At 25.8% G+C, this 57,671-nt stretch carries 46 protein-coding genes (2 of these 46 cut by a window edge); 2 read left to right on the top strand and 44 right to left on the bottom strand.

What is annotated here, in order from left to right; translation table 4 throughout:
- From STABA_RS02425 to STABA_RS02375, 11 genes are all read right to left on the bottom strand, one after another.
- Positions 1-1,542, bottom strand: the 5' portion of a protein-coding gene (locus STABA_RS02425) for a hypothetical protein (protein ID WP_156006172.1). Its footprint begins 36 nt before the window's first position; only the first 1,542 of its 1,578 coding nucleotides appear in the window; the start codon lies at positions 1,540-1,542; its stop codon lies beyond the left edge, outside the window.
- Positions 1,543-1,762: 220 nt separating this feature from the next.
- Positions 1,763-2,491 carry a hypothetical protein gene (locus tag STABA_RS02420; RefSeq protein ID WP_156006170.1) on the bottom strand — a complete coding sequence of 243 codons (729 nt, stop codon included), beginning with the start codon at positions 2,489-2,491 and terminating at the stop codon, positions 1,763-1,765.
- 190 nt (positions 2,492-2,681) lie between these two features.
- Positions 2,682-3,029: a 30S ribosome-binding factor RbfA gene (rbfA, locus tag STABA_RS02415; protein WP_156006168.1), complete on the bottom strand. Its 348-nt coding sequence runs from the start codon at positions 3,027-3,029 to the stop codon at positions 2,682-2,684.
- Position 3,030: 1 nt separating this feature from the next.
- The gene (gene infB / locus STABA_RS02410; RefSeq protein WP_156006166.1) at positions 3,031-4,899 is read right to left on the bottom strand and encodes a translation initiation factor IF-2; all 1,869 of its coding nucleotides are present in this window, start codon (positions 4,897-4,899) and stop codon (positions 3,031-3,033) included.
- A 2-nt stretch (positions 4,900-4,901) separates the two neighbouring features.
- Positions 4,902-5,210 carry a L7Ae/L30e/S12e/Gadd45 family ribosomal protein gene (locus STABA_RS02405; RefSeq protein WP_156006164.1) on the bottom strand — a complete coding sequence of 103 codons (309 nt, stop codon included), beginning with the start codon at positions 5,208-5,210 and terminating at the stop codon, positions 4,902-4,904.
- Positions 5,210-5,485 (bottom strand): RNase P modulator RnpM, encoded by a 276-nt coding sequence (gene rnpM / locus STABA_RS02400; protein ID WP_156006162.1) that lies wholly within the window; start codon positions 5,483-5,485, stop codon positions 5,210-5,212. Before rnpM ends, STABA_RS02405 begins: the two co-directional genes overlap by 1 nt.
- Positions 5,486-5,497: 12 nt before the next feature.
- Positions 5,498-6,862 carry a transcription termination factor NusA gene (nusA, locus tag STABA_RS02395; RefSeq protein ID WP_156006160.1) on the bottom strand — a complete coding sequence of 455 codons (1,365 nt, stop codon included), beginning with the start codon at positions 6,860-6,862 and terminating at the stop codon, positions 5,498-5,500.
- Between the two features lie 155 nt (positions 6,863-7,017).
- Positions 7,018-8,796: an ATP-binding protein gene (locus STABA_RS02390; RefSeq protein WP_156006158.1), complete on the bottom strand. Its 1,779-nt coding sequence runs from the start codon at positions 8,794-8,796 to the stop codon at positions 7,018-7,020.
- 4 nt (positions 8,797-8,800) lie between these two features.
- Positions 8,801-9,937: an SIR2 family protein gene (locus STABA_RS02385; protein ID WP_156006156.1), complete on the bottom strand. Its 1,137-nt coding sequence runs from the start codon at positions 9,935-9,937 to the stop codon at positions 8,801-8,803.
- Positions 9,938-9,950: 13 nt separating this feature from the next.
- Positions 9,951-10,421, bottom strand: a complete 471-nt coding sequence (locus STABA_RS02380) for an isochorismatase family protein (protein ID WP_156006154.1) — start codon at positions 10,419-10,421, stop codon at positions 9,951-9,953.
- Between the two features lie 51 nt (positions 10,422-10,472).
- Positions 10,473-11,048: a DJ-1 family glyoxalase III gene (locus STABA_RS02375; protein WP_156006152.1), complete on the bottom strand. Its 576-nt coding sequence runs from the start codon at positions 11,046-11,048 to the stop codon at positions 10,473-10,475.
- A 68-nt stretch (positions 11,049-11,116) separates the two neighbouring features.
- On the opposite strand from STABA_RS02375, the gene STABA_RS02370 reads away from it, so the two are divergent.
- A complete protein-coding gene (locus STABA_RS02370) occupies positions 11,117-11,548 on the top strand; it encodes a hypothetical protein (RefSeq protein WP_156006150.1) in 432 nt (143 codons plus the stop codon).
- Here STABA_RS02370 and STABA_RS02365 read toward each other — a convergent pair.
- The 7 genes from STABA_RS02365 to STABA_RS02335 form a co-directional block, all read right to left on the bottom strand.
- Positions 11,538-12,269: a purine-nucleoside phosphorylase gene (locus STABA_RS02365; RefSeq protein WP_156006148.1), complete on the bottom strand. Its 732-nt coding sequence runs from the start codon at positions 12,267-12,269 to the stop codon at positions 11,538-11,540. The two genes, STABA_RS02370 and STABA_RS02365, sit on opposite strands and share 11 nt — an antisense overlap.
- 20 nt (positions 12,270-12,289) lie before the next feature.
- Complete coding sequence (locus tag STABA_RS02360; RefSeq protein WP_156006146.1) at positions 12,290-12,850, bottom strand: NAD(P)H-dependent oxidoreductase; 561 nt, start codon at positions 12,848-12,850, stop codon at positions 12,290-12,292.
- A 3-nt stretch (positions 12,851-12,853) separates the two neighbouring features.
- Positions 12,854-13,768, bottom strand: coding sequence for an ABC transporter permease (locus STABA_RS02355; protein ID WP_170264683.1), 915 nt, complete (start codon positions 13,766-13,768; stop codon positions 12,854-12,856).
- Positions 13,758-15,515: an ABC transporter permease gene (locus STABA_RS02350; protein ID WP_156006142.1), complete on the bottom strand. Its 1,758-nt coding sequence runs from the start codon at positions 15,513-15,515 to the stop codon at positions 13,758-13,760. Before STABA_RS02350 ends, STABA_RS02355 begins: the two co-directional genes overlap by 11 nt.
- Positions 15,515-17,050, bottom strand: coding sequence for an ABC transporter ATP-binding protein (locus tag STABA_RS02345; protein ID WP_156006140.1), 1,536 nt, complete (start codon positions 17,048-17,050; stop codon positions 15,515-15,517). Before STABA_RS02345 ends, STABA_RS02350 begins: the two co-directional genes overlap by 1 nt.
- Positions 17,051-17,075: 25 nt before the next feature.
- The gene (locus STABA_RS02340; RefSeq protein ID WP_156006138.1) at positions 17,076-18,476 is read right to left on the bottom strand and encodes a hypothetical protein; all 1,401 of its coding nucleotides are present in this window, start codon (positions 18,474-18,476) and stop codon (positions 17,076-17,078) included.
- A gap of 122 nt (positions 18,477-18,598) precedes the next feature.
- Positions 18,599-24,337: an ABC transporter permease gene (locus tag STABA_RS02335; RefSeq protein WP_156006136.1), complete on the bottom strand. Its 5,739-nt coding sequence runs from the start codon at positions 24,335-24,337 to the stop codon at positions 18,599-18,601.
- A 129-nt stretch (positions 24,338-24,466) separates the two neighbouring features.
- Here STABA_RS02335 and STABA_RS02330 point away from each other — a divergent pair, with 129 nt between their 5' ends.
- On the top strand, positions 24,467-27,142 hold the full coding sequence (locus STABA_RS02330) for an MOLPALP family lipoprotein (protein ID WP_156006135.1): 2,676 nt from the start codon (positions 24,467-24,469) through the stop codon (positions 27,140-27,142).
- Between the two features lie 35 nt (positions 27,143-27,177).
- Here STABA_RS02330 and STABA_RS02325 read toward each other — a convergent pair whose 3' ends face one another.
- The 26 genes from STABA_RS02325 to hemW form a co-directional block, all read right to left on the bottom strand.
- Entirely contained in the window at positions 27,178-27,954 is a 777-nt protein-coding gene (locus tag STABA_RS02325) for a hypothetical protein (protein WP_156006133.1), read from the bottom strand.
- Positions 27,955-27,980: 26 nt separating this feature from the next.
- On the bottom strand, positions 27,981-29,216 hold the full coding sequence (locus tag STABA_RS02320) for a replication-associated recombination protein A (protein WP_156006131.1): 1,236 nt from the start codon (positions 29,214-29,216) through the stop codon (positions 27,981-27,983).
- A gap of 67 nt (positions 29,217-29,283) precedes the next feature.
- Positions 29,284-31,671: an endopeptidase La gene (gene lon, locus STABA_RS02315; protein WP_156006129.1), complete on the bottom strand. Its 2,388-nt coding sequence runs from the start codon at positions 31,669-31,671 to the stop codon at positions 29,284-29,286.
- A 109-nt stretch (positions 31,672-31,780) separates the two neighbouring features.
- Positions 31,781-33,070, bottom strand: coding sequence for a trigger factor (gene tig / locus STABA_RS02310; RefSeq protein WP_156006127.1), 1,290 nt, complete (start codon positions 33,068-33,070; stop codon positions 31,781-31,783).
- 75 nt (positions 33,071-33,145) lie between these two features.
- On the bottom strand, positions 33,146-33,757 hold the full coding sequence (locus STABA_RS02305; protein WP_156006125.1) for a hypothetical protein: 612 nt from the start codon (positions 33,755-33,757) through the stop codon (positions 33,146-33,148).
- Between the two features lie 32 nt (positions 33,758-33,789).
- The gene (locus STABA_RS02300; RefSeq protein ID WP_156006123.1) at positions 33,790-35,154 is read right to left on the bottom strand and encodes a hypothetical protein; all 1,365 of its coding nucleotides are present in this window, start codon (positions 35,152-35,154) and stop codon (positions 33,790-33,792) included.
- Between the two features lie 114 nt (positions 35,155-35,268).
- Complete coding sequence (locus STABA_RS02295; protein WP_156006121.1) at positions 35,269-36,159, bottom strand: hypothetical protein; 891 nt, start codon at positions 36,157-36,159, stop codon at positions 35,269-35,271.
- A gap of 32 nt (positions 36,160-36,191) precedes the next feature.
- Complete coding sequence (locus tag STABA_RS02290) at positions 36,192-37,502, bottom strand: hypothetical protein (RefSeq protein WP_156006119.1); 1,311 nt, start codon at positions 37,500-37,502, stop codon at positions 36,192-36,194.
- A gap of 14 nt (positions 37,503-37,516) precedes the next feature.
- Positions 37,517-38,596, bottom strand: a complete 1,080-nt coding sequence (locus tag STABA_RS02285; RefSeq protein WP_156006117.1) for a hypothetical protein — start codon at positions 38,594-38,596, stop codon at positions 37,517-37,519.
- A 72-nt stretch (positions 38,597-38,668) separates the two neighbouring features.
- A complete protein-coding gene (locus tag STABA_RS02280; RefSeq protein WP_156006115.1) occupies positions 38,669-40,549 on the bottom strand; it encodes a hypothetical protein in 1,881 nt (626 codons plus the stop codon).
- Between the two features lie 190 nt (positions 40,550-40,739).
- A complete protein-coding gene (locus tag STABA_RS02275) occupies positions 40,740-41,033 on the bottom strand; it encodes a hypothetical protein (RefSeq protein ID WP_156006113.1) in 294 nt (97 codons plus the stop codon).
- Positions 41,034-41,056: 23 nt separating this feature from the next.
- Positions 41,057-41,617 carry an elongation factor P gene (efp, locus tag STABA_RS02270; RefSeq protein WP_156006111.1) on the bottom strand — a complete coding sequence of 187 codons (561 nt, stop codon included), beginning with the start codon at positions 41,615-41,617 and terminating at the stop codon, positions 41,057-41,059.
- 64 nt (positions 41,618-41,681) lie between these two features.
- Positions 41,682-42,632: a methionyl-tRNA formyltransferase gene (gene fmt / locus STABA_RS02265; RefSeq protein WP_156006109.1), complete on the bottom strand. Its 951-nt coding sequence runs from the start codon at positions 42,630-42,632 to the stop codon at positions 41,682-41,684.
- Positions 42,633-44,699 (bottom strand): DUF2779 domain-containing protein, encoded by a 2,067-nt coding sequence (locus STABA_RS02260; RefSeq protein ID WP_156006107.1) that lies wholly within the window; start codon positions 44,697-44,699, stop codon positions 42,633-42,635.
- A gap of 57 nt (positions 44,700-44,756) precedes the next feature.
- The gene (locus STABA_RS02255) at positions 44,757-45,413 is read right to left on the bottom strand and encodes a hypothetical protein (protein WP_156006105.1); all 657 of its coding nucleotides are present in this window, start codon (positions 45,411-45,413) and stop codon (positions 44,757-44,759) included.
- Positions 45,414-45,471: 58 nt separating this feature from the next.
- Positions 45,472-46,593 carry a tRNA 2-thiouridine(34) synthase MnmA gene (gene mnmA, locus STABA_RS02250; RefSeq protein ID WP_156006103.1) on the bottom strand — a complete coding sequence of 374 codons (1,122 nt, stop codon included), beginning with the start codon at positions 46,591-46,593 and terminating at the stop codon, positions 45,472-45,474.
- Positions 46,593-48,071 carry a hypothetical protein gene (locus STABA_RS02245; protein WP_156006101.1) on the bottom strand — a complete coding sequence of 493 codons (1,479 nt, stop codon included), beginning with the start codon at positions 48,069-48,071 and terminating at the stop codon, positions 46,593-46,595. Before STABA_RS02245 ends, mnmA begins: the two co-directional genes overlap by 1 nt.
- A 59-nt stretch (positions 48,072-48,130) precedes the next feature.
- The gene (locus tag STABA_RS02240; protein WP_156006099.1) at positions 48,131-49,306 is read right to left on the bottom strand and encodes a DnaJ C-terminal domain-containing protein; all 1,176 of its coding nucleotides are present in this window, start codon (positions 49,304-49,306) and stop codon (positions 48,131-48,133) included.
- Positions 49,307-49,368: 62 nt separating this feature from the next.
- Positions 49,369-51,168, bottom strand: coding sequence for a molecular chaperone DnaK (gene dnaK / locus STABA_RS02235; RefSeq protein WP_156006097.1), 1,800 nt, complete (start codon positions 51,166-51,168; stop codon positions 49,369-49,371).
- A gap of 41 nt (positions 51,169-51,209) precedes the next feature.
- Positions 51,210-51,800, bottom strand: a complete 591-nt coding sequence (locus STABA_RS02230; RefSeq protein WP_211360466.1) for a coiled-coil domain-containing protein — start codon at positions 51,798-51,800, stop codon at positions 51,210-51,212.
- A gap of 17 nt (positions 51,801-51,817) precedes the next feature.
- A complete protein-coding gene (locus STABA_RS02225) occupies positions 51,818-52,015 on the bottom strand; it encodes a hypothetical protein (RefSeq protein WP_156006093.1) in 198 nt (65 codons plus the stop codon).
- Between the two features lie 11 nt (positions 52,016-52,026).
- Positions 52,027-52,695, bottom strand: coding sequence for a nucleotide exchange factor GrpE (locus STABA_RS02220; protein ID WP_156006091.1), 669 nt, complete (start codon positions 52,693-52,695; stop codon positions 52,027-52,029).
- Positions 52,696-52,697: 2 nt separating this feature from the next.
- Positions 52,698-53,717: a heat-inducible transcriptional repressor HrcA gene (gene hrcA / locus STABA_RS02215; protein WP_156006089.1), complete on the bottom strand. Its 1,020-nt coding sequence runs from the start codon at positions 53,715-53,717 to the stop codon at positions 52,698-52,700.
- Positions 53,718-53,775: 58 nt separating this feature from the next.
- Positions 53,776-55,923, bottom strand: coding sequence for an ATP-dependent Clp protease ATP-binding subunit (locus tag STABA_RS02210; protein WP_156006087.1), 2,148 nt, complete (start codon positions 55,921-55,923; stop codon positions 53,776-53,778).
- A gap of 150 nt (positions 55,924-56,073) precedes the next feature.
- Positions 56,074-56,841: a hypothetical protein gene (locus STABA_RS02205; RefSeq protein ID WP_156006085.1), complete on the bottom strand. Its 768-nt coding sequence runs from the start codon at positions 56,839-56,841 to the stop codon at positions 56,074-56,076.
- Between the two features lie 77 nt (positions 56,842-56,918).
- On the bottom strand, positions 56,919-57,671 hold the 3' portion of the coding sequence (gene hemW / locus STABA_RS02200) for a radical SAM family heme chaperone HemW (RefSeq protein ID WP_156006083.1). The gene runs 363 nt beyond the window's last position; 753 of the gene's 1,116 nt are visible here — the last part of the coding sequence; the start codon falls outside the window, past its right edge; it ends in the stop codon at positions 56,919-56,921.

Below are 57,671 nucleotides of genomic sequence, written 5' to 3'. Positions count from 1 at the left end.
AGTAGATTGCGCAGAATAAGAATTAACTCAAGAAGCATAACTTTCTACATACATTAAGCTATTTATATATAAATAATCACCACTTCAATATCATTTTATATTTCACGCACCTTTATCTCAATTAACAGCTCCTTCATACCCATGATAAAACATTTGTTTTTTATTAGGATTTGCATTCAAAGTTTCAAAATAAGAATGTTTACCATTTGATTGAAAATTTCCATTACCATTATTAGATGCTGTTATTTCTACATCAAAATTTATATATCTATGACTGTTCAGAAAAGCTGTTTTTCCTAATTTTGCATGGTATACATAATTATTTGTATATTCTGCATATTGTCTTGAATTATAAGCATAAACTTCTTTTACACCTGAATAATCATTTAAAATCATATACTCTTTTGAAGTATAAGTAACAACCGCATAACCTGTATAAGAAGAGTTTGAATAAGCTTTTATAACAGATGAACGGTAACTTTGTAAAGTTTTATCTATGTATAAACTTTCTTTTTTTAAATTATTATTCTTTGCAAATTCAGATATTATGTATTCATCATTTACATTTAACAAATTACCTAGTTCAGTAGATTTTACATTTGATAAATTAAATTTTAAAGTATAAGTAAGTATAAACTCTCCGAAATAAACATTAGAAAGTTTATCAGCTTTAACTATAACTTTTTTTTCTGAATTTCTTATATCTATAATAATAGAAACAAGATCTATTTTATAGTTATTTTTTAAATAATCTTTTACATACTCTAAAGAAGGGTCTTTTTCAAGAAGACCTAGATCTTTTTGAGAAACTATTTTTGATAAATCTAATAATTCGTTAAAATAAACTTGAACTTTACCTTTAAATACTTTTTCTTCAAGAGAATAAATAGTTGCAGTTTTTTGTGTTATATCTTTAATTCCTAAATATTTTGCATCTAGTTTACTAAATTTTTTATTAACATCAATAAACTTATCTAAAATTTTTACTGGTTCTAAACTTTCTACATAACCTAAATTATTATAATCGATAGTTTCAACAATGTCTCTTGTTTTATATTTTGTAGTTCTATGGAAACTTGCATTTATAACTAATTCACCTTCATAATATGAATTATCATCATTAGCTAAAATTGTAAGTTGATATTTATCACTAGAGTAATCTCCAAAGTTTTTAATATCTATGTCAAAATTATCTAAAGAGAAAAATTTTGAATACTTAGTAAATGATACTAACAAATCTTTTAAATCTTTTTTATATTCCTCATTCTGATTAATAGCACTTCTAATAACTGTTTTTGCTAAATCTAATTCAGTATAATTTTTACTTAGCAAACTGCTTATATCAACTTCTATATCATCTAAAAGCATAGAAGTTAAGCTTATTTTTTCATAAGCAATTTTATTTTTTTTGCTTTCTAAGTTATTCAATTCTAAAATATTAGAATTGTTTTGATATTTTTCTTTATTTGGAAATGCAGTTAAACCTAAGGAAGAACCACTAATCAATAATAAAGAATTTAATTTCAATAATATTTTTTTCATAATAAATCCTTTCTATTATTATATTAATTTATTATTTCTTAAAAAATTTTTTATTATGTAATTAAATTTTTATTTTTAAAAGAATATATAAAAACAACCTTTTTAAAGAAAATATTATTTAAAGTTTTTTAAATAATTTGGTCTCTTTAAGGCTGTCTATTTTAGTATTATTTTTAGTTGGTTTTTTATAAAAAATATCTACAATCAATAATAATATATCTTATAATATATTATTATTATCATAAGGTTGTAATGCTGGTCTGTATTTAATGTTTAGATTTATTTTTGCATCAAATAGTTTAACTAAATTTACTTTGTTATTGTTGATACGTTCAGGTATTTTTACTTTATAAAGTAAAACATCATTATTAATCCCATCACATCCATATAAATTTAAATAATTTGAAATATAACCAAAAATTCCAGTATATTTATTTATAGAAATTCTTATAAAGCTGTTATTTTTTAAATTTACATTTGAAACTAAATTAGTTAAATAATTAAAATAATTTTTTAGTAAACTTCTATTCTCATTTGAGTTTGCTTCTATAATTATATTTTGAACTTTTTCTTTATTTTCATTAAATAAACTTAAATCAAACTCTAAACTTGATTTTTCATAATCAAAATCATACAAATATCTTTGACCAATACCATAACTTCTGTTAGTTATTTCATAAATTCTCTTCACTTTATCGTTTGTTATTGAAGGAAAATATGCTTTTATAGAACTGCTATATTTATTATAATCTTTATCATATTCCAAGTCGACCTCATGTTTACTTTCATCCTCATAAGAATTAAGTATCATAAAATTTTTACTCACACTATTTACACATAAAACATTATTATCATAATTGTTATTTTCATATATTTTTATATTTTCTTTTTTCGCAAAAAGAAATAATGACAAGCTTATACAAAATAAACTTTTTAATATTTTTTTCATATCAATAATCCTTTCTTTTTTTATTATACTATATAGTTAAAAATAATAAAAATTTTGTAATTTATGTTTTCCTACTTCTTCGCAAATTGCTCATATTTCTATATAAAATATATATTTAAATTTTATTAGCATTTTTTATAACAAAAGACCAGTTATATAAACTGGTCTTTTGTTATAATTCCTATATATTTTATTTTTTGATTTCTTTTAATATTTTTTCAATTTTATTTGCTTTTTCTAAAGAACTATCGTATTCAAATTTTAATTCTGGTACACTTCTCATTTCAATTTTACCAGCTAAAATCATTCTTATTTCCTTAGCATTTTCTTTGATTTCTTCTTTTATATCATCAATTGAAGCTTCGCTATCCATTGAAGAATAAAATACTTTTGCTATACTCATATCATTTGTTAATCTAACTTCATGAACTGATAAAGAGTTTAAAAATTCAGTATCTGGGAACTCTCTTTGTAAAATTAAATTTAATTCTCTCATAATGGTTGATTGTGCACGTTCCAATTTAATTTCTTTACTCATGTTATTTTACCTCTTCTATCTTATATGCTTCAATTATATCATTTTCTTTTAAATCATTAAAGTTCTTGATAGTTATCCCACATTCACTACCTTCTCTTGCTTCTTTAATGTCATCTTTTTTGTTTTTTAACGAAGACATTTCACCAGTATAAATAACAATACCATCTCTTAAAATATGAACTTTGCTTGCTCTTGGAATAGTTCCAGATAACACTCTACATCCAGCAATTGTTCCTACTTGAGAGTGTCTAAATAATTGACGTACTTGTGCTTCACCTAATGATTTTTCTTCATAAACAGGATCTAACATACCAGTTGCTGCTTCTGCAATTTCTTCAATTAGTTTATAAATAATGTTATGAAGTCTAATATCTACACCATCTTCTTCTGCTTTTTGTCTAACTTGAGCATTTGGTCTGACATTAAATCCATAAATCAAAGCATTTGAAGCAAGTGCTAAACTAACATCAGAAATACTAATTGTTCCAACTGTTGCACGAATAACATTAACTTTTACACCCTCAATACTAATTTTTAACATTGAGTTTCTTACAGCTTCTACTGTTCCTTGAGTATCTGCTTTTAAAATAATATTAATAGATTTTAATTCACCAGATTCAATTTGATTTTTTATTGAATCTAATGTAAAAGTTTGATTTTTTTGTCTAGATTCATTAGCTTGTTTAATTGCTTGTGCTTCTGCAATATCTCTTGCTAATTTTTCTTCAACTACAACCATAAATTTATCACCAGCTCTAGGTACATCATTTAGCCCAATTATAACTGCTGGTTTTCCTGGTTCTACTTTTTTTATTTTTACTTTATGTTCATCTTCGATATCTTTTATTGCTCCAAAAGTTCCTCCAGCAATAACAATATCTCTTAAATTTAAAGTTCCATTTTGAATTAAAACTGTTGCAACAGGTCCTCTACTTTTATCCAAGTGAGCTTCAATTACAGTTCCTCTTGCAAATTTATTAGGATTAGCTTTTAAATCTTTTAATTCAGCGATCAATAGTAAAGTTTCAAGTAAATTATCAATTCCTACTTTTGTAATTGCACTTCCTAAAATAAATGGAATATCTCCACCATATTCTTCTGCTACAATTCCAAATTTCATTAATTCCATTTTCACATTATCTGGGTTTGCATCTGGTTTATCAATTTTATTCACAAATACAACGATTGGCACCTCAGCTGCTTTGGCGTGATCTATTGCTTCTTCAGTTTGAGGCATAACCCCATCATCTGCAGCAACTACTAAAATTACAATATCTGTAACTTCACTTCCTCTTGCTCTCATTTCTGTAAATGCTTCATGACCTGGAGTGTCAATAAAAGTAATTTTATTGTTTTTTAACTTAACTTGGTAAGCACCAATATGTTGAGTTATTCCTCCAAACTCTCCCTCAGTTACATTTGTATTTCTAATTGAATCTAATAAAGTAGTTTTTCCATGATCTACGTGACCCATAATAGTTACAACTGGGGCTCTTAATTTTAAATCTTTTGGATCGTCATTTTCATCAAATGTTTCAAAAATATTTTCTTTTGTAACTGTTGTTTCTTTTTTAAAGTCATATCCAAATTCTAAACATAACTCTCCCATTTGTTCTTCAGTTAACATTTGATTTTGAGTAACCATACTACCATTTGTGAAAAATCATTTGACAATTTCTGCAGGACCCTTTTGTAATTTTGAGGCAAAGTCAGCAATAGTTAGTGGTTCAGTGTATACAAAAACACCATCAATAACTCCTGTTTGTTTAGTCTCTCTTAATTTATTTTTTAAGTTTGCAGTATGAGCTTTAGATTTGTTTTTGGCTTGTTGTTTATTATTTTTGTTCTTATCATTATTTTGTTTTGCCATATTTACACATCTCCTTTGCTTATTTTATTTATTAATAATTTTGCAAAATTTATACTTTCTACGCCGATTGCTTTGATATTATTTTTTCCGATTGCTTTATTTAAATCATCACTGTTAAACAAACCATTATAAATTGGGATTTGATAAAAATTACATTTATCATTAATCTTTTTTAATTGACTTTTTCCCATATCACTTGTTGTTAAAACTATTCTGACTTTTTGTTGTTGAATTTTTTTAAACAAAGATTCTCCAGATATAATTTGTCTTGCACTTGAAACAAGTCCAAGAGTTTTTAATAAATCTTCCACTAGTCTCAGTTATTATTAATTTCTTCAACTAAAAGTTGATAAATTTCATCTGGAACTTTAGTTCTTAAACATCTATCTAATGCCTTTGTTTTTTTTAATTTTTCAACAGATTCTAGAGTTGGTCTTAAATAAACTCCTCTTCCGTTAGCTTTTTTTGATTGATCGATAAATATGTTTCCTTCTTTATTTTTAACAACTCTTATCAATTCAAGTTTTGAATACATTTTATTTGAAGAAACATCTTTTCTTAAAACCTTATGAGTAGTTTCGTTCATAATTAAACTTTCTTATTTTTCATAATAAGAATCATAATCATCATCAACTTCGATTGTTTCTTCTTGATCATCATCTTCTTTTGCTATACTTTCAAAAGTTTCTGCATATGTTTGAATATCTTCTAAAGAACTGTCTTGAACATAAATTGATTCATCAATTTCATCATACACTTCTTGTTGAACATTTTGTTTTGGTCTTTCAAAGTTAGATTGGAATTTGTTTGCATTATTGTTTGCATTAGTTTTTCTTTTGTTAACATTGTTAATAAAATCAGGATTTTTTAATTCTTCTTGAGTAATGTTACCATTTCATAAATTATCAATACCTTGTTCTTCTGCATTGTCTAGTGAAACAATATTAATTTTTGTATTTACTAAGTTAGCAACTAATCTTGCTGCCATTCCTTTTTTCCCAATTGCTAAAGACAATTGTTCATTTGGAACGATTGCAAAACATTCATTTGCTTCTTCATCTAGATCAATACTTATTACTTTAACTGGTGCTAATGCATTAATGATAAATGTTTTTTTATCTTCATTTCAAAGAACTATATCAATTTTTTCACCGTTTAATTCTTTTGAAACTTCTTTAATTCTATTTCCACCAGCTCCAACACAAGCTCCGATTGGATCTATATTTTCTTCATTTGAGTGAACTGCAATTTTTGATCTTTTTCCTGGTTCTCTTGATACTGATTTAACTTCAATTATTCCTTCTGCAATTTCAGGAACTTGAGTTTCCATTAATTTTGCTAAAAATTGAGGGTGAACTCTTGAAGCTAAAACTTGTGAGTGTTTGTTTTCTCTTGAAACTTCTTCAACATAAAAACAAATTCTATCTCCCTCATCAAAATCTTCACCAGGAATCATTTTTTTATTTCAAATTGCAATTATTGATCCATCAACATCAATTAAATAAGTTGTATCTGTAATATCTTTTACAGTACCACCAACTATTTCATGATTTTTTGATAAAAACTCTTCATATAATTTATTTTTTTCACCTTCACGGATTTTTTGTTTGATAATTTGTCCGACTTGCATTACTGCTAATTTTGAAAAATCTTCTCCATATTTAACAGGTTCAAAAACGTTATCGCCAATAGTAACTTCTTCGCCAAATCTTTCTTTTGCTTGATTTAAACCAATTTCTAATCAATCATCTTCTACTTGTTGAACTACAGATAATTGTTTAAAAACATTAATTTGTCCTGTTTGTTCATCAATATCAACTTTGATTATTGCTTCTAAATCAAAGAATTTTTCATATGCTTTTTTAAAACCTTCTACAATACCTTCAAAAATAATTTCTCTATCAATTTTTTTTTCATCTACAATTTCATGAATTGCTTCTAATAATTTTGCACCATCAATCATGGTCGCTATATCCTCCTATATATTTATATCGATATAAATATCGATAATAACTTGCCAACACAAATAGAAAAGAAGACTTACGCCTTCTTTTCCATCAGTATGAAACTTTGACAAACTAATTATAACTAAAAAATGAATAGATTTGACAAAATATCTTAAATTTCTTTTTTTTCAAATCATACATCCAATAGATTCGGACTTGCAGATTCATCTTTTTTTTCTTCTTTTTTAACTATTTTTACTTCTAAAGGTATTAAAAATGATTCTCCAGCTAGCACAGCCGTTCCGGTTGGAAGTACAGATAACCTATTTATTTGATATTCATCAATAAAAGGGTTACTTTTTTTAATATTTTCTAAATCAATACCACTTTTAATTCTATGCATTATAAAATTATTGCATTGTGATAAGACAGTTTTTGATAACTCACCAGGGCGCTGACTTGAGATGGTTAGATATATTCCAAATTTTCTACCTTCTTTTGCTATCTTTTCAAATATACTAAAACTTTTAGTTAATTCATTGTTATTATCTTCTTTTATATATCTATGAGCCTCATCAAAAATTATATTATAAGTTTTTAAATCATTTTTAGTTTTTTTGTTATTGAAAACTTGATTCAAAAAGAAATTTGCAAAAAATCTAAGATCATCATCCTCAAGTTCGCTGACATTAACAACTGTTAAAATTTCTTCATTATCATATATTTTCTTATAATTTTCAATTTTATTAATATTTGAAGAGAATAAGTTATCTTTATATTCCGATATTATATTTTCTACTCTAGTCATCATAGTTATACAATTAGGTCTTACTTGATTATTACCCTTTCTTTCTTCCCAAAGTAGTGCAAGCTCAATCCCTTCTTTTAATGACTCGATATTTTTTATTTTATCTAATGAATCAATAATTATTCTTTCAAAGTTATTATTTTTTATTAAATTTGATAATTTTTCTTTAAAATTTTTTTCGCTATCTTTATCCTCAAAATTTCCAAACCTAACATTATATGAATCTAGCAATTTTAAAAGATCAGGATTATTAATTTTTTCACAAATACCAACTATTTTTTGCCTTTTCGCAACAGAATCAGTTTGAACATTAATATATAGTTCTTTGACAATATAAGCTAATAATGAGTTCATATCAAACTTTACATCTTCATACAAATGAGCAAACTTTAGTGAGTTCTTAAGTATAGGAAGCTGAATTGAAACTGACGGTAAAACTAAATTAATTCAGTCTGCAAGATTTAAATTTTCTAATGGCAATGAAATGTCTTTTTTAGCATCAATAATTTGATAATTAGTTTGCATAAAATTAGAGTATTCATTATGAACATCAAATAAAATAAAATTGATATTTTTTCTATTTATGCTCTTATTAGAATCTTCTAAATCATTAACTAAGGAGTTAATTATTTCTTTTATTGTTGTTGATTTTCCAGATCCAGAATTTCCAATAATTGCCATATGATTTGAAAAAAGTGTTTTTAAATTAATTTTAAATTTTATATATTCTAAATTAACAATATCGCCAAAGTATATAGAATTTTTGATATCTGCACTTTCAAAAATACTTGATATTTCCCCTTTGTTTGCTAAATAAACATTTTTACCAACCATTGGATATTTGGTTATTCCAAACTTAAAAACATCATTAGTTCACTCGCCAACCGGACAAGCATCTGCTATATTTATATCTGTGAACTTTGAGTTTTCACTTCTATCCAATGCTTTTTGCTTTTGGTAAATACTAGTAATTCTTAATAAACATTTATTATTATATTCATTTTGAACCGTTATAAAATCATTTATACCATTCAACGTGTAAGAATCACCGTTATAATTATATGAAAAATCAGATGATTCTATTAATTCTATACCAATTCTATCTGTATATACATTTATAATTTTTCCAATCAATAAACTCAATTACTTATTCTCCTATATTTTTCTCTAATGTTTTTATGATATTTTCAAAATGATTTATTAATAAATTATTTTCATATTTACCTCCAATAAAAACAACATTATTATAATTTTTAGTTTTATCAAAAAATTTTTTGACTGGGTCTTCGTCTCCATCAATATCTGCAAAAACAATCAATGTAAAAGAATTACTAGATAAAGCCTGTAAAATTATTTGATTTATGTGTTCATCAGGAAAACCATAACCCATTATTACCAAGGTGGTATTATTTTTTTGTAATTGTATTGAAAACTCTCTAAATAACTCCGCATATGGTTTAAGAAGAGTTTCGTTATTTTTATTTAAAGTTGGATAAATCAGTACATTTGAGTAGTTTTTTGATCATGATTCAGATAAATTTATATCTTCAGAATTATCATTTTGCACTCAATTTATAGAACCGTGTATCTTGAATAACTTTATATAAGCATTAAAAGGATCTCATTTTTCTTTAAATCTATTTTCATCATCAACTATTCTAAACCTAAAATTTTCTATTGAAAATTTTCTATCTATATCACCATCAAAGCCTGTTGTATACTTTATTGCAGTTTTTTCCATCGCTATTTCATTAAAAATATCATAGTTTGTTGTAAAAATATTTATAGGATTTTTATATGGAATAGAAGATATTTCCTTTAACGAGCGTATTTTTAATAAAATATTATAAAAGTTTATATATAATTGTAAATTTTCTAAATAAATATTTTCATTTTCAAAAGTTTCTTTTATTTTATCCAAAATCATTTGTTTACAATTATCAAATAAATTTTTATAAAATGTTTTTCTTTCTTCATTATTTCTAAAAAAAACAATAGCACTATTTAATCAATTTAGAAAAGCCTCTAAATTTTTATTTTCTTCAAAATTATATGATTCTTTAACTAAATCAAAATCTTCTTTAAATTTTTCTAATATATCTTTAAAAATATTCGATAATAAAGGTATTGTTGGTTGAGAACAACCTGAACCAATTAAAAAACTTAAATTTTTTGAATCTTTAATTACAGTACATAGATAGTTATTTATAGCTTTAAGTTGTTCTTCTTCTTTTCCTATTTTATCAGCTTCAAATTTATTTTTAGCGTTTTTTCATCAAATCATACATACTTTCTTTCTATTTAACTAAATCTTCAATAATAGAGGCTTTAAAACCAAATTTTAAAGCATCTTGGTAAGTTGCTTCAACACAATATTGCTTTACTAAACCACAAATTTCTACTTCTGTTACATTATTAATTTTTAATCAATCTTCTAAAGCAATATTACACCCCGTTTGTTTATTAAAACCCGAATAGCTATCTTTATCTAATTCAACACCTTTTTTTACAATAAAATCAGCATAATTTGTGTCTAACAAAACTTCTGCTCCTTTTGTATTTTGTATACAATGAGGCGGTCAAATCTCAAAACTACAATGATTATCTGGATGTCAATCCATTGTATATACAACAAATTGATTATTTTGTTGATATTCTTCTATTTTTTTAATTATCCCTTCTTTAAGAGTTTCTCCACCAGGTCAATATAAACTTCCATTCGGATCTGCAAAATCATATTGATAATCTACTACTATTAATGCTTTCATATAATGATTATAGTGCAAAAAAACCACAAATCTATGATTTGTGGTTTTAATTTAATAGTTAAATACTAATGTTTCATGTAATTTTAATCGTTGTTCTGTTGAAGTGAAATGATCTACTATTTGTAATCCAAATTGTAATGCTCCTCCAATTGAACAACCAGTAATAATATTTCCATCTTCAATAGCTGTCATGTGCGGTTTTAAAGTAGCATTTTCTAAATATTTAGTACTTCCTGGATAATGGGTAATTTCTTTATTATCTGCTAAACCTAATTTACCTAAAATTTGAGGTGCAGCACAAATAGCTGCTATTGTTTTTCCTTTTTCACCATGAGTTTTTAAGTTTTTCATTAAAGTTTCAGATTCCATTAAGTTATTAACTCCTGGTTGACCTCCAGGTAATATTAAACAATCATAACTATCGAAGTTAATTTCTTGAATAGTTTTATCTGCTTTAATAGTTATTCCGTGTGATCCTGTTACTTCTTTTTTATCGCTAATTGATACAATATCAACCACCGGAAATGAACCTTTAAACATTTGTTCTGCTCTTCTAATAACATCAACTGTTGAAATCATTTCTGTTTCTTCATAACCTGTTGCTAAAAATATTGCTACATTTGCCATTTAAATTACCTCTTTTCAATAATAATTATATAGAAAAAATGTTTATAATCATAATAGGTGATTAAATTATGGGTTTAATAAAAGCAGCTAGATTAATAACAAGTTTTGTTAATGATTCTAAAAAAGTACAAAAGAAAAAAATTGATGAAAATAAAGTATATCAACTAGTTATAAATAACCAAATAAAAGATATAAATATAAGAAATATTAGAACTATTAAACAAAAGTTTAATGCTTTAATTTTTAAAGAAAAGTTCAACCATACAATGGGTTTTAGATTTATTGGGGTTAAAGGCTTTAATAGTATGGGATTTAAAGAAGAAGTTGATTTAATTATTTGTGATAAAAAATATCAAGTAATTGAAACTTATTCAAACTTTCCTCCAAACAAAGTAACTCAACACCATAATGATGCAGTTGTTGTTTTTGTTCTTGCAAAACATACAATCAAATATTTAAATATTAAACTAAATGATTTAATTAAAATTACTAAATATTAATACAAGTTTCTAATGCTATTTCAACCATATTAATAAGTTTAGTTTCTCTTTCTTCTGAATCTAAACCATTTCTATCAGTTGTATTTACAACAACATTTAAAATAGCTAATGCTTTTTTATCAAAAAAATTAGCACATGCATATAAAGCATAAGTTTCCATGTCGCTACATAATACATTTAAATCTGATCAAATTTTTTCTTTATAAAAATCAGGTTCTAAATTTTTTAATGTATATATTCCATCAGTACAAACTGTTGGTCCAACATGGTAATTTATTTTTTTTATTTTTGCAATTTCAATAGCTTTTGATAATAATTCAAAATTAGCACAAGGACTAAAATGTCAATCAGCTGGGACATTAAAATGAGTTTGAATATTTGAATCTGTTGAAACAGACATTGAAAAAACTAAATCATTAATTTTAGTTTTAGGTAAGTATCCTCCACTTGTTCCAATTCTAATAATACAATCAACATCATAATCTTCAAATAATTCTCAAGCATATATCATCATTGAAGGCATTCCCATTCCAGAAGCCATTACTGAAATAATTTCATTTTTATATTCCCCTGTAAATACTTCAATTCCTCTAACACTTGAAACTACTTTTACATTTTTTAAAAAATTATCTGCAATTCATTTTGCTCTCAAAGGATCTCCTGGCATAATAACTTTTTTTGCTATATCACCTTTATTTGCATTATTGTGTGGTGTAGACATATTTTATTCCTTTCATATAATTAAATTTTTTTATATACTTCTTTTAAAATATTATCATAAAAACCTTTATCTTTTTCTCCATGACCAATTCCACCGAAATGTAATCAAAAATTATTATTTATTCCACAATATTTTAAAACTCCAAACAAGTTGACATCAATTGGATTTCCAAAATCATTTGCTATTTCTTCTTTTGTTTCAAGAGCAGCAGTAGTTATAAAAGTTACTTTTTTTATATTATCTAATCAGCTTTGTCCAAAAGCAAAATCTTCAGTAAAGACTCTATCTAAAAAACCTTTTACTATTGCTGGAGTTTGAAATCAATATATAGGAAAAATAAAAATTAGCTCTTCACTTTCTTTTAAAATTTTTTGATATTTCAAAACTTGATCATCTTTAAGAACTTCTTTTTTCTTATAAACTAAATGATCTTCATAGGAAAAAACTGGATTAAATTTTTCTTCAATTAAATTAATAATTTTATAATCATAGTTTTTATCATTTAACTTTTGAATGACTTTTTGTAAAATTGAATTACAAAAAGAATTTTTATCTGGATGTGCATAAATAATAGTTTTCATTTTTTACCTCGTAGTTTTTTGAAATGGTATACCATTTGCTTTTGGTGGTGATGATTTTTTTGAAAAAATAACCATTGTAATAAGTGAAAATAAGAACGGAAAAGCTTGAAGTAAAGATTTGTTTAAAGTGAAAAACTCACTAATGTTTGATGAAGGCAATATTCTTGCTAATGCAAAAAAAGTTGAAAATATAAAACTAAATAATACAACATATCTTATTCTTCATTGACCAACAACTAAAATTGTTAAACCTAGATATCCATAACCATTTACAGTTCCGTTAAAACTTGCAGAACTATATAACATTACAAAAAAACATCCTGCTAATCCTGCTAATGATCCTGAAACTAAAATTGCAATATATCTATACTTGTTAACATTTATTCCTGCTACATCTAATAAACTAGGATTTTCTCCTGCAGCAATATGTCTTTTACCAACTGTTGTAAAAGTAAAATATATTCCTGCAACAAAAGTAGCTATTATTGCTATTAAAAAATAAATTGTAAAAAACTTTTCTTGTCCTCAACCCATAATTGTATAGCCTGAAGAAATTCTTCCCATTACACCAATTGAACTTGTAGAAACAATGTATAAACCAATTCCTTGTGCAACTAAGTTAATTGCAGTACCAGAAATTATTTGGTTTGCTTTTAAAGTTATTGACGCAAATGCATGTAGCATTGCAAAAGCAGCTGCAACTATCATTGCTATTATGATTGCAAAAAATTGTGTTCCATTAGCATTAAAACCTTTACCAACTAAGCTGAAAACTAGAGCACCAATTGTCATAAATCCATCGATACCGATATTAACTACTCCTGCTCTTTCCGAAATTAAACCAGAGAGTGCTGCAATTAAAAAAATTGTGAAAAATATTAATATTGAAGATATAACTAAATAAAAATTATCATACATATTTTTCAAACACCTCCTTTTGAATTTCAAAAAACTTTGTTTTTTCATTTTTTAATTTTTCTTTATATTCATTATCGCTTTTATTAATTTTATTTATGTTATTTTGATAAACACTTTTTTTATAATTATTTAAAAAACTTTTTGCATTTATCATTGCTTCTTTAAATTTATTTTGATTAATACTTATATCTTTTTTAAATTTTTCAAATAATATTTTAAAATTATTTATTAAATCATTTTTCAAGCTTTTTTTTATTATTTTAAAATTAGCAACGCTTTTATTTTTTTCAATTTGTTCATTGTAATTAGCTTTCAAATTAGAAAACTTATCCAAAAAATCAAAAGTAATATCACTTGTAATTTTGTTGTAGTAAACTTTTAAATTTAAAATAGAGTTAGTTTTAAAACTTTTTATTCTATCTTCTTTTATTTCGTTAATTTCGATCAGCAAATCTTTATTTTTTTTCTTCAATAATTGAATTTGTGCAATTGTATCAAAACTTAATTTTTGTAAATCTTTTTGTTCAGCTTTAATATTTTTTTTATTTTCTTTTAATATATTTTTTTTATTTTTTATAATTTGTTTTAACTCATAATCTTTATTATAAATGATCATATTTTTTATATACTCAATTATATTTAGTCTATAAAAAATTATATATATAGCTGCAGAATAAGTTATTAAACCAAAAATTAAAGTTGTAGTTTGATTTGATAAACTTACAAAACCAGCTGTTGATTGTGCTGCTTTAAATCCAATTTGAAATATTGATCACAATAAAGCAACAAACGGAATTGCTATTATATTATTGAAAGCAACTAAAGCAACTGCTATTGCATCATAACCAAGACTTGGAATAATATCTGTTTGAATGGATTGACTATAAGCAATTCCAAAATAATAAATAAATCCACCCATACTCATAAATATTCCTTGAACTATTGTAATAACAATAATATAAAGTTTTTCATTTACTCCAGCATATTTTGCAGCTGTTGTTGATTTACCTACCATTTTAAATCTAAATCCTCATTTAGTATAAGTTAAAACTAATGTGATACTTATTGCAGATATAACAACTAAAATTACAGGTACTAATCAAACAACACCAAATAAAGATATTCAATTATAATCTAAAGATGCAGATGTGTTACCTCATTGATTACTATTTAAATTAATTACTCACTTTAATAAAAAATAAGCTACATAGTTTAATAAAATAGTTGTTGCAACTTCATGAATATTAAAAAATACTTTTAGCAATCCAGACAGACATGAAATAAAAGTTCCTGCTAAAACAAAACATATAAAAACTAAAAATACTGTTCCTTTATTAACTTCTTTAAAATCTATTCCTTGTTTATTTGCAATTGACTGAATTATTAGTAATGTAAATATTAATCCAATCAATGCTTGGCCTGAACCTCCCATGTTAAACATTCCAACTCTAAAGCCTAAAGCTAATCCAAAACCAATTAAAGAGTAAATAGAAAAATATAATAAAACTTTATCAAAATTTGAAGTGCTTCCAATTTTTCTTATATCAAATGATTTTGCAATTGAAGTTCCTAAAAACGAAAAACCATTAAAGCCACTCATAAATATAAAAATAATTCCTAGTATTAAACCAAATAAAATAGCAAATATAGAAGTTTTAAAATATTTTAGTTTCTTATTATAATTTCCAATTTTATAATTTACTTTTAACCTTTCTCTAGTAGAGAATAAATTTCATAGCATTATCATTACTTTTTGTTTCCAATCATTAATTTTCCTATATTTTCATATGAGATTTTATCTCCTGTTAATTCTCCAATTGCTTCACCAGAACTTAATATTACAACTCGATCTGATAATGCTAAAATTTCATTTAGCTCATAACTTATTAATAAAATTGCTTTTTTTAATTTCTTAGCTTCTAAGATTTGACTGTGTATAAATTCAATTGACCCAATATCTAGTCCTCTTGTTGGTTGATAAATTAATATAAAATCACTTTCTCTTGTAAGTTCTCTTCCAATAATAATTTTTTGCTGATTACCTCCGGACAAAGATCTAACAATTGCATAACCATTACTTGCATTTCTAACATCATACTTTTCTACAATAGTTTGTCCAAATTTCTTTATTTCATCAAAATTTAAGATTCCTAATTTAGAAGCAAAAGGTTTTATACCAACATCTTGTAAAACTGTATTTTCAATAACATTAAAATCTAATACTAATCCATGCTTTTGTCGATCTAATGGAATGTGTGACATTTTATATTTATGATATCTTTCATATATACTTTTTTTAGTTATATCAATTTGATTTATTAAAACTTTTCCTGACTTAGGTTTTTGCATACCTGCTATTATATTTGCTAATTCTTCTTGTCCATTTCCTTGCACTCCTGAAATTCCTAAAATTTCACCGGCCTTAATTTGTAAATTTAATTTTTTTAAACCTATAACTTTTTTATTATTATTTTTTTGTACATTTAAGTTTTCTATTTCTAAAATTTTTTTATTATCTATGTCTTTATGATTATTAATTATTTTTTTTAATTGTCTTCCAACCATTGCAAAAGATAATTCGTCAACTGAAGTTTCATTTAAATTGTAAGTTCCAATTACTTTTCCTCTTCTCAAAACGGTTGCTCGATCTGCTACTTTTTCTATTTCATCCATTTTATGTGAAATTAAAATTATTGATTTACCATTATTTTTTAAATTAATTAAAACTTTTAAAAATCCATCAATCTCATTAGGAGTTAGAACAGCAGTAGGTTCATCAAAAATTAAAATTTCAGCTTCTCTATATAATAATTTTAAAATTTCTGCTCTTTGTTGTTCACCAACTGTAGCATTTTTTGCTAATAAATTTAGATTTACTTCTAAATCATTTTCTTTCATTATAGTTTCAATTTTTTTTAAAATTGCTTTTTTATTATTAAAAACTTTAAACTTTTTTATTTCAGATCCTACCGCTATGTTTTCTCAAAGTTTAAAAATATCAACCATTTGAAAATTTTGATGCACCATTCCAATTTTTAAATTATTTGCAACAATTGGATTTGAAATTATTTGTACATTACCATTTATTTTAATTATTCCTTTTGTAGGTTCATAAATTCCAAAAAGAATTGACATTAAAGTTGATTTACCTGCACCATTTTCTCCAATCAAAGCATGTATCTCACCTTTTTTAATATTAAGATTTACATTTTTGTTTGCAATAATATTATTATTAAATATCATTGAAATGTTTTGCATTTCTACTGCATACTCTATACTCATTTTTAACCTTTCTTAACTTTATAAATTAATTTTGAAAAACCTTTAAGGCCATTTCTTTTGTAAAACTTGCTTTTAATAATTCAAAAGAAAGTTTTGGATTTTCCTTCATAGTATGTTCATAATAATAATTTGACATTACTATCAAAGAATCTTTGCTGAACATTTCTATAATTGCATTATTAATATAGTCTTCAACAAGATTACTTTCTCCTGAAGTTGCCTCTCCACTAAGTCAAGCAGTTTTAGTTTGTCAACTTTTTCCTTTTTCTTTATCAAAATTAACTTTTTTATTTTCAAAATTTTGTTTATTCTCATCTTTTAAAATAACTTCAATATTATTATCTTTTGCATATTGTGCTGCTTTATCTTGATATTCTATATTATCTTTATATATATCAGTATGAGCTAATGCTATTAATCCCCCTTCAGTTAATTGTTTTATTGCTGAAGTTAAAATTAATTTATCATAAGATCTATAAACTTTTGACATATCAACATCAACACCAACTACTTTTGCTTTTTTACTACTATCATTTTTTAAAATAGCTAATGCATCTTCTGTTTGTGGTCCTGCAACTGGCATCAATATATTTGCACCTTGATTTATTAATATGTTTGAAATATCTTTTCCATCTCCAGCTGTATAAGACCCAGATTGTCATCCAAAGTCTCCATCCCCAGATGGATCTTTTTGAGTTCTTAAAACTTTAAACTCATTATTATCTAATCAATCTTTTAACTTTCCATATTTATCTAAATTTACCAATTTATTTTTATATTCATGGTACTTATTATTTTGATTTTCTTTAATAATATTTCAAACATCAATCGCACTTAAAAAACCAGCCATATAATTAATAACACTATTTTGATTTCCTGGCAATAATCCTCCAAAAGTTGCTAAACCTAATGTTTTATTGTTTAAATTATAATTATCATTTATTATTGATCAAATTATTGAAGCCATACCTGCATAAAAACCAGAAATATCTGCACGATATTGCACACCAACTGTTGAAGTTCAATTTTTATAAGTTTTATTATCAACTATAACAGCAGATCCATTTACTTTTTTTATTACTTCATCAAAATATCCTTTGGCAATTGCATCATGAGAATAACCAGATAAGACTAAAACTTTTGCTCCTCCTCCAACAACATTCTCATATGCTGATCTTAATGAGGCTTCTCCTATTTCTCCTAGTTCTTTATATGCAGCGTTATAATCTGATTTATCCATTATTTTTTTTACAAACTCATCTGCACCACGATACACATATTCTGTAAAAGATTGATCATCATGATATCCATCATTCATCACAACTCAAATATCGCCTAAAAATTTTTCTTTATTACAAGCAACTACGCTTGTTATTCAAGATGTGCTTAAATTAAATATTGTTAGTAAACTCAATATTCTTTTCATAATAAACCTCTATTAACATTTCATTTTTATTATAAACTTAAATGCTATTAAAATTATTTGCTTTTTAGATAAAAAAAATCTCTTTATAAAAGAGATTTTTAAAAATATAATTTGTAAATAATCTATAAAACCAATACAGTTGGTGATTCTTTTCTAATTCTTTTTGTTGTCAATGAAATTGATAACACATAAGAACCAATAATCAGTAAGGATGAGGCAAACGGAGTTCACCACATAAAGCCAACTGGAATTGATAAAATATTTTGACTTACATATTTCATTGTAAAGAAGACACCAAGATAACTTAATATCATTCCGAACAAGAATAGTGAGAATGACCAGAGCGTTACAAATCTAAATGTATAGTTTATAATCTCCCGATTCGAGTATCCAAGCGATTTCATAACAACCATAAATCGTTTATATTGAGTAACATATAAATCAGATATCAAGATAATTGTTAAAGTAGCAACAATAACAATAAAGATAATAAAAAATACTCCAATTGTAATAATCAATACAGCAATTTGGTTAATTAAATTTTTCTCTTCACTTAGAAGCTTAATTGCTCCAATTTCAACAGTTGAAGAAAAGTTATTTGGTACATTTATAGAATAATCCCCAATTCTTGGTGACATAGAAAATGATCCTTGTGTAGTCATAAAGTATGGTTCACTAGCATTTGAATAACTACCGTTGTATCACATAATAGGTCTAACTGCTTTTTGGGTTTCATCTTTACCATATAATCAATTATCTTTATTTTTTTCATCCACTTGAGATTCTGGTGTATTTAATTTAAAAGTATCAATTTTGACTCCATCAGCATCATAGCTTCCGGATGGTTCAGAAACATTTTCATAGTTGAAGTTAAATGGAATATATCTTGCAGTACTATATCCATTAATTAAGTTTGTTAATCCTTGGTCTGCAATAATTAACTTACTTCCATATACTGGAATTGATTTTACTTTTGTTAAATTGATTTTTGTAACATTTCCTTCAGATAATTTAGCTCAATTCATTTTTACATCACTTTTTACAGCCATTGGGCTATCTGATTTTGAAAAAATGTATTGTAAAAAGTTATATCTTGTATTTGTAAAGTTACTTGTTTCACTACCTTGTAAGTTATTTGATGGTTTTTCGTATGGTAAATTACTATCAAAGTACAATGAATAAGGTCTAATCCATAAGAACTGTTTTGGATTTTCTTTCATATTTAATGAGTTTTTTCAATCTTTAACAGTATCTTCTGGAACTTTACTTGCATCAACTGTTCCGTATCACGCATCACTAATTGTTGCATTACCTTGATTGATTACATTTTTAAAATCATCATATTTTTCATAAGGTATAAATAACATTATATCATCAAATTGATAATAAGGTCTAATCTCAGCAGATAGTTGTTCTTGGTTATTTTCGTCCATTTTTGATTGTAAATCATAGAAACCATAAGTATTATTAACTAATTTTTTTGCATAAGAATATCTATCAAATCCTTTTTTGTAGAATAAATCAACAGGATTTTTTTGCTCATCATCTGCTCTGCTTTGAACAACGCTATCTAATGAAAATGTTGGAGCATAAGTGAATTTTGAATCACTTAAAGAAGCTGGGTCTAATCAAGCGTTTTTAGTTTCTTCAGTATCACCATTTTTAAAGAATTGATAATCTCTATCATCATATTTTCATGCACTGTTTGGTATATTTGTTCCATCTTTTGCTAAAACTAATCTAGTTACAGATGAATTCATATTTTCAAGTTGCGAATTTTTATAATGATAATTAATTGAAGAGTCTTCATTAGCTAATGTAGGAACATTTAAAGTTTTTGTACTGTAATCATAAACTTTAAAACCATTAACTGTTATATCTGTTGTTGGTGCAGATTCTCTTGCAAATAAAAGATCTTCAATTTGTTTTAAACTATTTTGATCTAAAAAGATTTTTTCTCCATCAGTTGGTAATTTATAAGCAACTTGAGTTGAATCCATACCACTTACTTGAACATTGTCAACATCATTTTTCATATTAACTTTTGTATACATTGAATCCATACCTGGAATGTAAGTATTAAAAGTTCATCCGAAACGATATTGGTTTTTTCTATTTTCTGAAATATTTAAATAGTTTCTAATATAAGCTGGAGTTTGAGTAAGAATAACATCAACAATTTGTTCTTTTCAAGTTCCTTCTAAATCTCCTAACCCTGAAGTTAGCAATTGTTTAATCAAAGTTGGTAATCCTGAAGTTAGCAATGTTGAGTATTGAGAAATTTTTGATCTTCTATTAACAATATTGTCATATTCTGGATTATCTGAGTGAATAATTCAATCTAAAAGTAATTGAATATCTCCAATACTAATACTTTTTCCAAGCATTTCAAGAATATTATTACCAAAAATTGATGATATTGTTGAAATAATATTTGGTTCTTGAATAAGTTTACCGTTTTCATCTTTTATTCCTTCTGTTGCAACATTATAAGTTCAATCATATCTAACAGTATTTTTAGATCCATCAGCTGATGAAATCAATACTTTTGGCATAACTGAGTGATCAGAAATTGGTAATGTTGCAGAAGTTGTTTTACCTACATTTGTAATTCCTGCATCTAATTTACCTTGAGTATCAATATATTTATCTTCATAGCTTTCAACACCTTGCCATGGAGATAAAGCACTTTTTGATAAAGGACCGTTTCCAACTAAATCAACATAATCAACATAATTGGTGTAATTTACACTTTTATAATAATCATTTAAGGTTTTTTTCACCAATCCAGGTATTGCCATTGATCCCGATATAAAGAACGAAGCAAAGAATATTGCAACTGCTGTTAAAAGAGTTTTTGAAAATCCATTTATAGCAAGTTCAGTACTGAATTTTTTTGAAAAACTTTTATTTTTTGTAAGAAATTTTTTAATTTTTTCAAGAGTCTCATTTTTCTTAACAACATCTTTAATTTTTGCAATTTCAAGAACTGGTTTTCTAACCAACCGATATGCAACATAATAAGAAACACCAAGCGTTAATACTCCAAATATTCCAAGTGTTACAAGTAAAGCTTGCCAATCAAAGATAGCTTGCCAATAAGCACCACCTGTATAGGATATTAATAAACTAACAATTCCTTCTTGAAAGAATGATCCTAATAATCAAGCAACTGGTGCAATAATAAATGATGAAATAATACCATATGATAAGTATGAAACCGCAACACTTGAACTTGTTGCTCCCATAGCTTTTAATATTGTAATTTCTCCTGCATTCATTTCAATTGTTTTTTTAATCGCAATTAAAGTAGCAGCAAGTGCAATCAATGCAATTAAAAATGAAACTGTATAAGAAAAAATTTGAAACATTTTAGTAACCATTGGTGCTAATGTTCAGTTGAAAGATAGTGTTGAATCTGCAAAACTTTTATATTCATCATATCCCTTATTAATGCTTGACAAAATATCTTTGCTATTTTTAATTGAAGCTGAAGAATTATTTTGTGCATCAGCATAAGCTTTTTTTGCATAATAAGATTGATATAAATATTTTTCATTAGACATTAAAGATGAAAAATAATCTAAAGTTGCTTTTTCAGCATTTTTGCTATTGTTTGCAGTAACAAAAGTATCTAATATTTTTGAAGTATATTTACTAAAATCTTCTGTAACAACTCTTTTTAAAGTATCTTCTGTTGCATAAACTATAATTCCTTTTTTGATGTTAGGAATTGGAACATCCATATCTGCAACAGGATAAAAAGTAAGTGGGTCTGCTGCAAAACCACAAATAATAAACGCAGATCCTCCGATTGATAATGAACTCCCTAATTTAACTCCATTAACTTTTGCAAATTGAGAGTTAATTAAAATTTCATTGCTTGCTGTTGGAGGTCTTCCAGATACAATTGTTAATCTAGAATTCCATAATTCATCTAAAACAACCATACGATATTTCAACTCTTGAACAGTATCTGACATTCCCATTTCAGCACGATGATCAACAGTTACGTTAGTTGCTTCACCAACTATATCACTTTTTAAATAATATAATTTAATATTGTTTATTTTTGTTCTACTATAATCAAAACGATCTGAGAAATTTACAAAACCAGTATCTGTTGCAATATCTTCGTTAATTGTAGTTCTATCATTTTCAAATTTTAAAATTTTAGTATCACTCATACTACCTGCACTACCTGTTGGCATTGCATCTGATTCTTTTCCGTCAAGCTCAACTATAATTTGATTCAAACTTCCTCTTAAACCTTTTTTAAATTTATCAGTTTTATTTTGACAAGTATAATCAAAATATTCAACATCTGCTGTTGTTCGATTACTTTCTGGAGTTGTTTCATCAGCTCTTTTACGTGTTGATAAACTTGAAGTTTCATCTCCAATATCTGAAGAATTATCACTGGTTTTATCTGATTCCAATGAAAAAGATAAATCAACTTGTTGTAAATACGGAAACTGTTTTTCATCAATATTTATTTGTAATTTATTTAACTTATTAACATAATCATTATTATCTTTTTGAATATCATTTTCACTATAAATATTTCCAAAAATATATGTATATAAAATGTTTGCGATATATCTTGGATTGCTTACATTTCCATCACCAGTTCAATATTTAAATCCAGCAACATCTTTTTCTTTATCGATACCATCATCATTTACAACACCTTTATTAAAATATACTGCTAATTTTGAAGTATCGACATTAGTTGTGTTTTCAACTTTTGTAGCTTCAGCAACTGATGAGTCAATATAATATTGAACATATTCAATTGCAGAGTTTATAACTTGTCCTACTAAACTACTTAATGCATTAATTAAATATAAATCATATTTAGAAGGATATTTAACGCTTGTTGGCATTGCATATTCTTTCGTAGGTTCATCTATTTCACTTTCTTTTGGTGCAGGAGTAAAAATTTGAAAGAAATTTTCTTTGTTAATTATTCCTCTTTGTCATAATTTATCAAATGTAGTATTTTTTAAATATTCTTTTCTACTTGATAAATCTTGTAAAAAACACTCTCTTAAATAATAAATTGCTGTTTTTACAAAATTTCCATAAATAACTTTTTTTAAATTATAATCACTGTCACTTGGACTTTTATCAGATCCATCAATATAATCTGCATATTTTGTAGCTCCAGTTATTTCTAATTTATTATATTGATCATAAGTTTTTTTATATTCAACTACATCATTTTCCTTATTATATTGATAATGAAAAATGATATCTAAAAATCTAGTATTACTTAAAACTTTATGAAAAGCTTCTTTAACTTGACGTTGACTAAATGCATTTGAAATAAAAGTTTCTTGGTAGTTTTTATTGTATTGGTCTTTTAAAAGATCATCAAAATCATCTGTTACAGTAAATTTATCAGTAACCATGTAGTGATTAATTAATCCATTTTCATCATCATTTTGACTAAATTTATCATCTGCAAAACCTTTTGTATTTTCCGGATCGTTTTCACCTGTTATAGAAACTAAATTAAAATTATATCCATAACTTTTATTTAAGCCATCAAAATTATCTTTTTTAGCAGAATAATATCCAGCTAAAAATTGATAATCAATTAAATCCATCATCGGAACAATTTTAGGGTCATTATCCTTTTTTGATCCAACTTCTCTAGTAGAAACATAATCAAATTGATCCATTTTAGGCATAATTTCATTATAATTGTCTAAAATTCTTGTAGAAGCAGACAATGAAAGACTTAAAATTAAAGATGAAATAAAAGTTAGAATTACAATTACATAGAATTGAATTCTAAACTTTACAACACCTTTTAAACCTTGTTTTAAGTAAAGTCATATGCTACTCTTATACATTAATATCCCTACTTTTTCTAACAAATTTAATCTTAAAGATTTTTTATAAAAATTACAATAGCAAAATTTTTTATTATGATAAAATTTTTTTTAAATTAACTTATATATAATAATATTATAGGTGATTAAATGAAAAAATTACTCGCAATTGTAAGTGCACTGTCTATGTCTACGACAGTTTTTTCTGTGACATCATGTTCTCTTGTTAACTATAAAAAACAATATATAAAAAATAAAGTTGACTCAATTGTTGATGTAGCAAGTGTTGCTTCTAGAGGAGCAATTTTAAACGATGCTGAAGGTATAAGTGTTGATTATTTAAATAACTATATTGGTAGCAAAAAAATGAATGATATGCTACCGACTTTTAAAGCAACTCCACAAGCAAAAGTAAGTGATTTTGTTAATGCCACATTTGAAGACCCATTAGATAAAAAATTTTACACTGGGCTTGGTGATTCTAATGGTTATACTCTAGATGATGGAATATCTCCTGATTCATTTGCAGATAGCATTATTGATACTGGATCAACTGCTTTATCTGCTATTAAATCTGCAGGAGGAATCAAACCATCTTTAGGAGGAATATTAGAAAGTCTTTTACCAGAAGTTGGTGGTTTTTTAAGTGATGATGGTGTTGATTTTAAAATGTCAGATAACGCATTAAATACATTTGAAAAGTTAGCACCATATGCACAACAATTACTAAATGACTTTGGAAAAACTGGAATTGTATCAATTTTATGTCGATTATTTTTTAATATTAACTTTATAAATTCAGGTACATTAGATCAAGATGCATTAAAAGAATTAGTGACTATTTTAACTGGTGGACCAGATAAAAGTACAGTTGTTCCCTTTATTTTAGAAGATTATATTAATGAAATAATGTTCAACGATTTTAAAGGAAAATATCAACCAACAAAAGAAGAGTTAGAAAATCAAGATCCTGAAGTTCCAATCGATGTAAATCTTCAATTAACTCCAAAAGTAGTTCAACAATCAGCATTAGTTAGATTAAATAAACTTTTAATTAGACTAAGCGGGAGAAATATTGATGCAAACACACCTGAAACCGATCCAATAAGATTACAATTGGAAATGGATGATTATCACCCAATTGATAAACCTGAGTTTTTCAAAGAAAATTTAGGAGAAAACATTTTATATTTAGTAAAAAATAAAGATAAATTAAACTATGTTGCTATTATTGAAAATATTTCAGATTTATTTTTCATACTATGTAGTTTAATAATAAATATTGGTATTTTTGATTTTGAACAAATGGATAATACTTTATCAACTAGCCTTGGATCAGATAGTTTATTTTATTTCCAAGGAATAAATTCAAACATGGCTGAAGTTTTAGATAATAAAACATTTGCTTCAATAATGAATAATCAAAAAGATGAAAAGAAAAGAATGTTAGTAATTGACTATAATAACAGCATTAATTCATCAGGTATGCCTAATAAAACTAAATTTAGCGCTTATAAATTACTAAAAAATATTACTAGAGCTGTTAATGTTAAAGATAGTAAAAGTATGTATAGCATGCAAAGAATATTTTTCTTACTATGTTATTCAAATGCATCAAGAAATCCAGATGAAGATCCAAATAAACCTTTTGGAGTTGATTATAAACTTTCAGAAAATGCTAACTTAATTGATATTGTCAAATTAGGAGCTTTAACTGGAGGAATGTTTAACCGAGAAGTTGTCGGAGTTGATTCATTACTAAACGGAATTATTCAAGGAATTGGATATAAAATCTTAGATATGATAGATGGAGTAAGTATTCCTGGAATAATTAAGGGTCTTGGAGGGAGTGCTATATCAAGACTTGCTGGAGTATTATTAGATACAATTTCAAATAATAGAAGTATCCAAGGAGTTTCATCAATTCTATATACAATTAACACTTTCTTTGATACAGGTATAAAAATTAGTGATGAAACTACTGCAAAAATGGCAAAAGGATTTAATGCTTTATGAGATAAAGATTCTCAATTAATTACAGAATTGCTTAACAAAAAACTATGAGATAAACCAATAAATATTCAAAATTTATTAGGAGTTGATCTAGGAGATTCTGGAACAATTGAAAGTTTATTGAAAAAATTTACAGAATATTACAATGATGAAAATAGAAAAAATTATGATAAATCAAAACCAGATAATAGAGTTGGTCTTGTAAATGATGGAATAACTACACTTGCAAGAAGTTTAAAAGTAGAAAACAAAATTCAAGTAGTTTATAAAAGTGATAAATCTATTGTTAAAAATATGAAAGGTACAAGCGGAGATGAAGATGGGAAATATAACCCAATAACAATTGCACTTAACTTGATTAAATTCCCAGGATATGCTGTAAAAGGACCTGCACTAAAACCAGGTTCAGAAGAACAAATTTATGCAGGTGCTAAAGGTGCTTTATATGCTTTAGGATATGTTGATGGACAAAAAACTTTTAATCAAGGTTCTCCATTAGCTGCTATTGAAAATATCTTTGATGATGAAAGTGTTATTAAAATAAGAGATAATGCGTTAAGTGATTTCAAAAGTTTAAGTGATATTAAAAAAGAATATATTAAAACAAATATTGATAAATATATTGTTAATGATAACTTTAGTTATAAAATGGTTTCATATAGCAACATCACTGATGAAGATAAATATGGAAACATTGAAATGGAAATAACATATCGATCACCAATTGATGGTGTTGAGAAAAAATATCAAGTTAAATTAATCGAATATGCAACAAAAAGAAGCTGAACAATAGAAAGTACTAAAAAATTATAAAATCCTTTGTAAATACAAAGGATTTTTTTATTAAATTACAATAAAAACATTAATGTTAAAACTACTCCAATTAAACCCATTGGTAATAAAAATCATAACAATCATAATTTAGATTTTCATTTTGAAGCATAACCTGTTAATTTTTGTTTATCAGGCTTTACTTTTTTTGGTGGAACAATTTTTATTTCAACTTCTTTTTGACTATTTTCAGGAGGAGCTTTTCTTCATAAGTCGTGTTCTTTCATTGGAGTTTTATCTTCATGTTTCATTTCAAACTTATGAGGTTTATTTTCTTGTACTTTGTTTAAATTTTCATCAATCAACTGCTCTTTTTCATTTTCTGCTAATAATGGATCATCTGATTCTGGTAAAATTTCAATCTCAGCATTAGAACTTCCTCTTAAAGTTTCTACGAAATGTTGAACAACATTTCGATTAGGACACCCAAAAGTAATACCATTTCCAAAACTGTCATTTAATAAACTAACATAACTTAATCCACTATTCTTTGCAAGTTGCATTTGAATTTTTTGTAAACTGTATGAATCAAAAGGTAAATATCTTAATTGTGTATTTGTACCATTATCAGCTGTTTCAACAGTAAAGGTTCTTTTTGAAGTTATAAAAACAATACCAATACTTGGTTCTTCATATCTTTTAAAACTTGCTCATAAAGCAGATTTTACAGATTCATCATCATCAAAATACTGTTCCATATTAGCTCATACTTTTTCTAAAATATCTTTATAGTTAGGTAATCAATTATACCCAGCTTTTGCTAAATCTTCTTTTATTTGTAATGTTGTAAGCATAATTGATTCTCCTTTTAATTATTGTATTATTTTTTCTTAGTAAATTTATCATAAATTTCTTTAAGTTTTTTTTCATATGCAGAGTGTGGTTTAAACTCAAAATACTTAATATTTTTAATTTTATCTGGTAAATATTGTTGATCAACTCAAGCATTTTCATAGTTATGAGGATAAACATATCCATTAACTCCTAATTTAACTGCACTTGCATAATGTCCATCTCTTAGATAAACAGGAATTGGTGGGACATTACCGGATTTAACATCTGAAATAGCAGCATCAATTGCTAAATAAGCTGAGTTAGATTTTTCACTTAAAGCCATTTCAATTACTGCCATGCCAAGCATTTTAATACCTTCAGGCATTCCTATTTCTCTAAATGATTGACAAGCTAAATAAACTCTTTGAGCAATCGCTGGATTCGCAAGACCAATATCTTCATAAGCAATTACTTGCATTCTTCTCAATATAATTTCATAATCACCAATTTCCATAAGTCTAGCTCAGTAATGCAAAGCAGCATTTACATCACTTCCTCTAATAGATTTTTGAAAAGCACTTTTTAAATCATGATATTCATCACCTTCTGCTGTTCCTTTGACATTTGCTTTATCAAATATATTTTTTAATAAATTCTCATCAATTTTTTGATCATTATAAAGATTTTCTAAAATTTCCAAAACATTCAAAGCAGTTCTTAAATCACCATTTGAATATTGACTTATCAAGCTAATATTTTTATTATCAATATCAAGTTTTAAATCATTATCTATTATTATTTTTTTTATTCCCTCAATCATCTCTTCTTTTGAAATTTCATTTAGTTGTAAAACAGTACATCTACTTCTAATTGCAGGATTAATTACAAAATAAGGATTTTCTGTAGTTGTAATAAAAACTACAATCTCTCTAGTTTCTAAAAACTCTAATAAGTAATCTTGAATATTTCTATTCATTCTATGGATTTCATCAATTATTAAAATTAACTTATTTTTAGATGTTTTTAGTTCTATTAATTTTATTAAAGTTTCTTTTTTATCTTTTGAAGCATTAAACTGTATATATTCACAATTTAAATCATTTGCTAACGAAATAGCAGTTGAAGTTTTTCCTATTCCTGGAGGACCATAAAAAATTAAATTAGCAACAAAATTCTTTTCAACCATTTTTGTTATAATACCATTTTTATTTAATAAATGAGTTTGACCAATAACTTTTTTTAATGTTGTTGGTCTTAATAAAAAACTAAGTGCTTTATCCATTTTCTTCTCCTACTCACTTTAATATTTTAAATAAAAAATCAACACTTTGTAGTGTTGATTTTAAATATTAATGACTTTCTGCTGATTTTGCACTTGAATCTGATGAAGTAGCAATTGGTAATTCAGTTGTAAATGCAGCAGGTTTTGATCCAAATACTTCTTCATAAACTTCTTCATATCTTTGTACAGGTACAATTTTTAATGCATTTCTAACTTCTTCAGGAATTTCTTCAATATCTTTTTGGTTTTTAAATGGAATAATAATTTTACTTAATCCACTTCTATTTGCTGAGATTGATTTTTCTCTTAATCCACCAATTGGAAAAACTAATCCTCTTAAAGTTATTTCACCAGTCATACCAATATCTTTTGGTACTGGTTTATTTGTTAAAGCAGAAACTATCGCTGTTGTAATTGTTACCCCAGCACTAGGACCATCTTTTGGTACAGCTCCTTCTGGTACGTGAATATGAATGTCATTTTCATTAAACACTTCTTTTGGAATATTAAATGATTTGAAATTTGATTTTACAAAGTCATATGCAATTGTTGCAGATTCTTTCATAACATCTCCAAGTTTACCAGTTAAAATTAATCCACCTTTACCTGGGAAGTGATTTACTTCAATAGGTAAGATATCTCCACCAAATTGAGTATATGCTAATCCAGTTACCACTCCAACTTGAGCATCTTTTTCTTTTTCAGTATGTTCAAATATACGTTTTTTTAACAATTCATTTACAATTTCTGGAGTGACGACTAAAGTTTCAATTTCTTTATTTAACATTTTTACAACAAATTTTCTTGTAATTGAAGCAATTCAACGTTCTAATTGACGAACTCCCGCTTCTCTTGTATAGTGTTTAATAATTTCATTTAAACCTTCTACTGTAAATTTTACTTGTTCTGGAGTTACAGCATGATCTTCTAAAACTTTTGGCACTAAATATTCTTTTGCAATTTTTAGTTTTTCTATTTCTGTATAACTTGATAATTCAATAATTTCCATTCTGTCATATAATGCTTCAGGAATTCCATCAGGATAGTTTGCTGTTGCAATAAATACAACATCACTTAAATCGTATTCTTCTTCTAAGTAGTGATCTGAAAATTTTGAGTTTTGTTCTGGATCTAATACTTCAAGCATTGCTGAAGCTGGATCTCCTCTGTAATCACTTGCCATTTTATCAATTTCATCCAATAAGAACACTGGGTTTTTTACTCCAGCTTTTTTCATCCCTTGAATAATTCTTCCTGGCATAGCACCAATATATGTTTTTCTGTGACCTCTAATTTCAGATTCATCTTTAATTCCACCAAGAGCTACTTTAACAAAATTTCTACCCATAGCATCTGCTATTGATTTTGCTAAACTAGTTTTTCCTACTCCTGGAGGACCTACTAAAGTAATAATTTGACCTTTCACTTTATTTGTATTTTGTTTTACAGCTAAGTACTCGATAATTCTTTCTTTAACTTTTTCTAAACCATAATGATGTTTATCTAAAATTTCTTTTGCAAATTTTAAATCAGTTTTTTCTTCTGCTTTTTGTCATCATGGAGTTTGCATCATTCAATCTATATAAGTTCTGATGATGTTTGCTTCACTTGAAGATGAAGGTAATCCTTCATATCTTTCAATTTCTTGCATAATACGTTTTTTGATGTGTTCTGGGAAAGGTTCGGTTTCAAGACGCTTTTTATATTTTTTAATATCGTCTCCTTCCCCATCCATATCACCTAATTCTTCTTTAATAGCTTTTAATTTTTCTCTTAAATAGAATTCTCTTTGTTGTTCATCAACTCTAGATTTAATTTTTTTACTAATTGATGTTTCAATGTCTGCTGATTGACGCTTCTCATCTAAAAAGTCATTGATGATCCCAATTCTTTTAACAGGATCAATTTCTTCTAAAATTGCTTGTTTCTTTTCAATTGGCATAAATGGCATTAAGTGTGCTGCACTATCAACTAAGAAACTTGCATCCATATTTGCTGTTGAATCTTTTAAAATTTCTTCAACTTCTGCTGGAAATTCATCTTGACTAGCAATCATTTGTTTAATGTGTTTTGTAATTTTTTCAACATCATCTTTATTATTTTTACTATTAGGTATTTTTTCTTCATACTCTGCCGAATAATACCCATCTAATTCAATTGCACTAATTGCTGCTCTTGAAATAGTTTTTATGTTTACAGTTAAAGTACCATCTTTTCACTCTTTTTTAATATTTACTTTTGCAAGCACACCAAAGTTAAATAATTCATTTGTATCTGGATCATCTTCTAATGGTTTTTTTTGAGATACGATTAGTATCAAACCATCGTTGTGCTCAACAGCTTCTTTTACTGCTAAAGTAGTCTTATCCCTACCAATCTCTAGCACTTGTTCAAAGCTTGGATATACATAGCTACCTCTTGTTACCAAAAGCGGTAGTCTTTTTGAATTTTTCATACTATTCCCCCTAAATTTATATTGGTACAAAATAATAATAACATACTTTTTAGCACTGTCAAGTGTAAAGTGCTAAAAATTTTAAAAAAAATATGATATTAATCATATTTTAGCCATTATTTTCATATAAAAAGTCTACAATTTGCTCTCTGATTATTTCTTCTTTAATTTGAGCTTCTGGCAGAATTGTTTTTCTAATGTAATCTGCATCTACTCCAAATTGTGCTGCTAATTTACTATATTTTTCCTCGATTTGTTCTTTAGTAGGTTCAAACTTTTCTGTATTTCTTACTTTATCTGTTACTAAATAGCTACAAATCTTTCTTTTGGCATCGTCAAACAATTCTTCTCTTATTTTATCGTCAGTTAAACCAGTTTTTTTCTTATATTCTTTCATAGTTAATTTTTGATTTGCAACACGTGCTTCAAATTCTTTGTATAGGTTTTCAATTTCTCTATTAATAGCGGATTTTGGCAACTCTATTTTGGAAGAAGCAATAATCATATCAATTACTTTGTTTACAAATGTGTTTTTTAAACTTAATGTCTTTTGATCTATTATTTGTTGTTTTACACTGTTTTCTAATTCTTTATAAGTTTTTATATTTGGTAAATTTAAATCTTTTGCTAATTCATCATCTTTTTCCGGTAAAATTCTTTCTTTAATTGATTTTACATTTATTACAAATTCTGCATCTTTTCCTGATAATTCTGGTGTGTAATCTTCTGGAAAAGTTACTTTAATTTTTGACTCACCTAATTTCTTACCGATTAATTCATCTTCAAAACCAGGAATCATTTGATTTGACCCAATTACTAATCTAAAATCCAAACCTTTCCCACCTTTAAATGCGACTCCATCAACAAATCCTTCAAAGTCAAATATAGCAACATCTCCTTTTGCTATTTTTGCATCTTTGTCTTTATCTTTTTCTAATGCAAAACGATCACGATATTGATCAATTGCAATATCAATTTCTTCTTTAGTTGCTTTAAAATCTTCTTTCACTAAATCTTTTGATTTTAACCCTTTGTATTCACCAATTTCAATTTCTGGTTTTAAATCGAATACAAATTCTAATTCACAAAATTTTTCAGATACTTTTGTTGGGGTTGGTGTTGGAGAAGAAAATGGTTCAACATCACTTTTTTGTTCTTTTGCAAAATCTCATGCTTTTTCCATAATTGATTGAACAGCTGCATTTAAATATTTAACAGGTGTAATATGTTTTTCAAGTAATTCTTTTGGCGCTTTTCCTTCTCTAAAACCATCAATTTTAATTGATGAAGCTACTTTATTCTTCCCTTTTTTAACAGCAAATTCTCAATCTTTACCATCAATGGTTACAATCCAAACTCCTTGTCCCTTATCAACTAATTTTTTTGCTTCAAATTTCATTATACTTTTGCCTCCTAGTTTATACATATTTCATACAATTTTTATTATAACAAATATATGGTATAAATGCCCAATTTATTGCTCTAACTTTGAATGAAAATTTTTTAATGTTTTATCTAGATCAATAAAATTTTCTTGAATTGTATAAATAAAACTTGCATTATCTTGAGAGAAAACTATTGTTTTAAACAGTTTTGCTAGTTCAAATAAAAAATCATTCATATAATCATAAATATCTGATAAGTTTTTATAGGTTTTTTTTGAAAAATAACTTTTATCAAGATCTAAAATTAAATAACTAATTTCAATATATATTTCTCATTGTTTAATTATATTTCTTATTTTTAAACCTAAATCCAATTCAATATCTTTTACAATATTTTCAATATCATTATCAGAGTTAATAAGACTTATATAATTTTTTGCCTTAATAATTTTTAACTCTTGTTCGCACTCATTTAAATCTTTTAAAGAATTTTTTAAAACTTTTTTAATTACTTTTAAATGTTTTTGTTTTGCTAATACATTTGTAAAATCAGTTATTAAAATATTAAAAAAATTTTTTTTAGCTTCGAAATCTACCATTCTTGAATATAAACAACACCAACAACAATTCAAATTACATTCAACTTCATATATTGAACATGAACAATTATTTAAAATATTATCTTTACAATTACAACACATTTTAATCTCCTATTTTACACAATTAAAATAAGTTAAATATTTTCAACATTAGATAGTGATTCTATATATTCAATAGTTTTTAATAATACCGCATTTGGATAATCTTTTATTTCTTTGTAATTTTTTCTTAAAACATCAATAATAGCATTTTTATCCTCAAAATTAAGTAACGAACTAGATATAGCAATTTTAAAATCACTTAAATTATCACCTGGATGAGATAAAATTGGTTCATTTAGATTAGATTCATGATATTTTATTAAATTTCCGATCTCTTTTAAATATGAATAAATAACTTTTTTATTAGGCACATAAAATATTTCTTTGTTATCAAATGAATGGTATTGATTCAACTGCATATTTATTAATAAGTTTTTAAATAAACCTTTTACTAAATCAATTAAGTCACGATTTAGTTTTTGACCACTTATCTTTATTAGTTTTTTAACATTTTCTTCATTTTGAGTTAGTGCAATATATAGATTATTTAGTGGTATTTTTTGAAAATCTATTTTAAATCCACCATTTGATATAATCATTTCTATTTTAGCAATTGGAGCAGAAGATGCATGAGTTTTAAAAACGCTGTTAATCAACGTTATTAAAAAAACTCTTTTTAATAAAACTTTTGTAAAATCATATTCTCATAATTCAGCATTATCTGGTAGCTTTTTAATTTGCATAATAATGTTTTCTGAATCTAAATATTCTTCTATTGACATCCCATTTTCAATATATTCATATATTTTTAAAATCTGATTATATTTCTCGTAACTATCACTGTTAATTGGAGTTTTAAGCAATTCTTCTTTATCGTACATATTTACAAAATCTTTATATTTATCAATAGTTTCTAAAAATATTTTATATTTTTGATTATAATTAATTTCTTCTTTTTCATTTAAACTTGTTAAAATTAAAGTTAGTCGATGTTTTAACTCATCATCTTGTTTTAAATTTTTGTTGTTTATTCAAGTTAAAAAACTTGCTTCTATTATTCTTGTTGTTCTACTTCAATCGATTTTGGTAAGATTTGAAATAAAGGTATTATCTAAAGCTTTATCATGAAACTTATTCAACTCTTCATTTATATGTTGCTTATTTAGATAATAGTTATAATCTGTTTTTATAAAGAAGTTTCCAAAAAAATAATTTTTAACCTTTAAAATATCATCTTTATTTTGTGAAAACGATCAATTATTCAAATCAAAATGATTCTCTACTTCTCCTTTTAATTTTATTTTTCTTTTATACATATCTCGATAAAACTCTTTTATATCGTTAGCTAAGCTTCGTTTTTTACCGTGATTGTCTAAAAAATGAGGAAACGAAACTGCACTAATATTTCCTATTAATCTATAAATTAAATCTATTGCATCACTAGCTTTATAATTCATAAAAACCTCTTTTCTTTGATTATACCTTTTATTAGATGTAATTTCATCTGATTGCATGAGTGGTACTAAAAAATATAAAAAAATGCTTTTATAAAGCATTTTAACATCAAAATTCTATATGTTAAAATTTTGTTTTTCATCTTTTTCATGTTTGACAAAATTACTATTAGAATTTATTTTACTTTTTTTAGCACTATCAGTTAATAAAACTCTTTTAATAAAACTATCTTCTTCAAATATAAATTTGAATGCATTTTCTTCATTATAATCAAATTTTCATTCTTTTCCTTTTGTAATTAATTCTTTTTTAAACTCTTCTTTAATTTTATTTTCTAGTAATTCTGCAATTATCTTCACTTGTTCAAAAGCAAAATTAATATTTTTTTGATAATCAACATTTTTGTTGATTTCAAGACTTTTTAAATGTTTTGCTTTCAATTCTGAAAATATAGTATTAGGAATTATAATAGTTGTCATATAATGGGCTAATACATTTTTTAAATCATAAACGAATTTAAAATAGTATTTATAAAAGAAATATACAGGAGCACTTGTTATAGAATAAACTTCTTTAAATTGTTTTTCAAATAAAGGTTTATATTTTTTTCATCATATATTTTCTAAACAATTTGAGTATGAATTTAATCTATCAACAGTTTTATTGATTGATTTTAAATCCATTAATTCCACTAAAACATATTTAGTTCTAATGAATTTTGAGCTAAAAAAACCATTAGAAAAGTTTTCATAGTACTCGAAGAAATCTACCTTATAATCAAAATCTTGTTTCAACAATCACTTTTTTTCGAAACTTCCGTCTTTTGAAATTCATCAATTTTCTTTTTTATGTTCTTCATTAACAAAGAAAGGTTCATTGATAATTTCTTCAACTGTTTTAACTTTCCTTTTATTCTTAGAAACTAAAAGATAAAACATTCCTGGAATAGCAATTAAAAAAACTATTAAAACGATTGTTGATAAACATATAATAATATCATGTGACATTTTAGTATTTCTCCTATAAGATTATCTTTTTTTTATTCAACATTATTATCTTTTGTATTTTCTTGTAGTTTTATATTATTATTAAATTTTTTTTGATTTATATCATTGTTATTTAGTTTTGAAATAGCATTATTTGTTTGCATTTTATTAGCTTTTTTTGCTGCTTTTAAACGTTTTTTATAAATTCATCAATTTTTAAATTTAGATTGTTCTTTTAATCAAACTGAGATATTTCCTGATTTATATTTATTTTTTATAGTATTTCAAAATACGTATAATTTATGTTTCGGATCAGTTAATTCATCAATCGGATATGTATGTCCATATAATCTAAAATTAACAAAACTTTCTTCTTTTATAAGTGGTGTTTTATCAGTATTTTTTGGACTTGGTGCAAATGAACTTGTAGATGGTCTTTTTGCTTCTTGCGTTTGCACTCTTGATTTACCATATAATTCTTTTCAAAGTTTTTCTTTCTCAGCTTGTTCTTTTTCATAATCTCTTTGAGTAAGAACTGCTGGTTTTTTATCTACTTTTTCTTTTTCTTTTTCTTCTTTAGGTTTAAAAACTGAATTAGATTGAGCTTTTAAATTATTTTTAGCTTTTTTTTCAGCGTCTACTTTTTTCTTCTCTTCTGCTTCTTTTTTTTCTTTTTCTTTTCTAGCTTTTTCTTCAACTGCTTTTTTTTCTTTTTCTTTTCTAAATTTTAGTTCGGCTGCTTCTTTTTTTTCTTTTTCAAGTTTAGCTTTTAATTCTGCTGCTTCTTTTTTTTCTTTTTCTAATCTTGCTTTTTCAGCCGCCGCTTCTTTTTGTTCTCTTAAAGCAGCTTCTCTAATTCTTTTTTCAATTGAGCTTGCAATAGTTTCTTTTTTAAGTTTTTTATTTGAATCTACAGATGTATTTTGTTTTTCCAAATTTATAGTTTTAACATTAGTTTGTTTTACACTTTTTATTGGTTTTTTTTCTTCAACTTTACTTTGCTGACTTGAAAAATCAAATTTATTTAAAATGCTGTGGTCAGTTTTAAGAGCAGCCTGAATTGTTTTAACTTTTGTTTGTTTTTCAATAAAATCTAGTCTTCTTCTTTCAAACGCTCTTTGATCTCACTCATCTTTTCTTCTAGAATCATTATCTTCAAGTTCTTGTTGCGCTTTATCTAGTAAAAAAACAATAAAATCGATTATTTCTGATCTAATATCAAAATCATATGTTTCATATTCTTGTGCAAAAAGAGCTACAGTTTGTGTAGTTAATCTTTTTTCCATAAGACCTTTAATTCTAGTTTTAGTCTTATCAGATATTAAATTAAAATCTTTTTCACTAGTTTTAAGTTCTTTTGCCATCCCGTTCACCTCAACTACTTTTTTCTATCAAAAACTATTGATGGAATTTTATTTATATCTACACCTTTTGGTGCTACAACTTTTTTATTATTATCTCTAGACAATTTTGCTAATGGACTTTGATCTAAAATTTTTTTAGTAATTTGAGAAACATTAATTGCTTCAATTTGTCTTTTTACTTTTTGTTTATTAATTTTTTCAACATTATTAGTATATTTTTTTACCATATCGTCAATTGTTTTTAAATCAAGTTCTTTTTTTACATCTTTATTATCTTCGTGTTCTTCTAGATTTTTATCATTTAGTTTTTTATTTGATGTATTAGAACTAAATGTCTTTTTTATATCTTCTTCATTTACATTTTTTTCATTATTTTCAGTTTTATAATTTTTTAAAGGTGATTGAAAAATTCTTTTTTGTCTATCATCTTCAATTCAACCTAGTTCTTTTGCAAAATGTTTTGACGATTCACTTAAATAATCAAATTTACTTAACAAACTTGCTCCTCTAACTGGAATTATTGATTTTGGTTCAGACTTTTTAAAACTAAATTTTTTATTATCTTTTAGTTGAAACAAATTATTTAAATCAGCTTTTGAAACATTTCTGTTGGTTAAATGTGAAGAAGTTTGCTTAATTTTTTTCTTGCTAACATTAGTGTTATTTATAAAAGTATCTGCAGCCATTTTATTTAATTTCTCATAATCTGCAGAACCAATTAAAGAGCTGTTTCTACTTTGTTTAGCTTTCTTTCTTCTTTCTTCTTGCATTAATTCATAATCAAGTTTTTTGGTATTTTCAAAATTTTTCTTTCTTTCGCCAAGTAATTCTAATTTTTCAATAACATTTTTTTCTTTATTTTTTACATTTAGTAACTGATCTCTACGCTTTAAATCTTTTTTAGATAACTTGTCTTTTACATCTAATGATTTATTCATTTTTAAAACTGCTTCATGAACTGCAACTTCCGTAGCTTTTTGATGAGACTTACCAATTTGACCTGTTAAAGTATTTATTGCAGAATTAGTTAATCCAATTTCTCTTAAATAAGATTCATTTGGATATTTAACTTTGTTAATTTTTGCTTTTGCCATAGATTTCAGTCCTTTCTATTTTAATAAAAAATGGGGGAGTAATATAAAATACACTCTGCCCCTTTACTTTTATTACTTGATATTCTTGTTAAATTTTCTACTAATTTTTTCAATTCTATCTTTTCTTTTTTGTTCTTCAAGTTCTTGCATTAATTCAGCTTTTTGTTCAAGTTCTATGAATTGATTAGATTTTTTAGCAACTCTTAGTGACTCGTCAAATAATTGATCATCATGAACTTTAGTGAAGTAGGCTTTCATTTTCAATTCTGTACGTTTGATTAATTCTTGCTCATGTCTAATTTGTGCATCTATAGAAGCAATTTCTGATCTATATTTTGCATCTCTCTCTAAACGTCTTTCTCTTTCCAACTTTAGTACAGTTGCAACGCGTTTTTCTTCTGCTCTTTTTAATTGGCGATCTTTCATTAATTGTATTAATTTTTGACGTTCATGCAATCTACGCATTCTTTCTGCTTTTTCAATTGCTTTTAAATTAATATCTTCACGACGTTTTAATCTTCTTAACTCACGAGCTTCAGCTAATCTTCTTGCTCTAGCAACAATATAACTGTTTGCACGTTCGATTTTCATCATATTAATTCTATGACGACGCTCGTTACGTAAATCTCTTAAAAACTCAATTTTTTGAGTCATCTCATCAATGACACGACCTTCTTTTTCTTGTGATTCAAAGAAATCTTGCATTGATGGACGTTTTTTATAATCGTAAGTTATACCATAATTACCTACTGGTCTTATTTCATGAAATGGTTTTACAACTTCTCCTGTTGAAATATCATAATTTGGTTTTCCTTCTGTTTTAAGTCCTGCATCATCAGTACTTTTATAAATTTCAAATCCTTCTCTTGATAAAATATTTCTTTTTTCTGGATTAATTAAATTATCTTTATCAGTATATACAAATGGAGATTGTCCTTCTTGCATCGGTTCTGCCGCTAGTCCATGTCTTCCTAATTGTTCTTGGAAAAATTCTGTTCCTAATTCTAAAACAGCTAATGCATCTGAATCTTGAGGAGGAACATATTCTGATTGTATGTTATTTAAAACATTAAACTGTTGACGGCTCATATCTTCACTACCGACAAATTCTCTATTCTGAATATTTTGACTATACGATAATGTGTTTGTTGATTCACTACTTGGAGCATTTTGATTAGTTTCATTTGAAATTATAACATCTTCATCTTGTTCTTCTTCATATCTTGATGAAGTACCATTTACGAAATCCAATAAATTTGGATCTGGTTTAACTTCTTGAGTCATAATTCTTGTTTCTTCATCAACATCTAATTCTTCAAGATTATCATCATTGTTTTGAACTGCACCAACAGTTCCAAACCCAACAAATTCTCCTGAACTATTGTTATTTTCTAAAATACTTCCTGGTTTATCAACACCACCTTCAACAGCATCTAAAATATTTTCAATCTCATATAGACTTTGACCTGTTTTTGGTTGCGCTTTAAAATTAAAAGGTTCTGTTGTGGTTACATTTTGATATCCTGCTCTTGAAAGAATTTCTTCTTGCGCTCTTCTTCCTGTACTTCCAGCCCCAGAAAGTCTTGACATTAAATCTTGACGTTTTGCATCTGGTGTATTAGGAATAACTTTTACATTAAGTCTGTCTTTTCATCCTGCAATATTGCTTTCTTGTCTCTTGTTATTATTAGCAAAAGTTTGTCAAAAGTGTTTGAATAATCTATTAAACTCAGTTTCTCATAATTCTATAAGATTAGGTCTTCTAGGATCATCATTTGGTAATGATTGAATTCTATCAAATGAAGAAATAAGTTTTTTATAATTTTCTTCAGTCTGTAAATTATATTTATTTATTAAAGCTAAAGCTTTTTGTCCAAAAGGTTGTCAAACATATTCTGAACCTGGTTTAGATGTTTCCTTTTTATTAGCATTCGATTTTTTTTGTACAGCCATATCAATTTCCTCCTAATTTTTACCTATAATTCTTAATTATTATATACTATTTTTTACCCTTTTTAAAGTCAACCTTTAAGTATCTCACATAACATTATAAATTTATACAATTTTATCAAATTTTAAAAAAATAAAAATATTTTTTAATAACTTTTTAAAATTAACAAAAACAACAAGCTTAAACTTGTTGTTAGCCTTTAATATATGCAAAGGCAATATTTTTGGGTCTTATTAAAAAATTCTTTTTGATTGATTCTTCAATTACAGACTTAATTTTTGCTTCATCAATTACTAAATCTTCTTTTTTTGTAACAGTCATTTTTATTAAAATGAATAAAATACTTTCATGATGCATACTAATTGTTGCTTTAACTTTTTTAATCCCCTTAGTAGCACTAGTTATATGGTATTCTACAATTTTATCAATAATTTTTTCTTCGACTTCTAAATTACCATTAACATTTCTTTCAATCGAAAAATACATATAAATCACTCTTTTCTTTTCGTTTAACTAGAAGCTCTTCCTGAATATTTTCCATCTGTCGTATTAATTACAACTTTTTCTCCTTCTTTAATAAATAAAGGAACCATTATTTCTAATCCGGTTTCTAAAACAGCTTTTTTTTGTGCACCACTAGTAGTATCACCTTTTACAGCTGGTTCTGCTTCACTAATTGTTAATTCCATTTTCTCTGGTATTGTAATTCCAAGAACTTCACCATTGTATTCTGTCATTTTTACCATTGTTCCTTCAACAAGAAATTTTAATTCTCATTCTAATTTATTTGAACTTATTTCAACTTGATCATAAGTTTCAGTATTCATTAACATACAATTGCTTCCATCATTATAAAGATATTGCATATCTTTTTTTTCTACCATTGCTTTTTCTACTTTATCTCCACCTGTGAAAGTTAATTCAACTCTTGATCCACTTCTTAAGTTTTTAACTTTAACTGTAACTTTCCCTTGTTGTCTTCCTGATTTTGAAAAAGAATAATCTAAAACAACAAATATGTTCCCGTCATATAAAAAAGTTGTTCCAGGTCTTAAATCGTTTACTAACATATAAATCTCCTTATATTTAAAATATTATATTTTATATTATATACAAAAACTTAGTTATTTAATATTATTTGAACATACAAGTAGGTAAAAATGGTGAGTTTTCAAATTTATATATTCCAGCACTTCCCATTTTTTTACCAGCTCTTTGTAATTCTAAAATTTTTATAATTCCTTGACCTGTTTGTACAATTATACCTTCTTTATCTAAATAAATTATTTCACCAGGTTGAAATATTTTTAATAAAGAAATATATTTTTCATCATCTTTTACTAATCTTGCTTTTTTTATTTTGATTCTTTCATCACCTAAATATGTAAAAGCTATTGGTAAAGGAGATTGTGATCTTATGAAATTTAATACTTCAATATTAGATTTTGATCAATCAATTTTTTCTTGTTCATTTGAAAGATTATATGCAAAAGTTGCTTGACTCTCATCTTGAGCTACTCCTACTATTTTTTTTTCAAAAATATCAATTAAATATTTTTGAATCATTTGATTAGCAAGTTTTCCCATTTTTTCAAATAAACTTCCACTATCATCTTCATCTAAAATATCTATTAGTTCAGTTTTATAAACTTCTCCAGCATCCATCTTTTTAATCATTTTCATTAAACTAATACCGGTTTGTTTATCTCCATTCATAATTGCGTATTGAATCGGACTTCCACCTCGATATTTTGGCAAAATTGAACCATGCACATTTATTGAGTTTTTAAATAAGCTTAAAATGTTTTCAGGTATAAATTGTCCAAATGCACAAGTTAATAAAAAGTCAGCATTATATTTTTTTATTTCTTCAAATGCATCTTTAATATTTGCTGGTTGTAAAATATTGTAATTTTTTACCAATGCATATCCTTTTACAACGGATGGAGTTAAAACTTTTTTTCTCCCAACCATTTTATCTGGTTGTGTAATAACACAAACTATTTCAAGATTTAAAGCTTCTAATCCTTTTAAAACTTCTACTGCAATTGGTGGCGTTCCACAAAATATAACTTTATATTTCATTTAAATTTCCCCTTTAATTTCTTTTAAAATATCTGGTGATGTTTCTTTTATATAATTTATTACAACTTGTAAAATTACAACCATTGCAAGAGTATCTCGATCACAATATAGCAACATATCTGGTTTGTATAATTTATCTCATAAGTCTTGACTAAAATAATTATCTGCAAATCTCCTAAAAACCGAACTTGCCTTATCTCCTTTATTAATTTTTAAATCTTTATAAGTTAATGAACTATCCAGAACTGGCTGAGTCACCTTTATAGAGGCTGAACCTCTAAACTCAGGATGATATATTAGTCAGTTATTTTTAGGAAGTTGAAAAAAGTTCATCAAATCTATTGTGTTTTCATATATATATTTTAATGGTTTAATGAATTCCGGAAACATTAATATTAAGTCTTTAATGACCATTCTTTCAAATGATTTATTGTAAGCAACATATTTTCCAGGACCTTTTAAAAAACAAGCTTTTAAAAAATTACTTAAAAATTCTGGTCTTGGATCATTTGGAGATTTTGCTATAAAATTATAATGAATCATAGTTTTATCAGGATTTTTAAAATCATAATTTTCATTTGTAATTATATGAACAGAAAATTGAAAAGGTATTTGCTGATAACTTTTAGATTTATTATATTTAGGTATCGCTCACATTGACGTTTCAAAATCAAACATATAAATTGGATAATTAAAGTAATCTCTAACAACTTCTTTTAGAACTTCTTTTTTATTAATATCAACCATATCCATAATGTTTATATTATTATTTTTTTTAATATAATTCTGAGTAATTTTTATGATTTTTTTACAATCTTCATTGAAATATTCTTTTTCACCATTTTTATAAAAAAATGAGTTTATGTCTCCTCAATCTAAGTCTTCAATATATACCTTATTTTTATCATAATAAAATCTTGCTGATTTTTCTTTATTTTTTGGTAAATCAAAAATTGAGAACTTTTTTTTGTTAAATCATTTAACAACATGACTACAAACTTTTTCTTTTATTTTTAAATTTAAATTTTTAAAATCTAGCTCATAACATCCACACATTTTATCACTTAATATTTTATCATTTATAAAAGTATTAGACATTTTTAAAATCTCATTATCTATTTCAAAGTTATCTCTTATGGATTTAAAAAAATCTATATAATCAATTCTAATTTTTCTTTTTTCTATTGAATTATTTAAAATAAATAATTTATCATAATTTAAATAGTCTGGTTCTTCTTCTTGTATTACAATTTTTCTTTTTAAAATTTCTTCTACCTCAAGTTTATAATCAACTAAATTAGAAGTATCATTTAAATCTTCGGTCATATATAATTTTCCATTTACCCCTCTAAAATACTCTTTATTAAGTAGGCATAATTTAATATTCTTTATTATTATTGATTCAGAAACGATATATCACTGATAGAATAAATCAAAAAAATGCGAATCTTTTTCTTTTGTAGATGCTTTTACTTCAATTATATCGAAACTACCGTCTTCATTTTTAAATAAAATATCACAACGTGTTTTCATTTTTCCATCATACTTTTCGAAAGTTGGTTCAAAAAATAATTTATATTCTGGATTATTGATTAATTCAATTGTTTTCCATTTAGAATCTTGATATCCGGATTGTTGAAAATCATAATATTTAAAATTAGTGTTATTTTTTATATTTTCTTTTGTTAGCATTTCTATAAAATACTCTCTTGCTGCTTGACCTGTGTCATTACCATCTAAAATAAAGTTGTTATTTATTGTTGACAACTCTAATCCATCAAATTCATCTAAAATATTTAGTAATAATTCTTTTTGTTTCTTTTGTTCTTCGCTTAGATCTTTATTATTTAAAATATTTTTATATAATTCTAAGGGGTCAAATCCAGAACCTGATTCAAAACCGCCTTCTTCGAGTTCTTCAGTTAAAAAAAACTCATACACTTTTTTGTCTCTTAAATGAATTGCTTTTTCAAAATTTTTTAAATTATGAAAAACTCAAGCTTCTTTATTACAACTTGCAAATCATTTTATAAAATCTTTCTTTTTAACAACATTTTTTAATTCCATAAATACCCTCAACTTTTTTAATTATATAAAAAAATAACACCTTATTAAAAGAAAGCGTTATTTGTTTCTCTTTGGAATAAATTTAACTGTTGCTGCTTTAACTTCGTCTGGAACTCTTAATGATGGATTTGCTTTTTGTTTTGCTTGTGTTTCTTTAATTTTTGCTTCTTCAGCTTTTAAATTAGCTCTTAGTTCTTTTGATCTAACAATCTCTTCTGCTCTCATTATTTTTCTTTCTTCTTTAGAAAGTTTAATTTTTTTCTCAGCTATTGCTATACGTTTTTTTGTATCTTCAATATCTAATTCTTTATTAACTTGTCAAGCAGTATTGTAAGTTTTTTTATCAGCTTTTGTTGTTATTCCTTCAACTTCATAAGCTGCAGTTTTAATTAATTCATTTGTTTTTGGTTCATACATTTGGACAATAACATCAAATACATCTCGATATTTATATTCTGGTCCTTTACGAGCATAAACTTTTTCATACTCTATTTTAATATTTTTTTGATTTTGAGTTTGTGATAGATAGTTTTTAATTTCTTCTTTAACCACCTTTTTTCTTTTAGCTTGTTCTTTTTTTTGTGCTTTTTTACTTGTAATTGATGAAATTACTATAAATATAATAATAACTAATACAATAACAGCAAAAATAATTGTTGTAGTGGTACTACTTCCTCCAAATAAACCTCCACTTTCACCATCTGCAAAAAACATGTCTTCATCTCCTTAATATGTTACTTTCATTTTAAACTATTTATTTGCTATTTTAAAACTAACTTATAACTTCATCAATTTTTCCACCACCAAGACAAATTTCATTTAAATATAAAACAGCTTCTTGTCCTTCGGTGACAGCTCTAACTTCACTTTTATAACTAATTTCAACAGTATTCTCATTTAATACTTCTACTTGGACATCAACATCAACTTGACGATAACGAAATTTAGCAGAACAATTAAATTTATTTGCTTTAAAATAGTTTTTTCAATTAACAATAAAGTTAAAATCTTTTACTATGCATTTCTTAGATTTTAAATAACTTTCATTACTTAATCTTGATACATATATAATTTTATTTTTCATATCTTTTTTTGCAACATAATAAGGTTCTTTTTGACCACCTAGCTTTAAACCTTTTCTTTGACCAATCGTATAATACATTGCTCCAATATGCTGTCCTAAGACTTTGTTGGTTGCTATATCAATTATTTCTCCAGGTTGATTAGGAATATAATTTTGTAAAAATTGAGTAAAGTATCTTTCTCCAATAAAACATATTCCTGTTGAATCTTTTTTTTCATAAGTAACTAAATTATATTTTTTCGCTATCTTTCTAACTTCTTCTTTTTTGTAATTTTGTAATGGGAAAAGAGTTTTAGAAAGTTGATATTGAGATAATTGACTTAAAAAATATGATTGATCTTTATTAGTATCAATTCCTCTTAAAAGTTCATATTCTTTTGACTTATTATTAAATCTAACACCAGCATAATGTCCCATTGCTATATAATCAGCATTTAATTTTTCTATTGCATATTTTAAAAATTTATCAAACTTTATATATTTATTGCAAAGAATATCGGGATTTGGAGTCCTTCCTTTTTGATATTCTGTTAAAAAATATTCAAAAACATACTCTCAATATTCTCTTATAAAATCAATACGATGTAATTTTATATTAAGTGATTCCGCAACTTTTAAAGCATCATTATAGTCTTGCTCTTGAGGACATAATTTTTCTAAATCATTTCCTAAAATGTCATTATTTAGATTACTATCTCAATTTCTCATGAAAAGAGCTTCTACATTATAACCTTGTTCAATTAGTAATGTAACAACAACTGATGAATCAACTCCACCACTTAAACCCACTATTACTTTTTTGTTTTTCATTATTTTTTTCCTTTTTGTAATTTAATCATTCGTTTCTGTTCTTTTTTTGCAATTTTTGAAAGTTTATTAATTTGCTTAGAGTTATTTAATCAAGCTTCAAAATCATCAAACTTAGAGGTTTCTAAATTAGCATTTTTAATAGTTTTTGCATTATTAACTATTTTTTCAACTAAAACTGTTGTATCAGAAGCACCTTTTTCTTGAGTAAGCAAAGGGTTATTATTTTCAAAAACACTATTTTTTATATTTTCATTATTTTTTATAACTCTTTCTAAATCATCTGTTTTGTCAGCTATTGTAAAATCAACATTATTAACTACTGGTATTGATTTTTCAATTGTATTTTGATATTCTTCTTGATTAGCACTTATAATATTTTTTTCTTCATTTTTTATTTTTTTCTCTTTTTTTGATACCTTTTGATGTTTGTTTTCATTATTATTTTTTTCTTGATCAAATTTAATTTCTTCTTGTTCTTGCTGCATTTGTTCTTCTTCTTTTGCTTCCTTGTAAAAGATATCTTCAAGTTTTTTTTCAAAACTTAATATTTTTTCTTCTATGACTGGGTCAACAACTTTGTCATCTTCTTTTGGAGGTTCAGGTTCGAATATGTTTTGTTGAGCCTCAACTTTATCTTCTAAAGATTCTATATTCACATTAAGTTTTTCAATATCTTTTAGTAAACTCTCTTTGTTTTCTTCATTTTGTTTTTCCGCAACTTCGCTTTTGCTGTGTTTAAATTGAATGCTCTCTTCGTTTCGTTTAACCTGAATATTATCTTCATTTTCATCAAAACTATCTAAATCTATTTCATTTCAATTTATACCCTGTTCTACATTTTCTTCTTGTTTTTTTTCTTTTTCATCTTCTTTTTTAATAAGTTTTTCAACATCTTTTGGTAAATTTTGAATTATATTATCTTTTATTTCATTTTTATCACTTGGAGATGTTAAAAATTCTTCATCATTATAATCTTCATCAATTACTTCAAATCCTTTTGTATCAAAGTTTTTTGATGCTCCTTCAATTAAACGATAATTATTAAAATTATTTTTAAATTTAATATCTACATTTAATTTATCCAACATTAAATCTTTCATCTTTTGTTCTTTTAAATAACTTGATTCTCTTAAAAACAAAATATCTGAAGGTAATTGTGATGGTCTTTTTAAAATTCGACGATCAACAATATTTAATGTTTCAAAAGTTGGAGTTCCTAAATCTTTTTTTTCAAAACCTACTTCATCTATATTTTTAGGTTTGAAAAAATGTGAGTTTGCATTTTGTACTAATGAGATTTTTGCAGATTTAATATTTTTTAAATTTATAGTTTTATCAAAATCATCTAAAGTTAAAGATTCTTCTAAAACATTATCAAATCAGACTTTTTCAACTGGTGAAAAATTATTTTTTCTTTGTTTTTTTCGTTCTTCAAATTTTGCTTGTCTTATTTGTAAAATTTTCACTTTATCTGCCATACATTACCCCTATTTAGTTATTATACATTATTTAAAGAATCAAAAAAATAGCATAAATGCTATTCTTTGAATTCATTTTCAACTTTAAAGTTGTTTAATTTGTATAGTTTTTCCATAATTTCTTTTTCTTCATTGTTAATTTCATTTGGTACTTTAATATTTATTTCTAAAAGTAAATCTCCACGCTTATTACTTTTGATTCCTTTATATAATCCATGATTTGCAACAACTATAATATCACCATTTTTTACATTTTTTGGTATATTAACATTGATTTGACCATCAAGAGTTTCAATAGTTATATCATTTTTTAATATGGCATCCAAATAAGAAATATTTAAAACTCCTTTAATATTATAATTATCAACAATTACTAATTTTTTAGAAGCATTTAAAAATATATCGGCATAGATATGTCCTTTAGGTCCACCATTTTTTCCTTCATTACCAGAATTTCTTAAAATAACTTTTTCTCCTGGAGATAAACCTTTTGGGATATTAAACATAACTGGTTCTTTTTTCTTTTTAACACCTTCTCCATGACAAGATTTACATGGATTAGCATTTTTTTTACCGTGTCCTTTACATTTTGGACAAGCTTGATTACTTTGAAACTTTGTAAATCCAAATTCTTGAACAACAGTTACCATACCAACTCCATCACAAACTTCACAAGTTACAATGTCACTTTTGTTTTTTGCACCAACTCCATCACAAACTTCACATTTTGAAATTAAATCTAAAACTATTTCTTTATTAACTCCGAACAATAACTCTTTTAAAGTAAGGTTTATTTCGATAATAATATCTTTACCTCTTGAAGCTTCTGGTCCTGAAGAACGTTTGTTACTTCCGAATCCACTAAATCCAGATTTTTTAGCACTACCACCAAAAAAACTTGAGAAAATATCTGAGAAAAAGTCTCCAGCTCCTCCACCTGTTGATCCTGACATATTAGAGAAGAAGTCTCCGAAGTCTCCGAAGTCTCCGAATCCAGAACCTTGACCCATTCCTTTTAAACCATCATGACCGAATTGATCATACATTTTTCTTTTTTTAGGATCTAATAAAACTTCACATGCTTCAGTTGCTTCTTTAAATTTTTCTTCTGCATCATGATTTTTATTAACATCAGGGTGGTATTTTTTAGCTAATTTACGATATGCTTTTTTAATTTCATCTTCAGTTGCACTTTTGCTAACTCCAAGAATTTCATAATAATCACGTTTAGCCATAATAAACCTCACTCTCTTTTGAAAAAACAACTAGAATAAGTTGTTTTGAATTATTTACTTTTTTATTTACTTGAGTCATCTTTTTTGTCATCGTTTGATTTATCTTTTTTACTATCTATATCTGCTTGTTGTTGTTGAGCTGCCATTTCTGAAGCCATTTTCATAGCTTGTTCTAATTCTTCCATTTTTTTCTCTAAAGCATCATAATCTTCTTTAGCAATTAATTCTCTAATAGATTTTGCAAGTTCTTCAGATTGTTTTTTTTGATCTTCAGGAACTTTGTCTCCACCTTCTTTGATTGATTCTTCGATTATATTAATGTAAGATTCAGCTTTGTTTTTTAACTCGATATTTTTACGTTTTTTAACATCTGCTTCTGCATTTTCTTCTGCTTCTTTTAACATTTTTTCGATTTCAGCATCAGTTAATGCTCCAGAATTTGAAATTGTTATTGTTTTTTCTTCATTAGTTTGCTTATCTTTTGCAGTAACAGAAACAATTCCGTTAACATCAATTTTAAATGTAACTTCAATTTGAGGCACTCCTCTTGGAGCTGGTTTGATTCCTGTTAATTGGAATTGCCCTAATGATTTATTATCTGCAGCCATTGGTCTTTCACCTTGTAAAACATTAATATCAACTGCTGGTTGATTATCTGCTGCTGTTGAGAAAATTTGAGATTTTTCTGTAGGAATTGTTGTGTTTCTATTAATTAATGGTGTCATAACTCCACCCATTGTTTCAATTCCTAAAGTTAACGGAGTAACATCTAACAACAGAACGTCAGTTACATCTCCTGCCAAAACTCCACCTTGAATAGCCGCTCCCATAGCAACAACTTCATCTGGGTTAATTGTTCTGTTTGGTTCTTTACCTAATAACGATTTTACCAATGCTTGAACTGCTGGTATTCTAGTTGATCCTCCAACTAAAAGAACTTCATGAATATCTGTTGCTTTTAGTTTAGCTTGTTCTAAAGCATCAACAACGGGCTTTCTAGTTCTTTCAACTAAATCTTTTGACATTTTTTCAAATTCACTTCTTGATAATTTTGCACTAAAGTTAACTGGTCCACTTTCATTCATTGCAATAAATGGTAAGTTAATTTCAGTTTCTAATTGACTTGATAAGTTAATTTTTGCTTTTTCAGCTTCATCTTTAAATCTTTGTAAAGCCATTTTATCTTTTGATAAATCAATATTATATTCACTTTTAATTTTGTTTGAAATTCAATCCATAATTTTTTGGTCAAAATCATCTCCTCCTAGTTGGTTATCCCCAGAAGTTGCTAAAACATCATAAGTTCCATCTGCTAATTCTAATACCGAAACGTCAAAAGTTCCTCCTCCTAAATCGTATACTAAAACTTTTTGTTCTTTATCTTGCTTATCAATACCATAAGCTAAAGCAGCAGCTGTTGGTTCATTAATAATACGTTCTACATCAAGTCCTGCAATTTTTCCTGCATCTTTTGTAGCTTTACGTTGTGCATCGTTAAAGTATGCTGGAACAGTGATAACTGCTTTTGTAATTTTTGTTCCCAACTTATCTTCAGCATATTTTTTCATATATCTTAAAATTTCTGCTGAGATTTGTTCTGGTGTATAATCTTTGTTTTCCAATTTTCTTTTGTTGGTTGTTCCCATTTCACGTTTAATAGAAATTGCTGTGTTTGGGTTTGTAACTGCTTGTCTTTTTGCAGCTCCCCCAACAATAATGTCTCCATTTTTAAAAGCAACAACAGAAGCTGTAGTTCTTTGTCCTTCTGGATTTTCTAAAACAATTGGTTGACCACCTTCCATAACAGCTACAACTGAATTTGTTGTTCCTAAATCTATTCCTATAATTTTTTCTTTAGCCATAATCTTATACCTTCCTTTTTTCTTTATAATTATTTTATTTTTTAGTTTTTAAAATCTCTTTTTAGATCTTTGAATTCTTCTTTTAAATCTTCAAGTTCATCTTTTAAATATTCAAAGTCTTCTTGTAAATCATCAAGATCTTCTTTTAAATTGTCGAAGTCTTCTTTTAAATCGTCATAATCTTCTTGTAAATTTTTAAAGTCAAATAACGAGTCGTCGAAGTCTTCTTCTACAAATTTATATTCTTTTTTAAATTTGTGTTTTTTATTTTTTTTGCACTTTATTTCTTCTGAATTAATATTTTCTTCTTTATTTTTCTTTGTAAAAATATTTCGAAAACCTTTAAAAGTTTCATCAAAAGTACCAAAAGTTTTTTTTGTAGTTTCATTTGTGAAATCTTTAATAATTTTTTCATAATCTTTTGATAATTCATATAATCTTTTATGATAAATACAATCACATTTTTCTTTACCATTTTCGCAAATATCAATATTATCAACAATACGATGTATATTGTTCTGACATTTTTCATTAGCTTTTTCACAATTTTCTTGACAATCTTTAGCTAACCTTATTAAGTTTTCAATATAATTTTTAAAGTCATTCTTTTCCATTATTTTTTCTCATTTCATTTTTAATAATTAGTATTTTAAATTACTTTTTTTTCTAAAATTGATTGATAAACTTCATTTTGAACATAATCATCAATTTCACTAGCTATTTTTTTAATTTTATGTTCAATGTCGTTATCTTTTTCTAGTTCTTTAATTAAAATTCCTTTTCCAACTTTAATTTTTAAAACTTCTTTATTAATAACCACATTTTTAAATTTTTTTTCTTTAATCATTTTAATTAAACTTATTTAGCAACTTTTACACCAACATGTTTTATTACTCTGTCATGTAATCGATAACCATTTGAAACAATAGCTGCAATTCTTCCACTTTTTACATCTTTTGTTTCAATTTGATCAATTGCGTTATGAATATTTGGATCTAATTCATCTCCAATTTTTGTTTGAATCATTGAAAGTCCTGCGTTTGATAATGCTTGATCAATTTGATTGATTATCATTTCAAAACCAATTAAATAATTTTTAATTTCTGGATTATCGGGACTTGTTTTTAAAACTGATCTAAACATATCAATTGCTGGTAGTAACTCAGTTGCAAGTTTTTCTCCCCCATATTTTCTAACTGATGCAGCTTCATTTTGATATCTTCTTACAGTATTTTGATTATCTGCAACCGCCATTAGTTTTTGTTCTTCTAATTTAGAGTTTGTTTCTAATAAATCTACAAACTCTAATTCTAAAAGTTCAATACTTGTTAATGGTTTTTCTTCAGATTGTTTGGAATCAGACTTGCTGTCTTTTTCGTGTTTAATGTTTGTTTTATCATTTAAATCTACATTATTATTATCAGTTTGCTGTTTTGGAATATTGTTATTCAAATTTGAATCAATATTTAATTCTTTTTTAACATTATTGATTAAATCAAATACTTTTTTATACTTTTCTTTTTCCATATCTACTCTTCTCCTTTGTGGAACTCTTCAATTTTTAGACTAATTCATTCTAATAAGTCAGATACCTTATCATACTGAATTCTTTTTGGCCCAACTAGAGCCAAAGTCCCTTTCCCACCCGTGTCTGTGGGAAAGTTAGTACCAACAACTGCAATATCGTCATTACCTATACCTGTTTCAAAACCAATTGCTACAGCTGGTTTTGAATGATTGTTTAAATGTGATTTAAATCAAACAAACGGAGAAGCTCCTTCTATAAATTCAACAATACTTTTAATTTTGTTAGGATCGTTGAATTCTGGGTTTTCAAGCAAATATTTCATTCCTCCAGTTTTAAATTGAGAAGAACCAGTATGCAATAAAGCACTTACGAATGTATGTAATATAAATTCATACTTTTTAACTTGTTCTTTTAGAATTGGAACAATTGCTTGTACTTTAAATTCAATTTCTTGAATTTTAGAGTTTGATAATCTTTCGTTAAATAAATCAATTGAGATTTTTAGTTCTTCAATTGAAACAGAATCTAAATCAATTGTTTTATTTTCAATACTTCCATTTGAAAGTATAAATATAACAACTGCACTTTTTGGAGATAGCGGTACTAACTCGACTCTATTTAATTTAACTTCTTCTATATTTTCGCTAGTAGATACAACTGTTGCTAACTTTGTCATTTCGCTTAAAATCTTAGAAGTTTGTTCTAAGATTTCATCAATTGTTGCACCTCTTCTTTTAAAAATTTCTTCAATTTGTTGTTTTACATCTTCAATGTTATTTCTCTTCATAAGATTATCTACATAATATCTATAACCTTTTGTCGAGGGCACTCTCCCAGAAGAAGTATGAGCTTTTTCTAAAAAACCATGTTCTTCTAAAAATGCTGACTCGTTTCTAATTGTTGCAGAAGATATATCAATTGACATAACTTCTTGTATTCGTTTTGAACCTACAGGAGAAGCTGTTTTTATGTATTCTTCAATAATTAGTCTTAAGATTATCTCTTGTCTTTTAGTTAACATAAAAACCTCCCGAACAATCCTTTTTTAGTGTACCAATAGCACTTAATGTAGTCAAGTGCTAATTTAATTTATTTGAACTAGAAACCACAAAATGATCATTTTGTACATCTAGAACATAGTTTCTTTTAGGTTCAATTTCACTTGAAACTATTGATTTTGCTATTACAGTTTCGATGTTTTTTTCTATATATCTTTTAATTGGTCTAGCTCCAAAGTCTCTATCATAACCTTCTTTTAAGATTTTTTCTACACTTGTTTCTGAGAAGTTGATTATATATTCTCCATTTTCAGTAATTCTTTCTTTTAATTCAATTAAAGTTTTTTCAATAATTTCTCTAATAACTTCTTTTGAAAGAGGATTAAATCTTACAATGTTGTCGATTCTGTTTAAGAATTCTGGTCTAAAGAATTTTTTAAGCATATTTTCAATTTCTTTTTCATCAATCAGTTCTGGCTCAGTGGTCATTAAATAATCTGATCCTATATTTGAAGTCATAATTATAATTGTATTTTTAAAATCAATTGTTTTTCCTAAAGAATCTGTGATTCTTCCATCATCTAAAATTTGTAACAACACATTAAATACATCAGGATGAGCTTTTTCAACTTCATCAAATAATACAATTGAATAAGGGTTTCTTCTCACAGCTTCAGTAAGTCTTCCACCTTCTTCATATCCAACATATCCCGGAGGAGATCCAATTAATTTAGACACTGAGTGTTTTTCCATATACTCACTCATATCAAGTCTAATCATTTTTTTCTCACTACTAAATAGTTGTTTTGCTAAGCTTCTTGCAACTTCAGTTTTACCAACCCCAGTTGGACCTAAAAATAAGAAACTACCAATCGGTTTTGATGGATCTTTAATTCCACTTCTACTTCTTAAAATTGCTTCGCTAACAGCTTTTAATGCTTCTGGTTGACCTTTAACCATTTTTCGAAGTGAAGTTTCTAAACCTAATAATCTTTGTTTTTCTGATTCCATTAAGTTTTCAACTGGAATACCTGTTCATCTTCCAATAATTGTTGCAATTTCTTTTTCTGAGACTTCTTCAGACATTAATTGATTTTCATCTTCTTTTTCCGCTTTTTTTAATTGTTTTTCAATCGCTGGAAGTAAAGAATATTGAATCTCTCCTGCTCTCTCAAACTTACCTTCTGCTTGAGCACGATCTAGTTCTGTTTTTAATGAATCCATTGTTGATCTTAATTGATTAATTTTTTCATGAGCTTTTTTCTCTTCTTCTCATTTACTTGTTAATTCATTTTGAATTGTTTTATATTTCATTAACTCTTTTTCATTAAAAGTTAATCTTTCTTTTGATTTTTCATCAGTTTCTTTGCTTAAAGCAGCTCTTTCAATTTCTAATTGCATAACTTTTCTATCAACTTGATATAATTCAGTGGGAACAGAAGCTAACTCAGTTTTAATTGTTGCACTTGCTTCATCTACTAAATCAATAGCTTTATCAGGTAAAAAACGATCTGCAATATATCTATCACTTAATTGTGCTGCTGCTACTAAAGCATTATCATGAATTCTTACTCCATGATATGTTTCAAACTTTTCTTTTAATCCCCTTAAAATTGATATTGTTTCTTCAACTGTTGGTTCAGATACCATAACTTTTTGAAATCTTCTTTCTAAAGCGGCATCTTTTTCAATATATTCACGATATTCTTTTAAAGTTGTTGCACCAATGGCTTTTAATCCGCCTCTAGCTAAAGCTGGTTTTAAAAGGTTAGAAACATCCATTCCTCCTCCATTACCGGTTTTTCCAGCACCAACAATTAAATGTAACTCATCAATAAATAAGATTATCTCTCCATTTTCTTTTTGAATTGCATTTACTATCCCTTTTATTCTTGCTTCATAATCTCCAAGATAGCTAGCACCAGCCATAACACTTCCCATATCTAGTTCTAAAATTCTTTTATTTTTTAAGATGCTTGGGACATCGCCTTTATTAATTCTTTGAGCAAGCCCTTCTGCTATAGCTGTTTTACCAACCCCTGGCTCTCCTACAAGAACAGGGTTATTTTTTGTTTTTCTACTTAATATACGAATTACTCGCATTATTTCATCATCCCTACCAATAATAGGGTCTATTTTTCCTTCTTTTGCATCCTTTGATAAATCCCTTGTATATTTACTTAAAATTTCTGGATCATTTAAAGGGTCTGGTTTTTGTTGAAAATCCATATTTTAACCTCCTGATTAGCACTCTATACGTTCTTTTGCTAATCAATAATATAATACATTGGTTTTTAGCAATGTCAATAGTAAAGTGCTAAAAAATTTGAAAAAATAAAAACAAAGATAACTTTGTTTTTAACAAGGGATATTATGATTTTAATGGTTTGTCACTCTAGTATAATCATCAATGTTATTATTAATAAAATGAATTATTAATTGCATAGCAGTTGAAAATAAAAGGTGTTTATATTTTCTTTTGCTTGTTCTTAGATTTCTCATACTTTTAATAACTTCTCTTTGCATAACAAATACCTTTATGACTAATATGGGTTCTGCAACAATTTCATCAATAATGTCCCTTGTTTGAATGTTGTTGTCATTTAAATCTATTGACATTAATTTATTTATAATGCTTTTTTGAGTTTTAGTAAGATCAAATCTACTATCTCTTAATACATGATAATTAATTATGTAATAAATGATACTTCAATCCAAAGGACCATTGTTCATGATTTGTTTAGAATTATTTATATCCATTTTTAATCAAATATTTGGGTTGTATCTGATGTAAATCAAAAATAACTGACAATAAATATTTAATTTAAACAGATTTTCATAATCAACTTGATTTTTAAATCTATTCTCAAATAGTGTTTTAGTAGTCTTTGCAACTAACTTTAATAAATGCTTTATTTTTGAGCTTGGAAAATCGTTTTTTATGTAATCGTTAATTGTTTCAAAGTCATTTGACAAGACAGAATAATTTAGTAACCTGAAATATTTATTTGTAACTTTGTGTTTAATTAAATTAGGATTAACAAAAAACGCTAAGTTTTCATCATTTTTAAAAGTAAAGTTCAGCTTTGTAAAATAAAAAGATGATCCAAGTTCTTTTAAATTTCTATGTTGTAAATCTGCTAACATATACTAATTTTCCTTCCCAATAATATAATCGAAAAAAAAGTATAAAAATTTTCAAATTTTTATACTTTTTTACTCTTTTATAAAATATCAACAAGAATATCATTTAATATATCAAAACCTTTATCATTACATTTTAAATAATTATTTTCTAATAATAAAAATCCTTTTTTAATATTGATTTCAATTTTTTCTTTATAAAATAGATAAGCATCTTTATTTTTTTCTAAGCTAATATTAATTCCATCTACTAATCTTAAACCCATCATTATAATTTGAAAATAATAGTCTTCTATAGACAATTCTTCAAATTTTTTTTGATAATTTAAAATTGTACCTTCATTTATTGTTAAATAATACTTTTTATTTATTAGCTCAAAACCAGAAGCTCCAAAGCCAACTCCTGCAAATAAAGAGTTATCTCAATAGCTTAAATTGTGTTTTGAAATTTTATTATTTAAACAATAATTTGAGATTTCATATCTTTTGTAACCTAATTTTTTTAAACCTTCATTTACAATTACATCAAAAAATTCATCATTTTCAGGTTTTTTTAAATTCTTTTTACCTCAAATAGAGTTATCTTTCATAATTAATGAGTATCATGAAATATGATCAGGTTTTAACTGTTTTATGTATTCTAAATCTTCTATTATATTTTCCTTAGTTTGATTAAATAAGTTATACATTAAATCAATACTAATATTGTCAAATCCAATAGTTCTAATTAAATTAAACTTTTCAACAGCTAAATCTTTATCATGTATTCTTCCAATTTTTTTTAATAAATCATTATTAAAAGTTTGAATTCCCATACTAATTCTATTTATTTT

The organism is Spiroplasma tabanidicola, from assembly GCF_009730595.1.
Taxonomy (GTDB): Bacteria; Bacillota_I; Bacilli_A; order Mycoplasmatales; family Mycoplasmataceae; genus Spiroplasma_A; species Spiroplasma_A tabanidicola.
Note: the sequence above shows the minus strand (reverse complement) of the source record. Positions and strands in the feature narration are given on the sequence as shown.